The 57,671-nt window shown below is 60.8% G+C and carries 48 protein-coding genes; 24 read left to right on the forward strand and 24 right to left on the reverse strand.

Annotated elements, in window-relative coordinates:
* Positions 1-110 precede the first annotated feature (110 nt).
* A complete protein-coding gene (locus C9383_RS06445) occupies positions 111-1,043 on the reverse strand; it encodes an IS110 family transposase (protein WP_090365966.1) in 933 nt (310 codons plus the stop codon).
* Positions 1,044-1,353: 310 nt separating this feature from the next.
* A complete protein-coding gene (locus C9383_RS06450) occupies positions 1,354-1,707 on the reverse strand; it encodes a hypothetical protein (RefSeq protein WP_060752626.1) in 354 nt (117 codons plus the stop codon).
* Between the two features lie 490 nt (positions 1,708-2,197).
* Here C9383_RS06450 and C9383_RS06455 point away from each other — a divergent pair, with 490 nt between their 5' ends.
* A complete protein-coding gene (locus C9383_RS06455) occupies positions 2,198-7,057 on the forward strand; it encodes an NAD-glutamate dehydrogenase (protein ID WP_090370669.1) in 4,860 nt (1,619 codons plus the stop codon).
* 91 nt (positions 7,058-7,148) lie between these two features.
* On the opposite strand, the gene C9383_RS06460 is transcribed toward C9383_RS06455, so the two are convergent.
* The 4 genes from C9383_RS06460 to C9383_RS06475 form a co-directional block, all read right to left on the reverse strand.
* Entirely contained in the window at positions 7,149-8,177 is a 1,029-nt protein-coding gene (locus C9383_RS06460) for a tetratricopeptide repeat protein (protein WP_090370671.1), read from the reverse strand.
* A 78-nt stretch (positions 8,178-8,255) separates the two neighbouring features.
* Positions 8,256-8,957, reverse strand: coding sequence for a GntR family transcriptional regulator (locus C9383_RS06465; RefSeq protein ID WP_090370673.1), 702 nt, complete (start codon positions 8,955-8,957; stop codon positions 8,256-8,258).
* A 16-nt stretch (positions 8,958-8,973) separates the two neighbouring features.
* Positions 8,974-9,675, reverse strand: a complete 702-nt coding sequence (locus tag C9383_RS06470; protein WP_090370675.1) for a FadR/GntR family transcriptional regulator — start codon at positions 9,673-9,675, stop codon at positions 8,974-8,976.
* Positions 9,676-9,770: 95 nt separating this feature from the next.
* The gene (locus C9383_RS06475; protein ID WP_174554059.1) at positions 9,771-11,096 is read right to left on the reverse strand and encodes a C4-dicarboxylate transporter DctA; all 1,326 of its coding nucleotides are present in this window, start codon (positions 11,094-11,096) and stop codon (positions 9,771-9,773) included.
* Between the two features lie 216 nt (positions 11,097-11,312).
* Between C9383_RS06475 and C9383_RS06480 the strand changes: the two genes are divergently transcribed.
* Complete coding sequence (locus C9383_RS06480; protein ID WP_090370680.1) at positions 11,313-11,942, forward strand: DNA-3-methyladenine glycosylase I; 630 nt, start codon at positions 11,313-11,315, stop codon at positions 11,940-11,942.
* Positions 11,943-11,983: 41 nt separating this feature from the next.
* On the opposite strand, the gene pdxR is transcribed toward C9383_RS06480, so the two are convergent.
* The 5 genes from pdxR to C9383_RS06505 form a co-directional block, all read right to left on the reverse strand.
* Positions 11,984-13,417, reverse strand: coding sequence for a MocR-like pyridoxine biosynthesis transcription factor PdxR (pdxR, locus tag C9383_RS06485; RefSeq protein WP_090370682.1), 1,434 nt, complete (start codon positions 13,415-13,417; stop codon positions 11,984-11,986).
* Between the two features lie 390 nt (positions 13,418-13,807).
* On the reverse strand, positions 13,808-14,575 hold the full coding sequence (locus tag C9383_RS06490; protein WP_060752634.1) for an SDR family oxidoreductase: 768 nt from the start codon (positions 14,573-14,575) through the stop codon (positions 13,808-13,810).
* Positions 14,576-14,596: 21 nt separating this feature from the next.
* On the reverse strand, positions 14,597-15,664 hold the full coding sequence (locus C9383_RS06495; RefSeq protein WP_090370684.1) for a phosphotransferase family protein: 1,068 nt from the start codon (positions 15,662-15,664) through the stop codon (positions 14,597-14,599).
* Between the two features lie 130 nt (positions 15,665-15,794).
* A complete protein-coding gene (locus C9383_RS06500; protein ID WP_090370686.1) occupies positions 15,795-17,651 on the reverse strand; it encodes a pilus assembly protein TadG-related protein in 1,857 nt (618 codons plus the stop codon).
* A 90-nt stretch (positions 17,652-17,741) separates the two neighbouring features.
* Positions 17,742-18,692 (reverse strand): 2-hydroxyacid dehydrogenase, encoded by a 951-nt coding sequence (locus tag C9383_RS06505; protein ID WP_060752637.1) that lies wholly within the window; start codon positions 18,690-18,692, stop codon positions 17,742-17,744.
* 514 nt (positions 18,693-19,206) lie between these two features.
* Here C9383_RS06505 and C9383_RS06510 point away from each other — a divergent pair.
* Positions 19,207-19,539 carry a hypothetical protein gene (locus C9383_RS06510; RefSeq protein ID WP_090370688.1) on the forward strand — a complete coding sequence of 111 codons (333 nt, stop codon included), beginning with the start codon at positions 19,207-19,209 and terminating at the stop codon, positions 19,537-19,539.
* A 16-nt stretch (positions 19,540-19,555) separates the two neighbouring features.
* On the opposite strand, the gene C9383_RS06515 is transcribed toward C9383_RS06510, so the two are convergent.
* A complete protein-coding gene (locus C9383_RS06515; protein WP_090370690.1) occupies positions 19,556-20,080 on the reverse strand; it encodes a cysteine hydrolase family protein in 525 nt (174 codons plus the stop codon).
* A gap of 435 nt (positions 20,081-20,515) precedes the next feature.
* Between C9383_RS06515 and C9383_RS06520 the strand changes: the two genes are divergently transcribed.
* Together C9383_RS06520 and C9383_RS06525 are read left to right on the forward strand one after the other, a co-directional pair.
* Complete coding sequence (locus C9383_RS06520) at positions 20,516-21,793, forward strand: serine/threonine transporter (RefSeq protein ID WP_090370692.1); 1,278 nt, start codon at positions 20,516-20,518, stop codon at positions 21,791-21,793.
* Positions 21,794-21,937: 144 nt separating this feature from the next.
* A complete protein-coding gene (locus tag C9383_RS06525) occupies positions 21,938-23,587 on the forward strand; it encodes a SulP family inorganic anion transporter (RefSeq protein ID WP_090370694.1) in 1,650 nt (549 codons plus the stop codon).
* A 236-nt stretch (positions 23,588-23,823) separates the two neighbouring features.
* On the opposite strand, the gene acnB is transcribed toward C9383_RS06525, so the two are convergent.
* Positions 23,824-26,433 (reverse strand): bifunctional aconitate hydratase 2/2-methylisocitrate dehydratase, encoded by a 2,610-nt coding sequence (gene acnB, locus C9383_RS06530; protein ID WP_090370695.1) that lies wholly within the window; start codon positions 26,431-26,433, stop codon positions 23,824-23,826.
* A 398-nt stretch (positions 26,434-26,831) separates the two neighbouring features.
* Between acnB and C9383_RS06535 the strand changes: the two genes are divergently transcribed.
* Complete coding sequence (locus tag C9383_RS06535; protein ID WP_090370697.1) at positions 26,832-27,305, forward strand: DUF1289 domain-containing protein; 474 nt, start codon at positions 26,832-26,834, stop codon at positions 27,303-27,305.
* 112 nt (positions 27,306-27,417) lie between these two features.
* Here the strand turns inward: C9383_RS06535 and C9383_RS06540 are convergent, their stop codons facing one another.
* Positions 27,418-28,281: a universal stress protein gene (locus tag C9383_RS06540; RefSeq protein WP_090370699.1), complete on the reverse strand. Its 864-nt coding sequence runs from the start codon at positions 28,279-28,281 to the stop codon at positions 27,418-27,420.
* A 151-nt stretch (positions 28,282-28,432) separates the two neighbouring features.
* Between C9383_RS06540 and C9383_RS06545 the strand changes: the two genes are divergently transcribed.
* Positions 28,433-29,035, forward strand: coding sequence for a MiaE family protein (locus tag C9383_RS06545; protein ID WP_060752643.1), 603 nt, complete (start codon positions 28,433-28,435; stop codon positions 29,033-29,035).
* Here C9383_RS06545 and C9383_RS06550 read toward each other — a convergent pair.
* Complete coding sequence (locus C9383_RS06550) at positions 28,991-30,190, reverse strand: MFS transporter (protein WP_090370701.1); 1,200 nt, start codon at positions 30,188-30,190, stop codon at positions 28,991-28,993. The genes C9383_RS06545 and C9383_RS06550 overlap by 45 nt on opposite strands.
* Positions 30,191-30,347: 157 nt before the next feature.
* Between C9383_RS06550 and C9383_RS06555 the strand changes: the two genes are divergently transcribed.
* Positions 30,348-31,055: a winged helix-turn-helix domain-containing protein gene (locus C9383_RS06555; protein ID WP_060752645.1), complete on the forward strand. Its 708-nt coding sequence runs from the start codon at positions 30,348-30,350 to the stop codon at positions 31,053-31,055.
* Positions 31,056-32,333, forward strand: coding sequence for an ATP-binding protein (locus C9383_RS06560; protein WP_090370703.1), 1,278 nt, complete (start codon positions 31,056-31,058; stop codon positions 32,331-32,333).
* 55 nt (positions 32,334-32,388) lie between these two features.
* Here C9383_RS06560 and C9383_RS06565 read toward each other — a convergent pair whose 3' ends face one another.
* Together C9383_RS06565 and C9383_RS06570 are read right to left on the reverse strand one after the other, a co-directional pair.
* Positions 32,389-33,180, reverse strand: coding sequence for a MipA/OmpV family protein (locus tag C9383_RS06565; RefSeq protein ID WP_090370705.1), 792 nt, complete (start codon positions 33,178-33,180; stop codon positions 32,389-32,391).
* An 18-nt stretch (positions 33,181-33,198) separates the two neighbouring features.
* Positions 33,199-35,022, reverse strand: coding sequence for a serine hydrolase domain-containing protein (locus C9383_RS06570; RefSeq protein WP_090372397.1), 1,824 nt, complete (start codon positions 35,020-35,022; stop codon positions 33,199-33,201).
* A 231-nt stretch (positions 35,023-35,253) separates the two neighbouring features.
* Between C9383_RS06570 and C9383_RS06575 the strand changes: the two genes are divergently transcribed.
* Together C9383_RS06575 and C9383_RS27990 are read left to right on the forward strand one after the other, a co-directional pair.
* A complete protein-coding gene (locus tag C9383_RS06575) occupies positions 35,254-37,353 on the forward strand; it encodes a hypothetical protein (protein ID WP_090370706.1) in 2,100 nt (699 codons plus the stop codon).
* Entirely contained in the window at positions 37,350-37,844 is a 495-nt protein-coding gene (locus C9383_RS27990) for a hypothetical protein (RefSeq protein WP_090370708.1), read from the forward strand. Before C9383_RS06575 ends, C9383_RS27990 begins: the two co-directional genes overlap by 4 nt.
* Positions 37,845-37,906: 62 nt before the next feature.
* Here the strand turns inward: C9383_RS27990 and C9383_RS06580 are convergent, their stop codons facing one another.
* Both C9383_RS06580 and C9383_RS06585 read right to left on the reverse strand, forming a co-directional pair.
* Positions 37,907-38,398, reverse strand: a complete 492-nt coding sequence (locus C9383_RS06580; protein ID WP_090370710.1) for a GFA family protein — start codon at positions 38,396-38,398, stop codon at positions 37,907-37,909.
* Positions 38,399-38,429: 31 nt separating this feature from the next.
* On the reverse strand, positions 38,430-39,320 hold the full coding sequence (locus C9383_RS06585; protein WP_060752651.1) for a LysR family transcriptional regulator: 891 nt from the start codon (positions 39,318-39,320) through the stop codon (positions 38,430-38,432).
* A gap of 131 nt (positions 39,321-39,451) precedes the next feature.
* On the opposite strand from C9383_RS06585, the gene C9383_RS06590 reads away from it, so the two are divergent.
* The 8 genes from C9383_RS06590 (at position 39,452) to dctM (ending at position 48,039) form a co-directional block, all read left to right on the forward strand.
* A complete protein-coding gene (locus C9383_RS06590) occupies positions 39,452-40,270 on the forward strand; it encodes an HTD2 family dehydratase (RefSeq protein ID WP_090370711.1) in 819 nt (272 codons plus the stop codon).
* Positions 40,271-40,299: 29 nt separating this feature from the next.
* On the forward strand, positions 40,300-41,463 hold the full coding sequence (locus C9383_RS06595; protein ID WP_090370713.1) for an acyl-CoA dehydrogenase family protein: 1,164 nt from the start codon (positions 40,300-40,302) through the stop codon (positions 41,461-41,463).
* Between the two features lie 11 nt (positions 41,464-41,474).
* Entirely contained in the window at positions 41,475-42,824 is a 1,350-nt protein-coding gene (locus tag C9383_RS06600; RefSeq protein WP_090370715.1) for an MmgE/PrpD family protein, read from the forward strand.
* 9 nt (positions 42,825-42,833) lie between these two features.
* The gene (locus C9383_RS06605; RefSeq protein ID WP_090370717.1) at positions 42,834-44,027 is read left to right on the forward strand and encodes a CaiB/BaiF CoA transferase family protein; all 1,194 of its coding nucleotides are present in this window, start codon (positions 42,834-42,836) and stop codon (positions 44,025-44,027) included.
* A 15-nt stretch (positions 44,028-44,042) separates the two neighbouring features.
* Positions 44,043-44,858: an HpcH/HpaI aldolase/citrate lyase family protein gene (locus C9383_RS06610; RefSeq protein ID WP_090370720.1), complete on the forward strand. Its 816-nt coding sequence runs from the start codon at positions 44,043-44,045 to the stop codon at positions 44,856-44,858.
* Between the two features lie 237 nt (positions 44,859-45,095).
* Entirely contained in the window at positions 45,096-46,079 is a 984-nt protein-coding gene (dctP, locus tag C9383_RS06615) for a C4-dicarboxylate TRAP substrate-binding protein DctP (RefSeq protein ID WP_060752657.1), read from the forward strand.
* A 47-nt stretch (positions 46,080-46,126) separates the two neighbouring features.
* Complete coding sequence (locus tag C9383_RS06620) at positions 46,127-46,759, forward strand: TRAP transporter small permease (RefSeq protein ID WP_060752658.1); 633 nt, start codon at positions 46,127-46,129, stop codon at positions 46,757-46,759.
* Positions 46,759-48,039, forward strand: a complete 1,281-nt coding sequence (gene dctM / locus C9383_RS06625) for a C4-dicarboxylate TRAP transporter large permease protein DctM (protein ID WP_060752659.1) — start codon at positions 46,759-46,761, stop codon at positions 48,037-48,039. The genes C9383_RS06620 and dctM overlap by 1 nt, the downstream gene beginning before the upstream one ends.
* Before the next feature lie 48 nt (positions 48,040-48,087).
* Here the strand turns inward: dctM and ampC are convergent, their stop codons facing one another.
* Positions 48,088-49,230: a class C beta-lactamase gene (ampC, locus tag C9383_RS06630; protein ID WP_090370723.1), complete on the reverse strand. Its 1,143-nt coding sequence runs from the start codon at positions 49,228-49,230 to the stop codon at positions 48,088-48,090.
* Positions 49,231-49,362: 132 nt separating this feature from the next.
* On the opposite strand from ampC, the gene C9383_RS06635 reads away from it, so the two are divergent.
* Positions 49,363-50,241, forward strand: coding sequence for a LysR family transcriptional regulator (locus C9383_RS06635; protein ID WP_060752661.1), 879 nt, complete (start codon positions 49,363-49,365; stop codon positions 50,239-50,241).
* Between the two features lie 75 nt (positions 50,242-50,316).
* Positions 50,317-51,501 carry a DUF2252 family protein gene (locus tag C9383_RS06640; RefSeq protein ID WP_090370725.1) on the forward strand — a complete coding sequence of 395 codons (1,185 nt, stop codon included), beginning with the start codon at positions 50,317-50,319 and terminating at the stop codon, positions 51,499-51,501.
* A gap of 180 nt (positions 51,502-51,681) precedes the next feature.
* Here the strand turns inward: C9383_RS06640 and yghX are convergent, their stop codons facing one another.
* Both yghX and C9383_RS06650 read right to left on the reverse strand, forming a co-directional pair.
* The gene (yghX, locus tag C9383_RS06645; protein WP_090370727.1) at positions 51,682-52,569 is read right to left on the reverse strand and encodes a YghX family hydrolase; all 888 of its coding nucleotides are present in this window, start codon (positions 52,567-52,569) and stop codon (positions 51,682-51,684) included.
* A gap of 43 nt (positions 52,570-52,612) precedes the next feature.
* Positions 52,613-53,107: a PaaI family thioesterase gene (locus C9383_RS06650; protein ID WP_090370729.1), complete on the reverse strand. Its 495-nt coding sequence runs from the start codon at positions 53,105-53,107 to the stop codon at positions 52,613-52,615.
* 91 nt (positions 53,108-53,198) lie between these two features.
* Here C9383_RS06650 and C9383_RS06655 point away from each other — a divergent pair, with 91 nt between their 5' ends.
* Positions 53,199-53,765, forward strand: coding sequence for a YceI family protein (locus tag C9383_RS06655; RefSeq protein ID WP_090370732.1), 567 nt, complete (start codon positions 53,199-53,201; stop codon positions 53,763-53,765).
* Here C9383_RS06655 and C9383_RS06660 read toward each other — a convergent pair.
* A complete protein-coding gene (locus C9383_RS06660) occupies positions 53,762-54,652 on the reverse strand; it encodes a DMT family transporter (RefSeq protein ID WP_090370733.1) in 891 nt (296 codons plus the stop codon). The genes C9383_RS06655 and C9383_RS06660 overlap by 4 nt on opposite strands.
* 90 nt (positions 54,653-54,742) lie before the next feature.
* On the opposite strand from C9383_RS06660, the gene C9383_RS06665 reads away from it, so the two are divergent.
* Positions 54,743-56,068 carry an aminotransferase-like domain-containing protein gene (locus tag C9383_RS06665; RefSeq protein ID WP_060752667.1) on the forward strand — a complete coding sequence of 442 codons (1,326 nt, stop codon included), beginning with the start codon at positions 54,743-54,745 and terminating at the stop codon, positions 56,066-56,068.
* Position 56,069: 1 nt separating this feature from the next.
* Here C9383_RS06665 and C9383_RS06670 read toward each other — a convergent pair whose 3' ends face one another.
* Positions 56,070-56,501 (reverse strand): nuclear transport factor 2 family protein, encoded by a 432-nt coding sequence (locus C9383_RS06670; protein WP_090370735.1) that lies wholly within the window; start codon positions 56,499-56,501, stop codon positions 56,070-56,072.
* A 375-nt stretch (positions 56,502-56,876) separates the two neighbouring features.
* Here C9383_RS06670 and C9383_RS06675 point away from each other — a divergent pair, with 375 nt between their 5' ends.
* Positions 56,877-57,611, forward strand: a complete 735-nt coding sequence (locus C9383_RS06675) for a CPBP family intramembrane glutamic endopeptidase (protein WP_090370737.1) — start codon at positions 56,877-56,879, stop codon at positions 57,609-57,611.
* The last annotated feature ends 60 nt before the right edge of the window (positions 57,612-57,671 follow it).

Here is a 57,671-nt window from a genome sequence, read left to right on the forward strand (position 1 = left end):
AATGTGGGAGCAACTGTCTAAATGGATTCAATTCAGAAGTCATATTCATAGGCAGCAAGACTCCCACAGCTCTAGGCCATGCAATGCTGAACGAAAGAGCTGCTGCCGTGCTAAGCGGTGTGCTCTTTCCATTCAGTGCCGTCACGCAGCATCGCGTTCAGGCGTACCAATAAAACGCGCATACAGGCGATCAGTGCAACCTTGGCGCATTTACCTTTATCACGTAACAACTGGTATCGAGCTTGGAATTCCGGCTGGTCCCGAATGATCACCCAGCAGGCCATATACAGTGAGCGGCGGGCTGCAAATCTTCCGCCACTAATGTGGCGTGCACCTTTGTGCTTTCCGCTGTCGTTGTTGTAGGGCGCGAGGCCTGCAAGTGCCGCGATCGGGCGTCCCCCGATTTCGCCCAACTCGGGAAGGTAAGCCATAAGGCTGCTGGCCGTAATCAGCCCAATTCCCTTGACCGAGCACAGTCGAGCCACCTTTTCGCGATCTAGCTCGTTCGCACTTTGACGAATCAGCTGATTTATCGCTTCCACTGCTGCGCTCAAATACTCGATATGGCTCTGCAATGCAGGCTTCACCGCATCGCAGGACGCCGTTTTCAGGCGCCGCCTGTCGTCATCTCTTTGCTGAACAAAATGCTCTCGCTGCTGGACCAATGCGCGCAGTCTTTCATGCTCAGGGCTTGTGATTCGGGCGCTTGGCGAGTCTATGACGGCTGCAAATTGTGCAAGAGACTTTGCGTCTATCGGGTCGGTTTTGGCTTTTTGGCCCATCGCTCTGGAAAACGCTTTGGCGCGACGAGGGTTAACGCAAATGACCTGAAGGCCAGCCGCTTGCGCCGCTTTAACAACGTTTCGCTCGTAACCGCCCGTCGCTTCCACCAACACGCGGCTGACCTGGTAAAGCCGCAGCCATCCAATCAGCGCCGGCAAATCTTTCTCAGTATTTGAACAACTTACCCCAGCCTCAAGTAAATGAATCCGAGCCTCGAGGCTGTCTTTGGAAACATCAATGCCTGCTGAATAGGAAAACATGGCCAAATCCTCTTACACTCAGGGTGAGAGCGCTCTGGCTTGGCCCACGCTTGTAACTGTTCGAGGTGGGCTCGTTCAACTGTTCGGGCTCATGTCCAGAGCGGAGAGGTGAGTAGCAGCATGGGCTCCCACACGTGCTTTGAGCACTCGGGGCATTCAGCTTGCTACTCACCGCTCTCACCCTCAGTTTATTCCTGACTTAAGACACAAGGGGGCTTGCTCCCGATAGGCCGCGCAGCGGCCTCAAAAATGGGCCTGCTACGCAGTCCATCGGGAGCAAGCCCCCTCCCACTTTCGATATTGGGTGTTCTTAAATCCGAGTGAAGGTGCCGGTACCCTTCAGGATGTTTTGCAGGGTTTCCTCGACTTCGGCCATATCCGCCGCTGCAGTGGCATGGGTAATCTCCAACTGATCCTTGCCGCCCAAGGCATCGGCATCACCTGCGGCCAGCTCAACCAGCAAGGTCGTGGCGCCCAAGGTGACCTTTACGCCATCCAGGGTCGACGGTTCGTAATCCCAGGTCAGCTCAACTTCGTCCTCGTCCGGGTAGCGCGTGAGCATGAACATCTCGCCGTTCTTGCCGTGGCAGCAGAGCATCGCCATGTTGTCTTCTTCTTCGTCGCACGGGGTGGCCATCAAGGCGTCGGTGTTCAGTTGCAGCATGGGGAATCCTGTCTGGGGTAGGGCGCAATGCGGGCGATTGTGCCATTGCCGCGAATTTTGTGCTGCATGCTATGTCGTGGGCGGCATGACCTGATGGGTAAAATCAGTCACTTCCGGCACTTTTTGTCTCGAAAACAACCGATTTTTCTACCGGAATCTACGGGTTGCCCAAGTCGCAACCGCGCGCCTGCTTACCGATGACCGAATATGTCGCAGCGCCGCAAGCAGCGGTCTTCCTACACTCGTTAAGCTGCGCAACGGATGTGCATTAGCCAGGCGCCTGACCTGCCCGTCGTACCGTCACCCGGCAAAGTGCGCATCTTATGGAAGTTGTATGTGACCTGATTGTCTTGTCCAGCTTCACCCACCTGTCACCCTGATTCGTTTATGGTGCTTATTATGAATACCAGCGAACAGAGTCGACGGTCTCCCCGAAAGGGGATAACACGCGACGCTTCCATCAATAACAAGCCCAAGCGGAGTACCACAGATGGCGTTCTTCACCGCAGCCAGCAAGGCCGACTTCCAGCACCAACTGCAAGCGGCACTGGCGCAGCACATCAGTGAACAGGCACTGCCACAAGTGGCGCTGTTCGCTGAACAATTCTTCGGCATCATTTCCCTGGACGAACTGACCCAACGTCGCCTTTCCGACCTGGCCGGTTGCACCCTGTCTGCCTGGCGCCTGCTTGAGCGCTTTGACCACGCCCAACCGCAAGTGCGGGTCTACAACCCCGATTACGAGCGTCATGGCTGGCAGTCGACCCACACCGCGGTCGAAGTGCTGCACCATGACCTGCCGTTCCTGGTGGACTCGGTCCGTACCGAGCTGAACCGCCGCGGCTACAGCATCCACACCCTGCAAACCACCGTGCTCAGCGTGCGCCGTGGCGGCAAGGGCGAGTTGCTGGAAATCCTGCCCAAGGGCACCCAGGGCGAAGGCGTCCTGCAAGAATCGCTGATGTACCTGGAAATCGATCGCTGCGCCAATGCCGCCGAACTGAACGTGCTGGGCAAAGAGCTGGAGCAGGTGCTGGGCGAAGTGCGCGTGGCCGTGGCCGATTTCGAACCGATGAAAGCCAAGGTCCAGGACCTGCTGGCCGGTATCGATGCCAGCCAGTTCGTCATCGACGGCGAAGAGAAGGCCGAGATCAAGAACTTCCTGGAGTGGCTGGTGGGTAACCACTTCACCTTCCTGGGCTATGAAGAATTCGTGGTACGTGACGACAAGGACGGCGGTCATATCGAATATGACGCCAATTCCTTCCTCGGCCTGACCAAGCTGCTGCGTGCCGGCCTGACCGCCGACGACCTGCGCATCGAAGATTACGCGGTGACCTACCTGCGTGAACCGACCGTGCTGTCGTTCGCCAAGGCCGCGCACCCAAGCCGTGTGCACCGCCCGGCCTACCCGGACTACGTGTCGATCCGCGAGATCGACGCGAACGGTAACGTCATCAAGGAACACCGCTTCATGGGCCTGTACACCTCTTCGGTGTATGGTGAAAGCGTGCGCGTGATCCCTTATATCCGCCGCAAGGTCGCGGAAATCGAACGTCGTTCGGGCTTCCAGGCCAAGGCGCACCTGGGCAAGGAGCTGGCTCAGGTCGTCGAAGTACTGCCTCGTGATGACCTGTTCCAGACCCCGGTCGACGAGCTGTTCAGCACCGTGATGTCCATCGTGCAGATCCAGGAACGCAACAAGATCCGCGTGTTCCTGCGCAAAGACCCGTACGGTCGTTTCTGCTACTGCCTGGCCTATGTGCCGCGTGATATCTACTCCACCGAAGTGCGCCAGAAGATCCAGCAAGTGCTGATGGATCGCCTGAAAGCGTCGGACTGCGAGTTCTGGACGTTCTTCTCCGAATCCGTGCTGGCTCGCGTGCAATTGATTCTGCGGGTCGACCCGAAGAACCGCCTGGACATCGATCCGGTCCAGCTGGAAAAAGAAGTGGTGCAAGCCTGCCGCAGCTGGCAGGACGACTACGCAAGCCTGGTCGTCGAGAGCTTCGGCGAAGCCCACGGCACCAACGTGCTGGCTGACTTCCCGAAAGGCTTCCCGGCCGGCTACCGCGAGCGTTTTGCCGCGCATTCGGCCGTGGTCGACATGCAGCACCTGCTCAGCCTGACCGAAGCCAACCCGCTGGTGATGAGCTTCTACCAGCCGCTGGGCCAGGTCTCCGGCCAGCGCGAGCTGCACTGCAAGCTCTACCATGCCGATACCCCGCTGGCGCTGTCCGACGTGCTGCCGATCCTGGAAAACCTCGGCCTGCGCGTGCTGGGTGAATTCCCGTACCGTCTGCGTCACGCCAATGGCCGTGAGTTCTGGATCCATGACTTCGCGTTCATCGCCGCCGAAGGCGTGAACCTGGATATCCAGCAGCTCAACGACACCCTGCAGGATGCGTTCGTGCACATCGTGCATGGCGACGCCGAAAACGATGCGTTCAACCGCCTTGTACTGACCGCCGGCCTGCCATGGCGCGATGTGGCGTTGCTGCGTGCCTACGCGCGTTACCTCAAGCAGATCCGCCTGGGCTTCGACCTGGGTTACATCGCCAGCACCCTGAACAACCACACCGACATCGCCCGCGAGTTGACCCGGTTGTTCAAGACGCGCTTCTACCTGGCGCGCAAGCTCACCGCCGACGACCTGGAAGACAAGCAGCAACGCCTGGAGCAAGCGATCCTCAGCGCCCTGGACGACGTCCAGGTGCTCAACGAAGACCGCATCCTGCGTCGCTACCTGGACCTGATCAAGGCGACCCTGCGCACCAACTTCTACCAGACCGACGCCAACGGCCAGAACAAGTCGTACTTCAGCTTCAAGTTCGACCCGCGTGCCATTCCCGAGCTGCCCAAGCCGGTGCCGAAGTTTGAAATCTTCGTCTACTCGCCGCGTGTCGAAGGCGTGCACCTGCGCTTCGGTAATGTTGCGCGGGGTGGCCTGCGCTGGTCGGACCGCGAAGAAGACTACCGTACCGAAGTGCTCGGCCTGGTAAAGGCTCAGCAAGTGAAGAACTCGGTGATCGTGCCGGTGGGCGCCAAGGGCGGCTTCCTGCCGCGTCGCCTGCCGTTGGGCGGCACCCGTGACGAGATCGCGGCCGAGGGCATCGCTTGCTACCGCATCTTCATTTCCGGTTTGCTGGACATCACCGACAACCTGAAGGACGGCGCCCTGGTGCCGCCGGCCAACGTCGTGCGTCATGACGACGATGACCCGTACCTGGTCGTGGCAGCGGACAAGGGCACTGCGACCTTCTCCGACATCGCCAACGGCATCGCCATCGACTATGGCTTCTGGTTGGGCGACGCGTTCGCCTCCGGCGGTTCGGCCGGTTACGACCACAAGAAAATGGGCATCACCGCCAAGGGCGCGTGGGTCGGCGTACAGCGCCACTTCCGCGAGCGTGGCATCAATGTCCAGGAAGACAGCATCACGGTCGTCGGCGTGGGTGACATGGCCGGTGACGTGTTCGGTAACGGCCTGTTGATGTCCGACAAGCTGCAACTGGTTGCGGCCTTCAACCACCTGCACATCTTCATCGATCCGAACCCGAACCCGGCGACCAGCTTTGCCGAGCGCCAGCGCATGTTCGACCTGCCGCGTTCGGCCTGGACTGACTACGACACCAGCATCATGTCCGAAGGCGGCGGCATCTTCTCGCGTAGCGCGAAGAGCATTGCCATCTCGCCACAGATGAAAGAACGCTTCGACATCAAGGCCGACAAGCTGACCCCGACCGAACTGCTGAACGCTTTGCTCAAGGCACCGGTGGACCTGTTGTGGAACGGCGGTATCGGTACCTACGTCAAGGCCAGCAGCGAAAGCCACGCCGATGTCGGCGACAAGGCCAACGACGCGTTGCGTGTGAACGGTAACGAGCTGCGCTGCAAGGTGGTGGGCGAGGGCGGTAACCTCGGCATGACCCAGCTGGGGCGTGTGGAGTTCGGCCTCAATGGCGGCGGTTCCAACACCGACTTCATCGACAACGCCGGTGGCGTGGACTGCTCCGACCACGAAGTGAACATCAAGATCCTGCTCAACGAAGTGGTGCAGGCCGGTGACATGACCGACAAGCAGCGCAACCAGTTGCTGGCGAGCATGACCGACGAAGTCGGCGGCCTGGTGTTGGGCAACAACTACAAGCAGACCCAGGCCCTGTCCCTGGCTGCACGCCGTGCCTACGAGCGTGCCGCCGAGTACAAGCGCCTGATGAGCGACCTGGAAGGCCGTGGCAAGCTGGACCGCGCCATCGAGTACCTGCCGACCGAGGAGCAGCTCACCGAGCGTGCTTCGAATGGCAAGGGCCTGACCCGTCCGGAACTGTCGGTGCTGATCTCGTACAGCAAGATCGACCTCAAGGAAGCGTTGCTCAAGTCCCTGGTGCCGGATGACGATTACCTGACCCGTGACATGGAAACCGCGTTTCCGCCAAGCCTGGTGGCCAAGTTCTCCGAGGCCATGCGTCGTCACCGCTTGAAGCGTGAGATCGTCAGCACCCAGATCGCCAACGACCTGGTCAACCACATGGGGATCACCTTCGTTCAGCGGCTCAAGGAGTCCACCGGCATGAGCCCGGCGAACGTCGCCGGTGCTTATGTGATCGTGCGTGACATCTTCCACCTCCCGCACTGGTTCCGTCAGATCGAGGCCCTGGACTATCAGGTTTCGGCTGATGTGCAATTGGAGCTGATGGATGAACTGATGCGCCTGGGCCGTCGCGCCACGCGCTGGTTCCTGCGCAGCCGTCGCAACGAGCAGGACGCGGGTCGTGATACCGCACACTTCGGTCCGCACCTGGCCGCGCTGGGTCTCAAGCTTGACGAACTGCTGGAAGGCCCGACCCGCGAAGGCTGGCAGACCCGTTACCAGGCCTACACCAACGCCGGCGTGCCGGAGTTGTTGGCGCGCATGGTGGCCGGTACCACGCACCTGTACACCTTGCTGCCGATCATCGAAGCGGCCGACGTCACCGGGCATGACGCCGCCGAAGTGGCCAAGGCCTACTTCGCCGTCGGCAGCGCCCTGGACTTGCCGTGGTATCTGCAGCAGATCAGCGATCTGCCGGTGGCCAACAACTGGCAGGCCCAGGCCCGTGAAGCCTTCCGCGATGATGTGGACTGGCAGCAACGGGCGATCACCATCTCCGTCCTGCAAATGGCCGATGCGCCACAAGACATGGAAGCCCGCGTGGCCCTGTGGCTTGAGCAGCACAAGGACATGGCTGATCGTTGGGTCGCGATGATGCTGGAAATCCGCTCTGCGGTCGGCACGGACTACGCCATGTATGCAGTGGCCAACCGTGAACTGCTGGACCTGGCGATGAGTGGTCAGCCGGTGATTTAAACCGTTGATCCATGGCTGTAACCAAGAGTCCCCGCATGGAAACATGCGGGGATTTTTTTATGCGATCTTCAAAGGCCGGGGTTCTCGGCGATCAATACGATGGCCTGCCGACAATGATGATGGGGGCCATGAGTTTGAATACCCTGGGAATGCGCGCCTGCAGATCCAGGCGAAGGGTCTCGCAGGTTGAGTACTGTTCCAGGGTCATTTGATGCCAGATAGCATTCATGTCTTGCTTGAGTATTTCAGCCGCCGGATAGTCCGGCAGTTTCGGTAATACCAGCCCCAGTACGGCATAGGCCTTGGCGAAATCCCGCGCCAGCCCGTAGGTGCGCGGCGCCGAGGGGTGCCTTTGCGCAAAGTTGAGTTTGCCTTTGCCATTACGCGGCATGCCCGCCAGTGCATAGCCGTATTCCAGCAGCGCGTCCAATTGCCCCGTCCCTGCAAGTTGTATCAACCGTTGTTGCTTTTCCAGCACGCTGGCGCTGGACTTGCTGGAAAATACTCGATCAGCCAAGGCTTGCAGATCGCCGCCGTCCGCCGCTTTTTGCAGCAGCTCTTCAACCAGTGCACGGCGTTCCACTACGTTGGGGATCAGTTGCGGCGTGTCGCGATAGGCCTGGGCGAGTTGAAATTGTGCGGTGTGATCACCTCTGGCGACGGCCTTGTCCAACCAGCTCACCTCCTTGTCGAGCAAGAACAGAAGGCGCATGGCTTGGGTATCGCCCGCAACGGCGTTGGGCGTCAGTTGTTCGCGTGCCTTTGCAAGGGAATCGGCATCACCGAGTCGCATCAGGGCAGGGATATGGTTCTGGGCCGCTGCCAGCTTGAGCCATTGGCGCGCTTCTTCAGAGGCTATGCGCAAGTCACCGTCGCGCCGGCTGACACACAGGGACATGGCGTACTGCGCCTCGGCATGACCTCGCGCAGCGGTGATGTTCAGGCATAGCTCGGCCTGGGCGTAGCTTTCCAGGGAAAACAGTTCAAACCCGATCCTGCCCGCGATGCCATTGAGCTGGTCGAGTGATGCCTGGAGGGTTTCGCCCAACAGGCTTTTCTGCGCGTTCAACTGGGTGAGCAGTGTGAACAGCGCTGGCAGTGTTTGAGAGTCTACGTACATGAGGGTTACCTGTGCTTGTGCACTTGATGAGTGAAAACACAGGTTAAGAAAGTTGTCTGGGCCGCAAGCGTTACATAGCTATGGCTGCGCTCGGCGAGTCAGACGATGGGCCAGATGGTTCAGGTGCTGGGTCATCAGGTTCACAGCGTGGTCTGCATCGCCCTGTTCAATCGCGTCTGTCATCGCCAGGTGTTCCTGCCAGGTGCAGTAGGTGCAGGCTTGGGTTTCGTATTGCGCAATGATCAACGATGTCAGCGGTACCAGGCTGTTAAGGAACTGCGCCAACGGCGCGTTACCGGCGATCGCCGCCAACTGCAGGTGAAATTCCCCCGACAATCGAATGGCCGGTGCGCGTTGATCCCGTTCGATACAGTCGCGTTCCCTGGCAATCAGCTCGCGTAACTGGCGTACCTGGGTTGGGGTAGCTGCGGCGCAGGCCAGTTGCACTACCATGATCTCCGTCAGCCGCCGCGCTTCGAGGATCTGTCGGGTTTGCCGGGCATCCGGCGCCGCCACCTGGGCGCGCTGGTTGGGGCGCAGGATGATCACCTGTTGATGGGACAGTTTCGCCAAGACCCGGCGAATCACACTGCGACTCACACCGAAGATTTCGCCCAGGCCCTCTTCGGTAAAACGGCTGGCCGGCGCGATGCGTTGTTCCAGAATCGCGTCGAACAGCCGTGGGTAGATATCGTCCACCGAGGGTTTTTTGCCCGCGACCAGGCGCATGGCAGGCAGGGCGGTGATGACTGAATTACGGTGTAGCGCGCGGGCGGTCATGGCCTGTCTCCAATAATCAGCTGCCCAGATGGTCGTCCGGGATATTCAAGCGTATGCCCATGCGCAGACCTTCCTGAAGGATGTGCCGGCGCATCTCGGCGCTGGCCAGGGCGCTGTTCTTGTTGCGGATGGCGCGCACCACGGCTTCATTTTCCTGCAGGCGTTCGGCCAGATGTTCGGGGGAGTTGCGCAGTACATGGGCGCTCTGCTTGAGGGCGTTGCTGGTCTGTTGCACCACGTTCTGGAAGATCGGGTTGGAGGTCAGGGCGAAGAGCTCTTCGTGGAAGTTGAGGTAGGCGTTCATCCCGGCTTCGGCGTCACCTGCGTCGAGGGCTTCGCGCATATCCATCAGGGTCAGGCGCAATTGGCCGACTTCCTTGCTGCTGATGGACTGCGCTACCAGGCCGACAATGAACGGTTCGAGGGTGTAGCGCAGTTGCAGGATGTCTTCGAGGCTGGCATCGGCCACGGTGTCACTGGCTTGGGGCTCGTTCACGCTGGTTTCGAGCACCACCACGCCCTTGCCGGGCATGGAACGCACCAGGCCGAGGGTTTCCAGCACAATCACCGCTTCGCGCAGGCTGGGGCGGCTGATGCCCATCTGTTCGGCCAGCTCGCGTTGGCCGGGCAGCATTTCACCCTGGCGCCACTGGCCCCGCTTGAGCGCGGCGCGCAGTTTTTCTACCACTGAATTGACGACGGTTGAGGTGCTGATCACGTCTGCGTCTCCTTGATGTTGCAAACACGGTTGTCAAAGTCTGGGAGGGGGCTTGCTCCCTCCCACAATTGATCGATGTCTGCCATGAAAATGGATCAGAACTCCTGGTGTGTCGGCAGCACCGGTTTCTTGGCCTGGAAGGTATAACCCTGCTGGCCGTCGAGCACTTTGTTGGCGCGCTGGATATCGATATCTTTTTCCCAACGGGCAATGGCCACGGTCGCCACGCAGTTGCCGATCAGGTTGGTCAGCGCGCGGCCGATGCCCATGAACCAGTCCACCGCCAGTACCAGCACCAGGCCGACCACGGGAATGGCCGGGATGGCGGTGAGTGTCGCCGCCAGAATCACCAGCGCCGACCCGGGAATGCCGTGCGCGCCCTTGGAGGTGATCAATGACACCAGCAGGATGGTCAGCAAGTCAGTCATCGACAGGGGCGTGCCGGTGGCATTGGCGATGAACACAATGGCCAGGGTCAGGTAGATCGAGAAACCATCGAGGTTGAACGAATACCCGGTCGGAATCACCAGGCCCACGGTGGAGCTGCCAATGCCCAGGTGTTCGAGTTTGCGCATGATCTGTGGCAGCACCGCGTCGGAGGAGGCGGTGCCCATCACGATCAGCAGTTCTTCACGCAGGTACTTGAGCAGCGGCAGCATGCGCAGACCGGACAGGCGCATTACCAGGCCCAGGATCAGCGCGACAAAGGCAAAGCAGGTCAGGTAGAACAAACCCACCAGGCTGCCCAGGTGCTGCAGCGAATCCAGGCCATAGGTACTGGTGGTAAAAGCGATCGCGCCAAACACGCCAATCGGCGCCAGCCGCACGATCATGCCCATGATGCGGAAGATGATGTGGCTCAGTTCGTTGATCAGCCGCGAAATGCCTGACGCCGCTTCACCCACCAGGTTCAGTGCGCTACCGAAGAGCACCGAGAACAGCAGCACTTGCAGCACATTGTTGTCGGCGAAGGCGCCGATCACCGAGTTGGGGATCAGGTCCATCAGGAACTGGCTGGTGCCACGGATGTGTTGGCCTTTGTCGGCCAGTTCATTCAGACCGGCGGAGGAGAGCTGCTCAAGATGGATATTGGCACCGGTGCCGATGCCGGTACTGAAGGCCATGATCAAGCCGATGACCAGGGCCACGGTGGTGAGCACTTCAAAGTAGATCACCGACTTGAGGCCGATTCGCCCGACTTTCTTCAAGTCGCCGGCACCGGAAATACCGCTGACCACCACGCAGAACACGATCAGGCCGATCAGCATCTTGATCAGCTTGATAAAGCCGTCACCCAGGGGTTTGAGTTGCGAGGAGAATTCGGGAAGGGCCAGGCCGCAGATGATGCCGAGCATCAGGCCAATCACGACTTGCAGGAAAATCGAACGCGAGCACCATCTGAGCATGGGAGGGATCTCTATTCGGTGCCCTGGTGATTCCAGGGCTTAATTGTTGTGGTATTACCGGTAAGTCCAGTGCCGGGCCAGTCTACGCCGGGTTTTTTTGAAATCACAAGTAAAAATTCAGGGCTTGACCGGTCCCGGTCTGACCAGTTGGTCGGTAAGACTCAAGCTTGAGCGGTTGGCGGTTCGGAATTTTTTTCGCTTATTATCCGCGCCTTGATTGAGAGGTAATGCATGGACAAGCCAGGGCTGACCACCGACACAACAGGGCTGACCTACTGCACTTGGCGCACCTCGGCGCCGGAATATCCGCATTATCACGACCACGAGTGGGGCGTGCCGGTGGCGGATGATATTCAGCTGTACGAGAAAATTTGCCTGGAAGGTTTTCAGGCGGGCATGGCGTGGATCACCATCTTGCGTAAGCGCGAGCAGTTCCGGGCGGCATTCGAGGGGTTTGATTTTCGGCGTGTGGCGCAATACGGCGAGGCCGATATAGAGCGCTTGATGAAAGATCCGGGCATCGTGCGTAACCGGGCGAAGATCGTGTCCACGCTCAACAATGCGCGCCGGGCGTGTGAGCTGGTGGATGAAACCGGCTCGCTGGCGCGCTGGTTGTGGGCGTTTGAACCCTCGGATGAGGAGCGTCCGGCGCAGGTGGACTTGGCTTACTGGACGGGTAATCCGACGTCTGCGGCTTCGGTGCGGTTGTCGAAGGCCCTGAAGAAGCGCGGCTGGACCTACGTTGGCCCGACCACGATGTACGCGTTGATGCAGGCCATGGGCATGGTCAATGATCACCTGGAGGGCTGTGCTTGCCGGCCGCGCATTGAAGAGCTGCGCCGGCACTTCAAGCGCCCGTGAGGCGCTGATTTGCGCCTGCGGGGCTTCACCGCGTCGGCGCTCTAGCCCATCTGGCGCAGGATATCGCGCACCCGGTCCAGCGCCGGGTCGATGTCCAGCAGTTCGATCGCGCCGAACCCGAGCGTCAGGCCCTGGCGCACCGGCGCGCTATGAAAGAACACATCCAGCGGGTACAGGCCGACGTCCGCCTCCCGTGCCAACCGAATCAGCTTCGCGATATCCAGCGGCGCCTTGCACAACGCCGCCATATGAAACCCGATCACACTGGGCACCGCTTCGAACCACGGCGACAGGTCCCCGGCCAGGCGCTGCAGGATGCGCTCGCGGCGCCCGGCGTAGACCGAGTGGCAGCGGCGAATATGCTTGAGCAAACAGCCTTCGCTGATGAACTTGGCCAATGCCCATTGCGGCAACGTGGAACTGTGCTGGTCGGTCAGTTGCTTGGCCTTGAGCACTGCGCCATGAATGGCTGGCGGCAGTACGGCATAGCCCAGGCGCAACTGCGGCAGCAGGGATTTGGAGAAGGTCCCGACGTAGGCCACCAAGCCCCGGTTGTCCATGCTTTGCAGGGAGTTGGCGGGGCGACCTTCGTAGCGGAAATCACTGTCGTAGTCGTCTTCGATGATGATCGCGCCCAACGCAAGGGCGCGGGCCAGCAAGGCTTCGCGGCGCGCCAGGCTCATGGGCATGCCCAGGGGGAACTGGTGGGACGGGGTCACATAGATCAGTCGCGTGTTGTCGGGGATCTGGTCGACCTGGATGCCCTGGGCGTCCACCGGCACGTCGGCAATACGCGCGCCCATGGCCGTGAACAACTGGCGGGCGGGGCTGTAGCCGGGGTCTTCCATGGCGACGAGAGTACCGGGTTCCACCACCACGCGAGCAATCAAGTCCAGCGCTTGTTGCGCGCCGTTGGTGACCACAATGTCATTGGCGTGGCATTTCACCCCGCGAGAAAAGGCGATATGCCCGGCGATAGCCTCGCGCAATGCCGGCAGACCTTCCGGTTGGCTGTAAAAACCGCTGTTGAGTGCGACACGACGTAATGCATCCTGGGTACAACGTCGCCATTCATCCTGGGGAAATTGATTGCGCGTGGTGGCCCCGCCGAGGAATTCATAACGCAGGGTTTTCTCAGGTGTGGGATGGTGCATGGGCGAGGGCAACGCGGCCCATTTTTCCAGGTTGGCGGCGCAGGCCAGGTCGGCGGCGGTTTGCAGGCGCTCGGGCGGCGGCGCCCAGGCGTTGACGAAGGTGCCCCGGCCGATCTTGCCGACCAGCAACCCTTCATACGTCAGCGTGGCGTAGGTGTCGGAGACGGTCTTGCGCGATACGCCTAACTGCTCGGCGAGCAGGCGGCTGGGAGGCAGTTGCGCGCCGGCCGAAAGCCGCCCGGCGGCGATGGCTTCGCGCAACTGCTGGTAAAGCTGGGCGGCCAGGTCCTTGCGGCCATTGATGACGAGGTGCAATTCCATGTTTCATCCTGGGACAGATCGGTCTGCGCCAAGGTTACCCGCAAATCCCCCCTGATACTTGTAGTGAGCGGGCTTGCCCTAATGCCAGTCAGTTAAGCGATAAAGCGGACGATGGATAAATTGTGGGAGGGGCGGTGCGACGATTCGACTTGCTCCCGATGGCCTGCGTAGCAGGCCTATTTTTGAGGCCGCTGCGCGGCCTATCGGGAGCAAGCCCCCTCCCACAGTGACCGCGTTAATCCTTAACTGATTGGCATTAGGGCTTGCCCCGCGCTGGGGGGCGCAGCCGCCCTAAACCCAGGCACCTCGGTTGTCCTGAAAGACTGCGGCGTCCATGTTGGGGCGGCTTCGCCCCCCAGCGCGGGGCGAGCCCGCTCACTACAGTTGGGGTCAGGACAGGAAGCCGCCGTCCACATTCAGCGATACACCGGTGGTGTAGCTCGACGCATCACTGGCCAGGAACAATACCGCACCGGCCATCTCGCTCGGGTCGGCGACGCGCTTGAGCGGGATCTGCGCCAAGGCCATTTTCAGGATCGAATCGTTCTTCACCAGCGCCGAGGCGAATTTGGTATCGGTCAGGCCCGGCAGCAGCGCGTTGCAACGAATGCCGAACGCCGCACATTCCTTGGCGAACACCTTGGTCATGTTGATCACGGCCGCCTTGGTCACCGAGTAAATGCCCTGGAACACGCCTGGGGAAATGCCGTTGATCGAGGCCACGTTGATGATGCTGCCGCCGCCGTTCTCGCGCATCAATTTGCCGGCTTCCACCGACATGAAGAAATAGCCGCGAATGTTCACGTCGACGGTCTTCTGGAACGCGCCGAGGTCGGTGTCCAGCACATTGCAGAATTGCGGGTTGGTCGCCGCGTTATTGACCAGGATGTCCAGGCGCCCGAACTGTTCCCGGATACCGGCGAACACTTGGGTGATCTGCTCCATTTCACCAATATGGCAGGCAATCGCCGTGGCTTTGCCGCCATCGGCGATGATCGCGTCGGCCACGTGCTGGCAGCCCTCCAGCTTGCGGCTGGACACGATCACGTGGGCGCCTTGCTGGGCCAGCAGCTTGGCGATGGCCTCACCGATACCGCGGCTGGCACCGGAAACAAAGGCGATCTTGCCGTCGAGGTCGAACAGGTTGGTCTTGGACATGAGGTTTCCTTGTTCTGGTAATCAGAGTGCGGATTTGGCGATGACATTCAGGCTCATCTGCTCGAGCAGCTTGTTCATCTGGATGAACTGCGCAAAGCGTTTGTCCTGGGTCTGGCCATGGAAGAAGCGGTAGTAGATCTGCTGCACGATCCCGGCCAGGCGGAACAGGCCATAGGTGTAGTAGAAGTCGAAGTTGTCGATCTGCAGGCCGGAACGTTCGGCGTAGTAATCGACAAACTGACGGCGGGTGAGCATGCCGGGGGCGTTGCTCGGCTGGCGGCGCATCAGTTGCACGGGGGCGGGGTCGGCGGCTTCGATCCAGTAGGCGAGGGTGTTGCCCAAGTCCATCAAGGGGTCGCCGAGGGTGGTCAGCTCCCAGTCCAGCACGCCGATGATCTGCATCGGGTTGTGCGGGTCGAGGATCACGTTGTCGAAACGGTAGTCGTTGTGCACGATGCTGGACGTCGGATGGTCGGCCGGCATCTTGTCGTTGAGCCACAGACGCACTTTCTCCCAACTGGGCGCGTCCGGGGTCAAGGCCTTTTCGTAACGCTCGCTCCAGCCACGAATCTGCCGTGCGACATAGCCTTCGGGTTTACCCAGGTCGGCCAGGCCGCAGGCGGTGTAATCCACTTGGTGCAGTTCGACGAATTTATCGATGAAGCTTTTGCACAGGACTTCGGTCCGGGTCGCGTCCAGTTCCAGTTCGGCCGGCAGGTCAGAGCGCAGGATGATGCCGTTGACCCGTTCCATGACGTAGAACTCGGCGCCGATCACCGATTCATCGGTGCAATGCACGTAGGCTTTCGGGCAGTACGGGAACCCATCCTTGAGCTGGTTGAGAATGCGGTATTCGCGGCCCATGTCGTGGGCGGACTTGGCCTTGTGGCCAAATGGCGGGCGGCGCAGTACGAACTCCTGGCCCGGGTATTCCAGCAGGTAAGTCAGGTTGGACGCACCGCCGGGGAATTGGCTGATCTTGACTGTGCCGCTCAGCCCCGGAATGTGGGCCTTGAGGTAAGGATCGATCAGGCTGGCATCCAGTTCTTCGCCTGGGCGGATCTGAGTCGATTGGTCGTTAAGCGCCATGCTTATCCCTTCTGCTTATTTTAAAGGCCGTGGACTATTGGCTAATCTAATGCGCGCCGCCGCTCAGCGACAAGGTCGGGGCGGCTTAATAGGTTAGCGTGTTGGAGGATGATCAGCGGGCCTGATGTGCTCAAATCACCAGTACGGCACGGCCGCCGGGAGTACAGGACAGGTTGGCACCGATTTCGACTTTTGCCAGGTCCACGCCCAGGCCGGCGAGCAGGTTATTGACCAGCGGGTCGAGCAAAGGGCTGAGCAGGCCGGAGATGACCCCGCTGAGCAGGTTCAGCACGCCGGTCAGCACGTCGACCACCAGGCCCACCACCAAACCGAGAAGCCCGGTGAGTGTCGGTGTATGGCTGGTCAGCCGGATACCGTTGAGGGTGTCGCTCAAGCTGCCGACCACGTTATTGGCGCTGAAACTGAAATAGCTCGGCGGTTGCTTGACCTCCGGCGGCGACACATAGACATGGGCGCGGGTGGTCTTGGCGACGCTGCTGTCGACGCGCAGGCTCAGGCCGCCGACTGCGTAGGGTTGTCTTGGGTCGCACACGCCTTTGCTGCAGATCTTGACGCCAAGGTCGAGGAGCGGGAAGTCGTCGACTTTCAGCGGGGCGGTGGATGAGAACAGGTTCTTCGGGTCGACCTGGCCCACCATCAGCCTGACGGCTGAGGTGGTGCCTGACACCGAGAGGGAATTGTCGGCGGACCCGTTGCAACGGTAGCCCGTGACGTAGCTGCTGCCACTGGCGGCCTCCAGGGCGATATCGATTTGCGTGCCAGGCACCACATCCAATGAGCTGCCCAGCAGCAAACCCACCAGGTCGGTGACCAGGCCGATCACCTTGGTGAGCCCGTCGATCACCGGCAGTTTAAGGGAAATCCAGGTCCTGACTTGCGCCGTGCGCACCGCAATCGGCTGGGTGTCGATCAACTGAGGGTTACCGATAGCGGAGATCTGGGCCGGCTCGATGACCCGGGTCTTGACCGTGACATTCAACAAGCCCAGCACATCGACCGGCAGCTCGACCGCCACCGCGCTGGCCTTGTTCGACAGTTGCACAAAGCCCTGGATCAGGTTGAACAGTTGCAGGTCGACATTCAGTGCGCTTTTATCGGTGCCGTTCTGGATCTTGACCAGGTCACCCAGGTGCAGGATCTGCGTGCCGGGTGCGATCAGCTTGATGGTTTCCAGGTTGTTGATCACCACCTGGACCGCGTCGCCGCCCAGCTTGAGCACGTCGATGGCGGCCTGGATCAACTGGCCAACGGTGGCGTCGGTCTGGAGCAGTTGGTCGTAGTTGCCGGCGCTGACATTCAGGCGGATGGCCAGGGCATCCAGGTAGCTGAGCAGGCTGATATCGGTATTGATCAAGCCATTCCAACCCACCGCGTCGAGCTGCAGCTTGCCGCCCAGCAGGCCGCCGATCAGGCCATTGAGGGCGGCGGATTGAGTGCTGTCTATCGTCAGCAAGGTGCTGCGCACGGTGAGCGTGGCCACCGGTGGTGCGGGGGCGGCGGCCACGGCGGTAGCGCTCAGCAGCGTGGTCAGGCTGATGGGCTGTGCCGAAAACAGTGTGTGCAGGGCATGGGCGATGCTGGTGGCAACGCGGTGGGTGGCGATCACCTGGATCGCATCGGTTTTGCTCGGGTCGGCGCTGAAGGTGCGCATAAAGTCCGCGCCGGTGGCCAGGGCGCCGCAGGCGGTGCTCAACGTACGGTTTGCATCGACCGGGAAGTCATTGCGCAGGGCGCTTTGGGTCGCGAATTGCGCGGCATTGTCATTCGGCGCCGTGCATTTGCCGCCGCGGCTGACGGCTTCCAGCGCCGCAGTGTCGACGACGCGTTGCAGCTTGCGTTTTTCCAGGTACAGGCGGCCACTGTCGACCACCAATAGCAGAAACAACAGCGCGATCCCAAGCGTCAATGCGCCGATCAAACCAATGGCACCGCGTTGACGGGCCGGGCCGGGTCCATGGCCAACCATTGTGCGTTCCTTCGCCGGTCCTGCACCGGCGTCCTGAGCATCCCCGCATGCAGTGTAGACAGGTTTTACGACGTGGCTGGCTAATCGCTATTAGTTGCGTGGCGGCAGTGCCACCGGGGTCAGCACCGGGCGGCCGGCGAAATATTCCACCAGGTTGTCGGCCACGCGTTGCACCGTGTCATGGGCGGCTTCGGGCGACAGGCCGGCCACATGCGAGGTGAGCACGGTATTGCTCAGGCGCTTGAGGGCGTCCGGCACTTTGGGCTCATCATCGAACACATCCAGTGCCGCGCCGCCGATACGCCGTTGCTCAAGGGCGGCGACCAGGTCAGCGGTGACCACCACGCTGCCACGTCCGATGTTCACCAGATAGCCGTTCGGCCCCAGGGCGTCGAGCGCATGGCGATCGATCAGATGGCGGGTGCCCGCGCCGCCCGGCGTGGCCAGGATCAGGAAGTCCGAGGTGCGCGCCAGTTCTATCGCCGTTGCGCAGTAGGTGTAGTCCACATCATCACGGGGCTGGCGGTTGTGATAACTGACCTCCATGCCGAAACCGAGTGAAGCGCGCTTGGCGATCTCCATGCCGACTGCACCGAGCCCGAGAATGCCTAATTGTTTACCGCCCAGGGAAGGGCGCATGACCTTCGGCCATTCACTGCGCCGTACCGCCGCATCGGTCTGGGGAATACCGCGCACCAGCGACAGCAGCAACGCCATGGCGTGGTCGGCCACCGACGGCGCATTCACCCCGGCGCCATTGGTCACCACGATCCCGCGATTGCTCGCCGCCTGCAGGTCCACATGTTCGTAGCCGGCACCGATCACGCAGATGATCTCCAGCAGCGGCAACGCGGCGATTTCCTCGGCGTACAGCCCCAGTGGCCCACGGGTCAGCACAGCCTTGATCTGCCCACCGTGGGTCTTGATCGCCTGGGCGCGTTCGGCGGGCGTCGGAGCCAGGATTACATGGAACTCGCTGTCCTCGATGATGGACAGGTAGTCGTTGATGGTTTCAACCAGGACCAGAACAGTGGTGGACATCGCAAGGCTCTTCCTGAAGGGTTTGATAGGGGCAGTATGCGGGATTTGTAGGGCACAGCGTTTTGTTCAAGTAGAAAAAGTTCTTCTTGCGTAAGGCCATTCTGAATTTTCTGCTTCCCCCTCCAGCGTCGAAAAGCTGCGCCAGACTTTGTCGACTTTCCCACTTCGCAGAGACGACATGGATGCTTGTTCCTGCCACACCCGAAGAGATTGAATGGACGCCGTACGGTTACAAACACAGCCCTTCGACGCTAATACCCTGGAGAACAGTCATCGCTGGCACGTTGGTAGGCCCGGCTAAATACAGGCCCGGTATCGCTATTGAAATGCTTGAACGAGAGGCTTATAAAAATGGTGTCTGCACCACTAATGGAAAACCCTGGAAAGTCATGGAGTATCCACACTGCATTGGCGCCAGCCATGGCAGGCTCAGTCGCTGGGTCCGCATAGAACTGAGTGCTGGCGCTATTCATGGTCATCCGATTTCTGAACAGGAATTCAGGAGGTTAACAAATTGATCCCATTTCACTTTGCCGGTGGCACCGTCACTCATGATGACTTGTCGATCCTGCAGGATGTAGCGTTAGCGAAGCAGATCGACCTATTGAAGGAAGATATGCTCCAGGTCGAATTCGCGGGTGGGTTGCTGCTGGATGTGGGCTGGTACCCGGAATTTGATGCCGCGGGTGGCTTTCGAATTAATGTCATCAAGGATTTCGACTGGGCCCGCCCTGTGATTGCACTGACCGCCCACGAAACTGCTGAGCTGGTCGAAAAACTGGATATTGCGCAGAACGCTATCAATGGCGAACTGCGCAACACCCACTTGGGTACCTCGGCTTATTAGTTGAAAGCCCGTTGCCTCAGTTCCAGATGTCCAAGGCTTTGACTCGCTTCACAAACGCGCCCGCCAACGTCGCATTGTGATGCTCAATGATCGCCTCGGCCTTCAGCGCCGGGGTGTCCATGCACGTATGGCCATCCTCCGGCAACACCACCGAGAAACCCAGCTCGGCTGCCACTCGACAGGTGGTGTCGATACAGAACTGGGTCTTCATGCCCACGATCACCAATTCATTGATCTGCGCCGCTGCCAGTTGCTGCGCCAGGCGGGTGCCGTGAAAGCAACTGGGGCGGGTTTTATCGAACAGATGGTCGCGGGCCGGGTCGACGTCCAGGCCCGGCCAGAGCTGCCAGAGCGCGCTGCCGGCTGCGATCGGTGAACCCTCGGGGCCGGTGTGGCGGGCCACGAATATCGGTGCCTGGGCTTTGCGAGCGCGCTGAATCAGCTGGTTGATGGTGCCCAGAACGCGTTCGCGCTCGAAGGGTTTTTCCGGCCCATCGTATAAACCGGTTTGCATATCGATGATCAACAGGGCGTTTGCCATGGTCTTGCTCCTTGCAGTGGCCAGAGGGCGAGGCAATAAAAAGGCCCCGTCCATTGCTGGCGGGGCCTTGGGTTGTTTGGGGGTGTCTCTAGTTCACGCACCCACGGCAACCGCACGACCCGCCATGAGCGGTCGTGGTGGTGGTACGGGTGAGGCGCAACGGGATTGGGTTCATGGTTTGATGATGCTGGGAAGGGCGGCGGGCTGTCAATGGACACGACTGAAAGCCCTTCCGGTTGCCCTGTATTGTGCTGCGGCCCGCTGATACCGCGGCTTATGGCCGACCTTGCGCATCTGCACCGCAACACCGTTCCTCAGCTAAGTCTTTGCTTATTCGAAAGAATCCCGGAGAATCGCGCGCTTGTTATGGCTGGGGCGCTGCCTGTCAGGTATTTCTGACTCGTCCCGGCCGTGTGAATGCGGAGATCCGACCGGATGAATGATCAGGCCAATAGCGTCGACGAACGTTATGCAACGACACCTGCAACCCTCACAAGCTGGAGCCGCCAGGACACGACCTGGATGCTCGGCCTGTTCGGCACCGCCATTGGCGCCGGTACTTTGTTCTTGCCGATCAACGCGGGTCTGGGGGGCTTCTGGCCGCTGGTGATCCTCGCGGTACTGGCATTCCCGATGACATTCTTTGCCCACCGTGGCCTGACCCGTTTCGTCTTGTCCGGCCGCGACGGTTCCGACATTACCGACGTCGTCGAAGAGCATTTCGGCCTCAAGGCCGGCGCATTGATCACCCTGTTGTACTTCTTCGCGATCTTCCCGATCCTGCTGATCTACAGCGTGGCGCTGACCAACACCGTCAGCAGCTTCATGGAGCACCAATTGCACATCCTGCCGCCGCCTCGTGCGGTCCTGGCGTTCGTGCTGATCCTCGGCCTGCTGGCGGTAGTGCGCTGCGGTGAACAAGTGATCGTCAAGGCCATGAGCCTGATGGTGTACCCGTTCATCGTGGCCTTGCTGTTCCTGGCGGTGTACCTGGTACCGCACTGGACCGGCGGCATCCTGAGCACCGCCAATGAAGTGCCGGCACCCTCGGCGCTGCTCAACACGCTGTGGCTGGCGATTCCGGTGATGGTGTTCTCGTTCAACCATTCGCCGATCATCTCGGCGTTCGCCGTTGATCAGAAGCGCCAGTACGGCGCCCACGCTGATGAGCGCAGTTCACAGATCCTGTCCCGTGCGCACCTGTTGATGGTGGCGATGGTGCTGTTCTTCGTGTTCAGTTGTGTGTTGACCTTGTCACCGGCGCAACTGGCGGAAGCGAAAGCCCAGAACCTGTCGATCCTGTCGTACCTGGCCAACCACTTCGATAACCCGACTATCGCTTTCGCCGCGCCGCTGATTGCATTTGTGGCGATTGCCAAGTCGTTCCTTGGCCACTACATCGGGGCCAGCGAAGGTCTCAAGGGCCTGGTGCTCAAGACCGGTCGCCGTCCGGCCGCCAAGTCACTGGACCGCCTGACCGCCGCGTTTATGCTGATCGTGTGCTGGCTCGTTGCCACGCTTAACCCAAGCATCCTTGGCATGATCGAAACCCTGGGCGGCCCGGTGATCGCGTCGATCCTGTTCCTGATGCCGATGTATGCCATTCGCAAGGTGCCGGCCATGGCCAAGTACCGCGGGCAGGCATCCAACGTGTTCGTCACGGCCGTGGGCCTGGTGGCAATCACGGCGTTGATCTACTCGCTGCTGTCCTGACCTCAGGGCGTTAGGCACACAGCCGATTCGCGCACACCGCGAATCGGCTTTTTTTTGCCGGTACAAAAGCTGACGCGGCTCAACCACGGCCCGGCAATGAGGGCTAAGCTTACGCACGCTTTTTGCCAGGATGGGTTGGGCCGATTGAAGACTGAAACCGATGGACCTGCCGCCGTACCCTCAAACCGTATCCAGGACCTGCTGGCCGGATTATCCATTGCCGGTTTGCTGCTGCCGGAGGCCGTGGCCTATTCCAGCATTGCCGCACTGCCGCCTCAGGCCGGGGTGATTGCCTTGTTTGCCGGGCTGGTGTGCTACGGCCTGTTCGGCACCAGCCGTTTTGCGATTGTCTCGGCCACCTCGTCATCAGCGGCCGTGTTGGCGGCGGCAACGGCCAGCCTGGCCGGTGATGACCCGGCCCTGAGGCTGTCCCTGGCCTTCGGATTGGTATTGCTCACTGGGGTGTTTTTCCTGTTGGCCGGCCTGTTCAAGCTCGGCGGCGTCACCTCCTTCATCGCCAAGCCGGTGTTGCGTGGCTTTGCCTTCGGCCTGGCGCTGACCATCATCCTCAAGCAATTGGCCAGTGTGGTGGGCGTGCACCTGACCGATAACAACCTGATCCGTTTTCTACCGCAGTTGCTGGAGCAACTGCCGCGCTGGAACTGGCCTGCGGCCCTGGTGGCGGCTCTGGCGTTGCTGGTGCTGTGGCTGTGCGCGCACTTGCCGCGCGTGCCTGGTGGGCTGGTGGTTGTGGTGCTGGGCATCGCTGCCGGGCAGTATCTGGACCTGCAGGCTCATGGCGTGGCGCTGATCGGCATGATCGACCTGCGCCTGGAGCTGGGGCATTTGCCAGTGCTGCCGTTTGCCGATTGGCTGCGCCTGGGCGAGTTGGCGTTTGCGCTGGTGATGATCCTGTACGCCGAGTCCTACAGCTCTATCAGTTCGTTCGCGCTCAAGCATGGCGACCGTGTGTCGTCCAACCGCGACCTGCTCGCGCTGGGTGCGGCCAACCTGGTTTCCGGGCTGTTCCACGGCATGCCGGCCGGTGCCGGGTACTCCGCGACGTCGGCCAATGAGGCGGCTGGCGCTTATTCACGCTTGGCGGGGATCGTCGCGGCGCTGGTGACATTGCTGATTGTGCTGACGGTGCTGCCCTATGTCGCGCTCACGCCGGAGCCGGTGCTGGCGGCTGTCGTTATCTATGCGCTGGGGCGCGGCTTGAGTTTGCAGCCGCTGGGGCGGTATTTCCTCTGGCGGCGCGATCGTTTACTGGTGATCTGTGCGGTGGCGGCGGTGCTGGTATTGGGGGTGCTGGATGGTTTGCTGCTCGCGGTCGCAATCAGTGTGATGTTGATGCTGCGCCAGATGTCGTCAGCCGATATCCAGGTACTGGGGCGCCTGGGTGACAGCCATGACTTTGTCGACCGTCAGCACCATGCGGATGCTTCGGCTGTACCGGGGGTACTGATCGTACGGCCCAGCGAAGCCCTGTTTTTTGCGAATGTCGAGCGCATCCTTGGCGCGGCCTTGCGCCTGATGCGGCAGTCGCCGGTCGAGGCGATGGTGTTGAGCCTGGAGGAATCGCCGGACCTTGACGGCACCAGCATCGAAGCGCTGGCGGCATTTTTTGCCCAGGTCCATGCGCAGGACAAGCGCCTGGTGTTGGCCCGCGTGCGACATGATGCCCGCGAGGTCTTGCAGGGGTTGCCTGAAGCGGTGGCACCGCAGGTGCGGCTCAGTGGCTTGAGTGTCGATGGCGCGGTGCAATTGGCGCTTGAGATGAGTAACGCCTGACGCAGACATGATGTGGGAGGGGGCTTGCTCCCGATAGGCCGCGCAGCGGCCTCAAAAATGGGCCTGCTACGCAGTCCATCGGGAGCAAGTCGAATCGTCGCACCGCCCCTCCCACAGTGATAGCGTCAAGTCTTAACTGACAGGTATTGGGGAAAGCCCCCATAATTTCTGTATTCCGGGCATAAAAAAACGCCGCGTATCTTGCGATGCGCGGCGTCCTTTACATCAACATACCGTTAAGCTTGAACTACCGGAATGTTGGCGCTTGCTGCGATCTTGCGGAACTCGGCGATCTGGTCGAAGTTCAGGTAGCGATATACGTCACTGGCCATGGTGTCCAGTTTCGCTGCGTAGCCCATGTACTCTTCGACGGTCGGCAGGCGACCCAGGGTAGAAGCCACTGCCGCCAGCTCGGCCGAAGCCAGGTAGACGTTCGCGCCGTCACCCAGACGGTTCGGGAAGTTACGGGTCGAGGTCGACACCACGGTCGAGTTCGGCTCTACGCGTGCCTGGTTACCCATGCACAGCGAGCAGCCTGGCATTTCCATGCGTGCGCCAGCCTTGCCGTAGATGCCGTAGTAGCCTTCTTCGGTCAGTTGGTGAGCGTCCATCTTGGTCGGCGGCGACAGCCACAGACGGGTTGGCAGCTGACCCTTGACCTGTTCCAGCAGCTTACCGGCAGCGCGGAAGTGACCGATGTTGGTCATGCACGAACCGATGAACACTTCGTCGATCTTCTCGCCGGCAACGCTCGACAGCAGACGGGCATCGTCCGGGTCGTTCGGTGCACAGAGGATAGGCTCGTTGATGTCGTTCAGGTCGATCTCGATGACTTCGGCGTATTCCGCGTCGGCATCGGCTTCCATCAGTTCAGGGTTGGCGACCCAGGCTTCCATCGCTTGGGCGCGACGTTCCAGGGTGCGTGCATCGCCGTAGCCTTCGCCGATCATCCAGCGCAGCAGGGTGATGTTGGAGTTCAGGTACTCGGTGATGGACTCTTTGGACAGCTTGATGGTGCAACCGGCAGCCGAACGTTCGGCCGAGGCGTCGGACAGTTCGAAAGCCTGTTCCAGCGTCAGGTCGTTCAGGCCTTCGATCTCCAGGATGCGGCCGGAGAAGGCGTTCTTCTTGCCTTTTTTCTCGACGGTCAGCAGGCCGGACTGGATGGCGTAGTACGGAATGGCATGAACCAGGTCACGCAGGGTGATGCCAGGTTTCATTTTGCCTTTGAAGCGCACCAGGACCGATTCCGGCATGTCCAGCGGCATGACGCCGGTGGCGGCGGCGAACGCCACCAGGCCGGAACCGGCCGGGAACGAGATGCCCATCGGGAAGCGGGTGTGGGAGTCACCACCGGTACCGACGGTATCCGGCAGCAGCATGCGGTTCAGCCAGCTGTGGATGATGCCGTCGCCAGGGCGCAGCGATACGCCGCCACGGGTCATGATGAAGTCAGGCAGGGTGTGGTGGGTGGTCACGTCGATCGGCTTTGGATAGGCCGCGGTGTGGCAGAAGGACTGCATCACCAGATCGGTCGAGAAGCCCAGGCACGCCAGGTCTTTGAGTTCGTCACGGGTCATTGGACCGGTGGTGTCCTGGGAACCCACGGTGGTCATCTTCGGCTCGCAATAGGTGCCTGGACGAACGCCTTTGCCTTCCGGCAGGCCGCAAGCCTTGCCGACCATCTTCTGTGCCAGGGTGTAGCCTTTGCCGGTGTCGACAGGGGCTTCAGGCAGCTTGAACAGGTCGGTAGGGCCGAGGCCCAGTTCAGCGCGGGCCTTTTCAGTGAGGCCACGACCGATGATCAGCGGGATACGGCCGCCGGCGCGGACTTCGTCCAGCAGCACCGGGGTCTTCATTTCGAAGGTGGCCAGGACTTCGTCGGTACCGTGCTTGCAGACTTTGCCGGCATGCGGGTACAGGTCGATCACGTCGCCCATGTTCAGGTTGGACACGTCGAACTCGATCGGCAATGCGCCAGCATCTTCCATGGTGTTGTAGAAGATCGGGGCGATCTTGCTGCCGAAGCAGAAGCCGCCGGCACGCTTGTTCGGTACGTAAGGCACGTCGTCGCCGAAGAACCACAGTACGGAGTTGGTTGCCGATTTACGCGACGAACCGGTGCCGACCACGTCGCCCACGTAGGCGATCGGGAAGCCTTGGCCGCGCATTTCTTCGATCTGCTTCATCGGGCCGGTCTTGCCTTGCTCGTCCGGTACGATGCCTTCGCGGGCCATTTTCAGCATGGCCAGGGCGTGCAGCGGGATATCAGGGCGGGACCAGGCATCCGGGGCAGGGGACAGGTCGTCGGTGTTGGTTTCGCCGGTGACCTTGAACACGCGCAGGCTGATCTTGTCGGCCAGGGTCGGACGGTTCTTGAACCATTCGCCGTCGGCCCAGGACTGGATCACGGCCTTGGCATGCACGTTGCCGTTCTTGGCTTTTTCGGACACGTCGTGGAACGCATCGAACATCAGCAGGGTGTGCTTGAGTTGGTCGGCCGCGACAGATGCCAGGTTGGCATCGTCCAGCAGTTCGACCAGGGTCACGATGTTGTAGCCGCCTTGCATGGTGCCCAGCAGTTCAACGGCGCGTTGCTTGCTGATCAGGGGGGAAGTGGCTTCGCCCTTGGCCAGGGCAGACAGGAAACCGGCCTTGACGTAGGCAGCTTCGTCAACGCCTGGTGGAATGCGGTTGGTGATCAGGTCAACGAGGAATTCTTCTTCGCCAGCCGGAGGATTTTTCAGCAGCTCGACCAGGCCTGCGGTTTGTTCGGCGTTAAGCGGCTGGGGAACGATACCCAGTGCTGCGCGCTCTTCGATATGTTTGCGGTAGGCTTCAAGCACAGTTATTACCCTCATCAGTGGTCCCACGGGACGCTCATCCAGAAATGAACGGCACGCATGCGCTCAGGGGCTTTTTGGGCCGCAAAGCCAGCGCTGCCGGCATTCCTCACAGAAGCTGCTTTCAAAGTTTTACGCCTGCAGAACGGAGCTGATGAGGGTTGGCGCGGGCTTTGACCTAGCGGGTCATAACACGCGCCAACACCGTTCTGAAGGAACGACTGTGCTCGTGACGCTTTGAAAACAGCTTCCAGCGGATATTATTGGCGCCTTACAAGGCCGGATGATTCTACGGCAAAAAAAATCTAAAGGTAAGTTGCCTGACCAAGTTTGCAGGGTGATCAACCTTAGACAAAGGGCTAACATGGCCCATTGTTTCGCTGAGCCGGGTGCCGTTGCCCATGTCCAATCCAACCATCAAGACCCCGTGCGTCGGCCTGTGCTCCACGGTTTACGGCGATCTCGTGTGCCGTGGCTGCAAGCGCTTCCACCATGAAGTGGTGCAGTGGAATGGCTATGACGAAGAGGCAAAACGTGCGGTCTGGATGCGGTTGGAGCAGTTGCTGGTGCAGGTCATGGCCGGCAAGCTGGAAGTGTTCGACCCCAAGACGCTGCGCAGCCAACTGGAGCGGCGCAAGATTCGCTTCGTGCCGCACCAGTCCGAGTATTGCTGGGCCTACCAGTTGATTGCCCGGGGTGCGCGGGTGATTTCCAACCTGGAGGCTTACGGCATGGTGCTGCTGCCGGAATTCCGCGATTGGACGTTGCCGCAGCTGCGCGATGCCATTGATCGTGAGTTTTTCATCCTGTCCGAAGCCCACTACCAGCGCTACATCGCCCCGGATTTCCTGAGGGATGAGTCACTACATCTGTGAGAGGGGGCTTGCTCCCGATGGCGCCGGGTCAGTCAGCTCATAGGTAACTGAACCACCGCTATCGGGAGCAAGCCCCCTCCCACCGTTGCACTTGATTGACTGGAGGAGCAGGTCAGGCTTTGTTGGCCAGTTCTTCCAACTGATCCATCAGGGTGCCGGGCTTGAGCACCAGCACATCGCTTTCCACGGCGTCGAGTATCACTTCCGCCGTATTGCCGATCAGCGCTCCGGAAATCCCGGTGCGCGCCACGGTGCCGATGATCGTCACCGCCGCTTGCAACTTATGCGCCTCGAAGGGGATCAGCACATCCGCCGGCCCTTCTTCGATATGCAGGTGGGCGTCGTCCACATCGAACTCGGCCTGAAACGCCTTGCATTGCTCGCGATAACGCGCCTCGATGGTTTCCTTGAGCTGGAATGTCGGGTCCGCCGCCGACAACATCGGCGACGGATGGGCGCTGATCACATGCAACTGCGCCTTGGCCAGCCTGGCGATATCAAAGCCGTGGTCGATGATCGTATCGTGCAGGGCGCGATGCTCGCCGTCGTTATTGCCCACGTCGATGGCGGCCAGAATCACCCGCCCGGCCCACGGGGTTGCAGTCTTGACCAGCAGCACCGGCGTCGGGCAATAACGCAGCAGCTTCCAGTCGGCCGGGGTGAGCAAGGCCTTTTTCAGCGGGCTGTCGGGGAAATGTTGCTTGATCACCAGGCCGCAGCCTTCGGCCTGCTGCACGTCGATGATGGTTTCATGCAGGCTGTCATTCCACGCCTGCTCGGTGGTCACGCTGTACCCGTCTTCCTGCAAACCGGATTTGAGCAGGCTCAGCAGCGCCGAGTGCTCGTGCTTCTTGTCGCACACCAGTAAGTGCAGGTGCGCGCCGGTGACCCCGGCGATCAGCTTGGCGCGCTTGAGGGCCAGGCTTTCCGAATGTTCGGGTTCGATGACCACCAAAATGCTGCGGATGGCTTGCATAATCGGGATCTCCAGTAAGAGGGGGCATGTAACCACTATAGTTGCTGCCCGTCAGGCGGCATGTTGATACACATCAAGGCCCGTGACTGGTGGTCTGCGGCGTGGTCGGTATAATCGGCGGCCTTTTGTGATCCTTTTGCCCGTGAGCCCGATGAACCTGCCCGAAATCCACGAATTCCTCGGCTGCCGCACCCCCGACGCCTGGGTCCAGGCCGCATTGGCCGATCAGGAAACCCTGCTGATCGACCACAAGAACTGCGAGTTCAAAGCCGCCAGTACCGCCTTGAGCCTGATCGCCAAGTACCACGGCCATGTGGACTTGATCAATATGATGTCGCGCCTGGCCCGCGAAGAGCTGGTGCATCACGAACAAGTCATGCGCCTGATGAAAAAGCGCAAGGTCGAACTGCGCCAACTGCACGCCGGCCGTTATGCCTCGGCGTTGCGTAAAGTGGTGCGCAGCCACGAGCCGGTCAAACTGGTGGACACCCTGGTGGTCGGCGCCTTTATCGAAGCGCGCAGTTGCGAGCGTTTCGAAGCACTGGTGCCGCATTTGGACGAAGAACTCGGCAAGTTCTACTTCGGCTTGCTGAAAAGCGAAGCTCGGCACTTTCAAGGTTACTTGAAGCTGGCGTACCAGTATGGCGACGCCAAGGATATCGCCCAGGTGATCGAACGGGTGAGGGCGGCCGAGCAGGAACTGATCGAGTCACCCGACGTCGAGTTCCGCTTTCACAGTGGCGTGCCAGCCTGAAGCGACCGCCGTGCCGATCAGCGCGGCGACGCCCGCCAACAGCAGGATCACCGTTTGCGTGCCCCAGGGCGCGGCCAGCAGCGCAATCGCCAGGCCTGCCAAGGGTTGCGCCAGATTGTTGAGCAGTGTGATCACGCCGACTGTCTTGCCGAAATCCTGGACCGGAATGACCCGCTGACGGGTGCTGCGCAGGTAGACGTTGAACATCTTGTCGAAACCGGTGACCAGCAGAAAGCCCACGGCGTACAGCCATACGCTTGGGCTGACGGCCATGATCAGCGCCCCGATGCCGATCATCGAATACGACAGACCGCCCAGTACCCTCAATGGCAGGTCGGCCCGCGCCAGGTAAAACAGAATGCCGATCGTCACCAACGCTCCCAATGCTTGCAGCAACGCATACGCATCCTTGCCGGCGGCGAACTGGCCGGTGACCAGCGCCGCCGAGGTGGCGAGCGTCACGCCGATGATCAGGTTCACGCCCACCGCCAGGGTAATGACCCGCCTTAACTCCACTCGGTTGCGGATATGCCCGAACGCGATGCGCAACGGTTGCAGCCAGATATCCGGATGTTGCTCGAAGGTTTGCAGGTCTACCGCGCTGGTGCGCCGCCAGATCCGCATGGCCAGGTCCGCCAGCCAGAACAACCCGGCAACCCCCAGCACTACCCAATGCCAGGCCCAGATTTCCAGGAGCAGCGCGGCCGCCAATGGGCCCAGCACCAGGCCGCTCTGGTCGGCGATCTGTGAGTAGGAGAGGGTCTTGGCGTAGGTGTAGTGTTTGAAAATATGCGGCATCAGCACCTCCCGCGCCATGATGCCCTGGGTGGTCAATACCCCGCACAACGCCGACAGCAGCACGATCCAGTAGATACCGTCGAATAACGCGTACAGTCCTACTGTGACGGCACAGGCCAGCGCCCGGTAGACCTGGCTGATATGCAGGATGCGCACGGCAGGGAACTTGTCGCACAGGGCACCGCACACCGGGAAGGCCAGGTAACGCGGCAATGACTCGACAAAAAATGCAAAGCCCGCCCAGGCCACGCTCTGGGTGGTCTGAAATACGATCAAGGGCACGATGAACAATAGAATCTGGTCTGCCAGCCGCGACAGGAACAGCGAAACGAAGAACGCCAGGTAATCCTTGCGCATACAACTCCCTGTGAATGGCGTTAAAGATTGCAGGCTATTTGTTAAAAACTCTTAAAAGCATGAAGCTTCGTTGGGGCGTCATGGCCAGATGCTTCAGTCAAACAGCTTGCCACCTATAATGGCTGCACTTCAATCGGCGTTTGTACACTGAGAATTTATGGAAAACCTGGGGCTGGGCAAAGTTCTGCTCGTTGAGGACGATGAAAAACTGGCGGGGCTGATTGCGCATTTTCTGGCGCAGCACGGTTTCGAGGTGCGGGTGGTGCACCGGGGCGACAAAGCCCTGGCGGCGTTCCTGGACTTCAAGCCGAAGATCGTCGTGCTCGACCTGATGCTGCCGGGCCAGAGCGGCCTGCATGTGTGTCGTGAGATTCGTAACGTGTCTGACACGCCGATCGTGATCCTCACCGCCAAGGAAGATGACCTGGACCACATCCTGGGTCTGGAGTCCGGCGCTGATGACTATGTGATCAAGCCGATCAAGCCGCCGGTTTTGCTCGCACGCCTGCGTGCCCTGCAACGCCGGCAAGTGCCCGAGCCCACCGTTCGCGGCTCCCTCGAATTCGGCCACCTGTCGATTGACCGCAGTTGCCGGGTGGTCAGCCTGGGAGGGGAAACCATCGACCTGACGACCATGGAGTTCGAATTGCTGTGGTTGCTGGCCAGCAATTCGGGAAAGATTCTCTCGCGCGATGACATCCTCAACCGCATGCGCGGTATTGCCTTCGACGGCCTCAACCGCAGCGTCGACGTCTACATCAGTAAATTACGCAGCAAACTCAACGATAACCCCCGTGAACCGGTGTGCATCAAGACCATCTGGGGCAAAGGCTACCTGTTCAACCCTTTCGCGTGGGAGGTTTAGATGCTGCGGCTGTTTCTGCGCCTGTATGTGATCCTGGCGCTGGGTCTGGCGGGGGCGATCTGGCTGGTCAACTACACCTTCGACGAATTATTGCCGGAAGCTAACGAAGTCTATAACCGCGAAGCTTTGCGCGGCCCGGCTTATGCATTGGTAGAACAACTGCGGGTGGTGCAAGGGCCAGCGCGCGAAGCTCGGCTGGCCGAGCTGCAACCGCATTACGGCTTGCGTCTGAGGCTGGTCCAGCACGATGCATTGGCGTTGAACGAGCGTGAACAACAGCTGCTCAGCGGTGGTCAGCTTGTGGTACGCGGCGACTTCATGGAGTTCATCACCAGCATTGATGGTGGCCCGCAACTGCTGGAGATCAAGTTGCCGGAAGAGCCCAAGTGGCTGTACTTGTGGGCCTACGGTTTCCTCGGCGTCAGTCTGGCCCTGGTCCTGTATTTCTGGGTACGCCCGCACTGGCGCGACCTTGAGCACATCCGCTTGGCCGCGCAACGCTTTGGCGACAATGACCTCGGCTCGCGCATCCTGCTGCCGCGCCGGTCCACCGTGCGCGAACTGGCCGGGCACTTCAACCAGATGGCTGAGCGTATCGAAAGCCTGATCGCCAACCAGCGCGAACTGACCAACGCCGTGTCCCACGAGTTGCGTACACCGATTGCGCGTTTATCGTTCGAGCTGGATCAACTCAAGCAACAGGCCGACCCGCGCCAGAGCCGTGAGTTGATCAATGACATGTACGCCGACCTGGGCGAGTTGGAGGAGATGGTCTCCGAATTGCTCACCTACGCCAGCCTGGAGCGTGGCGCTACGCAGGTCACCCGGGAAAGCATCGAGGCCCATAGCTGGCTCGACAGTGTCATCGGCAGCGTGGCCCTCGAAGCGGAAGCGGCCGGTGTGCAGCTGTCGTTGCGTACCTGTGAAGTCGACTTTATCCAGATCGAACCGCGCTTCATGGCGCGGGCGGTGATCAACCTGCTGCGCAACGCCATCCGTTATGCCGAGCGCCGCGTGGAGGTGTCGCTGGTCAAGTTCGGCACGGGTTACGAAGTGCGGGTCAGCGATGACGGGCCCGGCGTACCGCTGGAGGGCCGGGCGAAGATCTTCGAACCCTTCATGCGCCTGGATTCCAGCCGCGACCGCCGCACCGGTGGCTTCGGCCTGGGCCTGGCGTTGGTGCAGCGGGTCAGCCAATGGCATGGCGGCCAGGTCGAAGTGCTGGACTCGGAGTGGGGCGGGGCGTCGTTTCGGATGACGTGGGCGTATGCCGAGTAGCAGTCTCTAGTAGGAGCGAGCAAGCTCGCTCCTGCGTTCTAATTGTATGGTCGGATCAGAAGGTGTATTCCACCATCCCCATCACCGACGTCTGCAACCGTCGCTCCACAATCGGGCTCTTGCCCGCCTCATCCGCCAGGTACTGCACGTCCAGCAAGGTCGAGAACCGGGTGTTTTCGCTGATCGGCAGGCTCCACGCCAGGTTCATGCCATTGCTGATGTTGCCGGCTCCGGCCTTGTATTCCTTGAAGCGGCTTTGCGCCGCCTGACCCGTGGTCACGCCGTACCAGGTCTGCAGGTAGTTACGGTCACCAAAATGGCTGCTCAGGGTGGCGTCGACGGAGCCAAAGCGGCCTCTGTAGAGATTGGTGCCCAGGCTCAACTCCAGGTGGGTGAAGGCCTTGCCGGTATCCTTGTGGTCATTTTCCTTGAGGGCGTGTTCCAGCGTCGCGCCGACAATCACGCCGCCGAGTTTATAGCTGGCGCTCACCCCCAGTTGCGGGCGTGACTTGATCTCGCCCATGCCTTTGAGGCGTTTGGAGCCGGCATGCAGGGTTTCATTTTTATCCTTGCGTGAACCGCTGGCACCGACATACGCGCTGAAGCTTGCCGCGTCGCCTTCGTAGCGCCATCCCAGGCCCTTGCCTGTGTCGAGGAAAATCCCCCAGGGACTGACAATTTTGCCGCCCAGTTCCGGCCCGGTCCGGCGTTCGTCACTCCCGCTGTAGCGGGGCGCGTTGCTGACGCCGAGCTTGAGGCTGTATTGCCAGTCTTCGGCAATGGCGCTGTCGGCGGCGGCGAACAGGCATACCGAGGTGAGGGACAGGCAAAGGTGATTCGAGCGCATTGAGGCGTTCTTCCTTGGTTAGAGATTCAGAGGTTTGTGTGGTGCTTGGGTGCGTTTGAAGGAGTAACCCGAAGCGCTGAGGCCATTGACCTGACGGCTGACGGTGTCGCCCAGGCCATAGCCATTACCGGCCAGTACCGCGTGGGCATTGTCGACGGGCAATAGGATGTAGTCGGTCAGCGGCTCGCCATGCAGTTGGCCGCGCAATACCAGGAAACCTTCTTCCAGGCGTACGCTGATGCCGCTCAGCGGCGCGTTCGGCTCATGGGTGTTGAGCACGTGATAGGTGCCGATGGTGTCGGCCCAGGCCAGGGGCAGCGGCGGCGGGTCGACGCGCTCACCGATGGCGATGCGTTGGCCATGGCTGCGGGCAGTGAGCATCTGGCGGCCTTGTACGGTCACCACATCCAGCTGCACGCGGCCCAATTCGCCGAGATCCTTGAGCCAGAACCCGAGGACTTTTTTCTGTGCGCGCAACCAGCCGTGCTCGTCACGCACCAATTCAAAGTCAAAACCGGCCAGTTCGCCGGACAGCCGATTTTTATCGTCCTTGAGGCGCAGTACGCCCCAGGCCGTAGCATAAAACCCGGCCAGGCGTTTACGGTCCACGGCCGCCGGCACCTGGCGCAGCTTCAACCCGTGGCTGGGGGGCTGGCAGTCGCCGCTGCACACTGGCGTGCCGGTTTGTGCCTGGAGCATCAAGCGCAGCGCGTCGGTGGACAGCGACACCACCATGTCCTCGGCATTGCTGTCATTGGCCATGATGATCACCGCCAACTGCTGATCAGGCAGCACGCTCAATTGGGCGGCAAAATCATCGCCACCGCCGCTGTGCTGATAGGTCCGAATGCCGGGGCCGACCGGCTCATCCCCACAAGGCGCCAGAAACCAGCCCAGGCCCATCTGGCAATCGAAGTCCAGGGCGTTGCCGGTGTTTTGCTGGGTGAACATCGCCTCGATGGACGCGTTACTCAGCACTTGTCTGCCTTTATAGGTGCCTTGGGCGAACAGCATCTGCACGTAGTGGCTGAGGTCTTTCGGGCTGGCCCACAGCCCGGTGGCCGCGAGGTCACGCACCTGTGCATCGGTGCTGGCCTGGCCGTCTTCGTAGCCCATGGCGCGATAACCCAGCTGTGCGCCGGTACCGACGAAGCTGGACTGGTCCATCGCCAACGGCTTGAGCAGGCTGCTTTGTAGCTGAGCCTCGAAGCTTTTGCCGGTGCTGCGCTCAATGGCCGCGCCGACCAAGGCGTAGCCGAGGTTGGAATAGGCCACCTGAGAGCCCGGCGGGCTGCTCAGCCACACACCCGACACACGCATGGGCATCTGGCCCATCGCATAGGTGCTGCGCAGGTCGCGCAGGTGCTCGCTGGGCAGGCCGGACTGGTGGCTGAGCAAGCGACGCAAGGTGATATCGCGGTCAGCCGCAGTCTGGTCGGCATGAAAACGCGAACGCACGTAAAACTCGCGCAGGGTTTGCTGGATCGGCGCATCCAGCGCCAGACGCTGCTGCTCCACCAATTGCAACGCCGCCGTGGTGGTCAGCAGTTTGGAAATGCCCCCGGCGCGAAACGCCGTGTTACGTGTAACCGGTACGCCGCGCGCCTTGTCCGCCATGCCGAAGCCACGGGTCCAGAGCAATTCCTGGCCATTGACCAACGCAATCGACAATCCCGCCACGTTATCCCGGGCCATGTCCTGGGGAATTCGGGTTTGCAGGTAACGGATGATTGCACCGTAATCACCCTTTTGAATCGGCGGCGGAGCAGGGGGTTGCCCATGGCAACCGATACTGCTCAGCAGGCAACCCAGCAAAGGAATACTGCGCAATGTGCGAAACATGAAGAACACCCGAATGGTGGTTTGGATGCTCAAATGCTAGGGCGGTGGCGGCCGATAATCTTTGACAGCTTTGTCGAGAAACTGTCAAAGACTGTTAAAGATTAGGCACCAGGAAATCTCAAGGCAGAATCAGGGAAGCCCCTTGCTGAAAAAGGGAAGTTTTCCGGCATTTCCAGAGGATATTCAGACTTTAATCTCAGTGCTCTTGTGAAATCAGGAGCGACACCCGCCATGGACGCTACACGCTGGAGCCACCCGTTCAAGGATCAAAGCCACCCGTTGTCGCAGTTGACCCAATTGGCCCATGCTGGCGCGGGTTATTACCCCTTGGGACGCAATGCCCTGTGGCATGGCGGCGTGCATTTTGACAGCGGCACCGCAGCCCTGCTGGATCAGTCGGCGGTCTACTGTGTGGCAGACGGTGAGGTCGTGGCTTACCGCATCGATGAGCATTCACCCATCACTACTTACGTGGACGACGACCAGTGCGTGGCGAAACCGTTCTCGCGCAACTTTGTACTGGTGCGCCATCGTCTTGCGCCGCCGACCATCGCAGGTCAATCACAGACGCCTCCCAGACTGACCTTCTACAGCTTGTATATGCACCTGCAGGAGGGAATGTTCTATCGCGACGGCTCAACGCACGCTCGACCCGCCTTCTGGCCTGAAGAGGCAACAGATGGCGCTGTTGTGCTGCAAGCGCCCGTCGCAATCAAGGCCGCCGATCTGGTCGGGCACATCGGGTTGTATCACTGCGCGGATACAAAGCGCCCGGAAAGCAAACTGCATCTGGAAGTGTTCAGTGGTGATGACGTCGAAGGCTTTATCGACGCCAGCCGGGCTTGGGCGCAACAGTTGCCTGCCGACGAACAGACTTGGCTCAAGCTGGTGGCAGGCACTGTCGTCGTCCCCCATCAAGAGGGCTTTGGCGTTGCACAATGCCCCGTTCCCGGCACTGCCGGCGCGGCCAGTGGTGCTGACTTGCTACTGCCCAAAGTGTTGCTCGACAGCTTGCCGCCCGAGAGCAAAATCAGCAGCGCCCTGGGTAAGAAATGCACATGGTATCGCCTGGATGGGTTGCTCATGGATGCCGACAACCATCCGCTTGATGGCTGGGTCTGCGAAGACGTGGGGATTACCCCCTGGGTCAGTCCGTGGTCGTGGGAGGGCTACTCCATTGTCTACAGCCTCGACTCTTCCCTTGGCACGCTTGCCGCGCTTTGGCGTGACCTGGGGCGGTTCAGCGAGGCTCAACTTGCGCGGTTTGCTCGCGTGGCGGACGAGGGCAACAAAAGCCGCATAAAAAGCCGTCTCTACGACATCATCGACCGCAACCGCGATGGAAGGATCACCGCTGCCGAGTTGCAGGCGGCCATTCGCCGGCCGGCTCACGCACAGTCGATTTCACGGTTGATCATTCATACCGAAAGCGAATGGTCCCAGCCGAACAAGTGGGATGGGTTAGACGAGTTGCTAGGCCACAGTGGCGCAACACCGCACTTGAACTGGTTGGCGGAGAAACAACGGATCAATGCGCTGTGTTGGTGGGAAGAGGTGGCGCCGAAGCTTGGCCTGCCTGCGAATGGGGCGGTGTTTCACTTTCATCCGGTGGGGTTGGTGGGGCAGTTCTGCGCGGCTAATCCATTGGCAATTACTTCGGCACAACTAAAGCAAATATTTCCCTTGGCCGACGATGCCGATATTGAGGTAGTACTCAATGAAATAAACGGGCGATTAGTCGAGTTCAAGTTGGACACCCGGCTTAGGCAACGGCACTTTTTCGCCCAGATCAAGGGCGAGGTGGGGGCGTCTATGAAAGCAGTGACCGAAAGTTGGGAATTCTCCCCGGAGGTACTTAAGTCGTTCAGTGTTTACTATCGAGCGCATCCTTTGGAAGCGGAACAGGATGGATATTTGAAGGATTCGAATGGACGGATTATTCGTAGAGCGAATCAACACGAAATTGGGGTGAAGCATTTTTTGCGCTTAAATGGAAATCGAAGGTCTCATCCTGCAGATGGGTATAATTTCAGGGGGAGGGGTTTGTTACAACTTACGGGCTATGAAAAATACAAGGGTTTCAAGGCTGGTTACTCAAGATACTGGAAGGGTGTAGTGCCAGATACAGTCGGGCAACCAGAGCTGATTAATGAAATGCCTACGGCCATAAGGAGTGCAATATGGTTCTGGATTGATCTCAATATTTTTAAACAGGTGCAGTCTGGTGGTTATTCAGATGTCGTAAGAGTTACTAAAGCTGTAAATGGTGGGACGATGGGACTTGATGAAAGGAAAGCAGCCTACAGAATTGCTGAAGGCGCACTGAAATGAAGATGACCCTGTTTTTTATAGGGCAGCTATTAATATTTTCTAATCAGAGTGTTTTTGGGTCCGAAAGTAGCCTCTGTAAGCCTAGTGAAAAAATGATCGCGTCGTGTCATTTGCATGAAGGGAAAAATAGGGTGGTGTCTCTGTGTGCAAGTGCGGACAGTACTTTGGTTTTTTATAGAATTGGCAAGGAGCAAAACATGGAGTTGGTAAGTGGCTTTTCGAAACGACGAGTATTATCTCGATGGGTGGATAAAGCTACTTACACTACATATTTTGGATTTAGGTTGCCTCCTTATTCCTATGTTTTTGGTGTGCCGCAGCAGACGTACGGAGCTAAGGCGTTCCTGGAAGCTTATAGAGACGACAAAGAAATTATGTTGCGCGTATGCACCGAAAACTCTTTTGGAGAGACGGCGCTTATAAGTGAAGCTATACGCGAGGTGCCAGATGATCTTGTAAGGGGTAATGACTTTCTGTTTCCGCCTTATTGAGAGTTCTTGTTAGTTTGGTATGGTTTTAAAAACTCACTGCTCTGAGAGTTGCTTGCGCGGAATTACAATCTGTGTGGTGTCACTCGCTCATGCCACTGAGCAATCGACTCCTCAGGATACTCATCAAACTGCAAATCTCCCTTGCGCACCGTTACCTCCACCCACGGTGCCTTGGACCCCAGCATCAAGTGCGTATGTTCCGGCGGCACTGGCAGTGGTGTGTCGATGGCTGACGCGAATGGGTGGATCAGCTCTGGCCATTCCGGGCTGAACAGCCATAGGGCGCTGCCGCATTGCGAACAGAAATGCCGCTCGGCGGTGCTGGCGTGGGCACGGCTGGCACCTTCTGGTTTGAGCCTGGCGTGGTAGATCGAAATCTGCTTGCGCCCCTGTACCTTGAGGCTCTTGGCGTCGCTGGCGAGGTTGATCGCGTAGCCACCGCCGCCCTGGGTCTTGCGGCAGATCGAGCAGTAGCAACGCTGGTAGGGGTAAGGGTGGGCGCTGTTCAAACTGAAGGTGACAGCGCCGCAATGGCAGGATCCTTCTAGCTGCATGGGAGTCTCCTTGGCAAGGTGACTGTTCAGCTTAGGCGGTTTTCGGCATCAACGTAGCGATCAATGCGCGAATGGTCCCAGGCAACGCGTCCAGTTCCCGCACCAGGATACTGCGCTCGCGAATGGCCCACGGCTCCTGGAGCTTGACCGCCACCAGTTGCATGGTGCGGCTGTGCCGCACGGCGGCGGATTCAGGGATGATGCCAATGCCCACGCCGGCCTCGACCATTCGGCAGATCGCCTCGAAGCTCGAGACCTGAATGCGCAGCGACAGCTGTTTGCCGAGCCGGTCGACGTGTTCGCGCAGAAAGCTCAGCAACGTGCTGCCCTCATGCAAGCCAATGTGCTGATAGGCGAGGGTCTGTTCCAGCGTCACTGACGCTTGACCGGCTAACGGGTGATCGACGGGTACCATCAACACCAGTTCATCGGTGCTGAAATGCAATACCTGCAAGCCTGCCGCTTCCACGGGGCCGGCAATGATGCCCATATCGCTGGTGCCATCCAGCACGCCGCGCACGATATCCCGGGACAGGCGCTCTTGCAGGTCGACGGTGACGCCGGGGCGCTGCGACAGGAACCCCGCCAGCACCTCCGGCAGAAACTCGGTGACCGCCGTGGTATTGGCGAAGATACGGATATGCCCAGCCGAATCCGCGCCGTATTGGGTGAATTCGCTTTTCAGGTAGTCCACTTGGCGCATGATCAGCCGCGCATGGTGCAGCAGGCGTGCGCCTGCCGGGGTGATTTCCACGCCACGGCTGTCGCGGTACAGCAGGCGCGTGTCGAGCTGGCTTTCCAGGGCCTTGATCCGCGCACTGGCGGCGGCCGGCGAGAGGAACGCACGCTTGGCGCCCTGGGTCAGGCTGGGGGATTCAGCGATATGGATAAACAGGCGCAGGTCGGCCAGGTCGAAGTGCATGCAAAACTCCGGGAGCAGAATGGCGGCGTTCAGCATAACCGAACGCTGGTTTATTGAAATGCAAATTCTCAGAACGGATGGGGGCTTGCATGATCCGGGGCAGACACCCACTGCCCGAGGACCTGGACCCCATGAGTGCCACTGATTGGATCGGCCGAAGTGAAACCACGCACGACCTCCTGAGCCATAACCTGCTCAAGCGTATCGCCGCGACGTTCGGTGAAGAAGTGCCGAGCGATGGCGAAGCGGTCCCGCCGTTGTGGCAGTGGTGCTTTTTTCAGGATCCACTGCCGGAAGCGGCACTGGGCACTGACGGCCACCCGGCCCGTGGCGGGTTCCTGCCGCCGGCGGATAACCGCAATCGCATGTGGGCCGGTGGCCGCATTGAATTTGTGCAGGCATTGCGGGCCGGTGCGGCGGCCACTCGCGTGTCCACGATCACTGCCGTAGAAGAGAAGGCCGGCCGCACCGGCTCGCTGCTGTTTGTCACCGTGCGTCATGACTATTCCCAGGACGGTCGCCTGGCGATCCGCGAAGAACAGGACATCGTCTACCGCGAACCCACGCCACCCAAGCAGGGCAGCGGTGAGGCACTGCCCCTCAGCGAGTGGCGTGAAGCCGTCGAGCCGACCCCCACTTTGTTGTTTCGCTACAGCGCCGTGACCTTCAACGGCCACCGCATTCACTACGACTACCCCTATGTCACCGGCACCGAGGGTTATCCGGGGTTGGTGGTGCATGGGCCATTGATCGCCACCTTGAACCTGCGTGCCTTTTGTCGTGCCCACCCTGAAGCCCGGTTGCGCCGTTTTGCCTACCGTGGCGTGCGCCCGTTGATTGCACCGCAACCGTTTGAAGTGGGCGGTCGGATCACCTCGGACGGTGTTGCCGAACTGTGGGCCGGTAACGCCGGTGGCCTGGCGCAACAAGCCCAAGTGCACTTCGAATAACCCCAGAACAACAGGCGGAGAGCCGTTACATGACCCCTAATGACCTTGAAGAACTCAACGCTATCCGCGACGGTGTGCGTGCGTTGTGCGCTGAATTCGATGCCGCTTACTGGCGCAAGATCGACGAAGAAAAAGGCTTTCCCGAGGCGTTCGTCAAGGCCCTGACCGATGCCGGCTGGTTGTCGGCGATGATCCCGCAGGAGTACGGCGGCTCCGGCCTGGGCCTGGCCGAAGCCTCGGTGATCCTGGAGGAAGTGAACCGTTGCGGCGGCAATTCCGGCACGGTGCACGGCCAGATGTACAACATGTTCACCTTGTTGCGTCACGGCAGCGAGGCGCAGAAGCGTTTCTACCTGCCCAAGCTCGCCAGTGGCGAATTGCGCTTGCAGTCCATGGGCGTCACCGAGCCCAGTACCGGCACCGACACCACCAAGATCAAGACCACCGCGATCAAGCGCGGCGACAAATACGTGATCAACGGCCAGAAGGTGTGGATCTCACGTATCCAGCATTCCGACCTGATGATCCTGCTGGCGCGCACCACGCCACTGGCCGAGGTGACGAAAAAATCCGAGGGCATGTCGATCTTCCTGGTGGACCTGCGCGAAGCGATCGGCAATGGCCTGACCGTGCAGCCCATCGCCAATATGGTCAACCACGAAACCAATGAGCTGTTCTTCGACAACCTGGAACTGCCGCTCGACAGCCTGATCGGCGAGGAGGGCAAGGGTTTCAAATACATTCTCGATGGCCTGAATGCCGAGCGCACGTTGATTGCCGCCGAGTGCATTGGTGACGGCCGCTGGTTTATCGAAAAAGCCAGCGCCTATGCCCGCGACCGCGTGGTATTTGGCCGACCCATCGGACAGAACCAGGGCGTGCAATTCCCGATTGCCGAAGCCCATATCGAAATCGAAGCCGCCGACTTGATGCGCTGGCGCGCCTGCGAGGAATACGACAGCGGCGCCAATGCCGGGGCCAGCGCGAACATGGCCAAGTACCTGGCGGCCAAGGCGTCCTGGGAGGCTGCCAATGCGTGCCTGCAAACCCACGGCGGTTTTGGTTTTGCCTGCGAATACGACGTGGAGCGCAAATTCCGCGAGACCCGCCTGTACCAAGTGGCGCCGATCTCCACCAACCTGATCCTGTCCTACGTGGCCGAGCATCTGCTCGAACTGCCCCGCAGCTTCTGAGGCTTTTGACCATGAGCCATACCCTAGCCTTGTGTCGGTTCCTTGCGCAGCTGGATTACGAGCAGCTGCCGCAAACGCTGCTGGCGCGTACCGAAGAGCTTTATCTGGATTGGCTGGGCTCGGCCCTGGCCAGCCAGGGCATGCATCCGATCCCGTTGTTTGAACGCTATGCACAAAAGATGGGGCCAGGCAGCGGCCCGGCGCAGGTGATCGTCAATGCTGGCAGCAGCAGTGCGTACTTTGCCGCCCTGGTCAACGCCGCCGCCTCGCACCTGGTCGAGCAGGATGACCTGCACAACAGCTCGGTGCTGCATCCGGCCACCGTGGTGTTTCCGGCTGCCCTGGCCACCGCGCAGGACCTCGGTAAATCCGGGCGTGAGCTGCTGCTGGCGTCGGTCGCCGGTTACGAGGCCGGGATTCGCATCGGCGAATTCATGGGCCGTTCCCACTACCGAATCTTTCATACCACGGCCACCGTCGGCACGCTCGCCGCTGCGGTGGCGGTGGGCAAATTGCTGGGTTTCAACCAGGAGCAGTTCGTCAACCTGCTCGGCAGTGCCGGCACCCAGGCCGCCGGTTTGTGGGAGTTTCTGCGCGATGCCGCAGACTCAAAGCAACTGCATACGGCCAAGGCTGCGGCGGATGGTTTGCTCGCCGCTTACCTGACGGCGGATGGGTTGACCGGCGCGCGCAATATCCTGGAAGGCGATCAGGGCTTGGCGGCCGGCATGTCCCAGGATGCGCAGCCGAGCCGCTTGTCTGCCGGCCTCGGGAGCCGCTGGGCGTTGCTGGAGACCTCGTTCAAGTTCCACGCATCGTGCCGTCACACCCATCCTGCCGCAGACGCGCTGTTGCACCTGATGCAGCGTGAGGGTTTGAGCGCCGCCGATATGGCCCACGTGCAAACCCGTGTCCATCAAGGCGCAATTGACGTACTGGGGCGCGTGAAAGTGCCTGCCACCGTGCATCAGGCCAAGTTTTCCATGGGCACGGTACTGGGCCTGATCGCGGTGCATGGCAAGGCCGGGCTGACCGAGTTCCACGAACTGGCGTTGAGCGATCCGGCGGTGGCCAGCTTGCGCGACAAGGTCAGCATGACCCTCGACCCAGAGGTCGACGACGCCTACCCGCAACGCTGGCTGGGCCGCGTTACGGTCACCACCACCGATGGCCGCACCCTGCACGGCGCGATTGACGAGCCCAAAGGCGACCCGGGCAACACCTTGAGCCGCGTCGAACTGGCCGACAAATTCCGCCGGCTCTGTCAATTCAGCGGCGCACGTACACCGGCACAGGCCGATGCGCTGATCGAAAAAGTCTGGAACCTGCGCAGCGCAGCGTCCATGGCCCACTGGCTCTGAGGAACTGCCATGACCCATCAACGACCGCTGGACGGCATCACCGTCGTCAGCCTGGAACACGCGATTGCCGCCCCGTTTTGTACTCGTCAGTTGGCCGACCTGGGCGCTCGGGTGATCAAGATCGAGCGCCCCGGCGCCGGTGACTTTGCCCGTGGCTATGACGAGCGGGTGCGCGGCCTGGCCTCGCACTTCGTGTGGACCAACCGCTCCAAGGAAAGCCTGACCCTGGACCTCAAGCAGGACGAGGCAGGATCTATCCTCGAAACCCTGCTGGCCGATGCCGATGTGCTGGTGCAGAACCTGGCACCCGGCGCGGCGGCCCGCATGGGCTTGTCGTTCGAGGCGCTGCATGAGCGTTTTCCGCGGCTGATCGTCTGCGATATTTCCGGTTACGGCGAAGGCGGGCCTTACGAGAAGAAGAAGGCTTATGACCTGCTGATCCAGAGCGAAGGCGGCTTTCTATCGGTGACCGGTGGCCCGGGTGACGAGCAGATGGCCAAGGCCGGTTGTTCGATTGCCGACATCTCCGCCGGCATGTACGCCTACAGCGCCATCCTCTCGGCGCTGTTATTGCGTGGCAAGACGGGGCAGGGCAGTCGCATCGACGTGAGCATGCTGGAAAGCTTGGTGGAGTGGATGGGCTACCCGATGTATTACGCCTTCGATGGCGCCCCGCAACCACCGCGTGCCGGTGCGGCGCACTCGACGATCTACCCCTATGGGCCGTTCCCGACCGGCGACGCCGGCACGGTGATGCTCGGTTTGCAGAACGAACGCGAATGGGCGGCGTTCTGCGACAAGGTGCTGCTCACCCCTGAGCTTGCGACGGATGAGCGTTTCAGCGCGAACTTCAAGCGTTCAGCCAACCGTGAGGTGCTGCGCGCGATCATCGTCGACCGCTTCGCGCAGCTGGATACCGAAGCCGTGATCCAACGCCTGGAGCATGCGCAGATCGCCAGTGCCCGGGTCAACGATATGCAAGGCGTGTGGGACCACCCGCAACTCAAGGCGCGGGACCGCTGGCGTGAAGTCGCAAGCCCCGCTGGCCCGTTGCCGGCGTTGTTGCCGCCGGCACGCAATACCGCGTTTTCGCCACGTATGGACGGGGTGCCGGCGCTGGGGCAGCACAGCCAGGCCATCCTCCATCAGATCGGTTACTCGGCTGATGCCATCGACCGTCTGCGCACGCGTGGCGTTATCTGAAAAGGAATGTCAGTGATGTCCCAATCTTTAGTTCGTTCAGCCCTGTTTGTCCCCGGCAGCCGCCCGGAACGTTTCGCCAAAGCCCTGGCCAGTGGGGCCGATGCGGTGATCGTGGATTTTGAAGATGCCGTGGAAGAACCGCTCAAGCGCCAGGCACGGGATAACCTCGCGGCGTTTTTGACCGCCCAGCCTGATGCCCGGGTGTGGGTGCGCATCAATGCGCCTGAGCATGCCGAGCATTTTGCGGATGTGGCGTTTTGCAAAGCCCATGCGAATGTGGCCGGCGTGCTGTTGCCGAAGGTGGAGAGTGCCGCCCAGGTGGCCGTGGTGGCCGCCGCCGGTAAAGTGATCTGGCCGATTATCGAAAGCGCACGGGGCTTGCTGGCCATCGCCGAGATCGCCCATGCGCCGCAGGTGGAGCGTCTGTCATTTGGTGGCCTGGATCTGGCCCTGGACTTGAACCTGAGCAGCCAGTCGGCGGCGGCACGGTTTGCGCTGGATCAGGCGCGCCTGTCACTGATCGTGCATTCCCGCGCCGCCGGCCTGGTTGCGCCGCTGGATGGCGTACATCCGGCAATCGACGATCCCGAGGGCCTGCACCGTTCGATCCGCCATGCCTATGAAATGGGCTTTGCCGGAGCGCTGTGCATCCATCCCAGGCAGGTCGCGGTGATCCATGCCGCCCTGGCGCCCAGCGCCGAAGACCTGGCCTGGGCCAAGCGCGTCGTGGAGGCCGGAGCCCATGGGGCAGGGGCCTATCAGATCGATGGGCAGATGGTGGATGCGCCGGTATTGCTCAGAGCCCAACGATTGCTGGCAGCCCGGACCTGACTGCAAAAACCGGATTGAACGTGGGAGGGGGCTTGCTCCCGATGACAGTGGATCAGTACCTGATGTGTTGACTGACACGCCGCTATCGGGAGCAAGCCCCCCTCCCACAGGCGTGTCGATTGTTTATGCGGTTGGCGTTCAGTTTGGCGGAACGCAGGTATCTGGAATTCTAAATTCACTAAACGCTTCACATCAGGCACCTTGCCTCACAACACAACAATAAGAAGGTGATTTTCCATGCTCAAGCTCTCCCGGGCGCTGCTGTGCGCCGCCACCTTGTTTGCCGCAGGCCTGGCCCAGGCGGCGGATCCGATTGTGATCAAGTTCGCTCACGTGGTCGCCGAGAACACCCCCAAAGGTCAAGGCGCGCTGCTGTTCAAGAAGCTCGCCGAAGAGCGTCTGCCGGGGCAAGTCAAGGTCGAGGTATACCCCAACTCGTCGTTGTTCGGTGATGGCAAGGAGATGGAAGCCCTGTTGCTGGGCGACGTGCAGATGCTCGCACCTTCGCTGGCCAAGTTCGAGCAATACACCAAACAGGTGCAGATCTACGACTTGCCGTTCCTGTTCAACGACCTGGCGGCCGTCGACCGTTTCCAGGCGGCCCAAGGCAAGGAGCTGCTGACCTCGATGCAGGGCAAGAACATTCTCGGCCTGGCCTATTGGCACAACGGTCTCAAGCAACTGTCCGCCAACAAGGCACTGCATGAACCCAAGGATGCCCGTGGCCTGAAGTTCCGTGTGCAGGCTTCCAGCGTGCTGGAAGAACAGTTCAAGGCGATCCGTGCCAACCCGCGCAAGATGAGCTTTGCCGAGGTCTACCAGGGCCTGCAGACCGGCACGGTCAACGGTACGGAGAACACCTGGTCGAACTACGAAAGCCAGAAGGTCAATGAGGTGCAGAAGTACTTCACCGAGTCCAACCATGGCCTGATCGACTACATGGTGATCACCAACGCCAAATTCTGGAATGGCCTGCCGCCAGACGTGCGCAGCACCCTGGAGCAGATCATGGCCGAGGTCACCGTCGAGGTGAACAAGCAGGCCGAAGCGCTGAACCAGTCGGCCAAGCAGAAAATCATTGACGCCAAGACCAGCGAAATCATCGAGCTGACACCCGAGCAACGTGCGCTCTGGCGCGAAGCCATGCGCCCGGTATGGCAGAAGTTCGAAGGGGAGATCGGAGCTGACCTGATCAAGGCGGCGGATGCCGCCAACCAGTAACACCCCGAGCCTTGCACTTATCTATCTCTGCCTCGCGAGGTTTTGCCATGCAAACGCTAAGGCGCGTCTGGGAGCACCTGGAGGAAGGCTTCATTGCCTTCCTGCTGGCCGCCATGACCCTGGTGACATTCGTTTACGTGATGCTCAATAACATCTACACGCTGTTCTTCGCCCTGGCCGACAAGTGGGCTGTAAGCAGCCCGTTTTTCAATGCCCTGGGTGACCACACCATGACCTGGGCTCAGGACATGACCTGGAGCGTGGCACTGACCAAGGCCATGTTCGGCTGGCTGATCTTCTTCGGTATTTCCTATGGCGTGCGGACCGCCGGGCATTTGGGCGTGGACGCCCTGGTCAAGCTGACCCGGCGCCGCGTGCAACGCCTGCTGGGCATGCTGGCGTGCCTGTGTTGCCTGGCCTACGCCGGGTTGTTCATGGTCGCCAGCTACAAATGGGTCAGCGCGGTGATGACGGCCCATATCGGCGCCGAAGACCTCGACCAGTACGGCGTCGATGTCGGTGACATCGTAGTGATCGTGCCCATCGGGTTTGCGCTGGTGTTTATCCGCTACCTGGAAATCTTCTACCGCCTGTTCACCCACCGTCAGGTCGGGTTGGGGCTGGCCGACGAGGCCGGTGAGGCCAGCAAGTTGGCCGGCAGCCATGAGGAGCGTCACTGATGGCCGTGCTCTGTCTGTTTTTGCTGTTGTTCGTGTTCATGTTCCTTGGCGTGCCGATCGCGATTTCCCTGGGACTGTCCGGTGCGGTGTCGATCCTGATGTTCAGCCAGGACTCGGTGAGCTCGCTGGCAATCAAGTTGTTTGAAACCTCTGACGCCTACACCTTCCTGGCGATTCCGTTCTTCCTGCTGTCCGGTGCGTTCATGACCACCGGGGGCGTGGCGCAACGGCTGATCGACTTCGCCAACGCGTGTGTCGGCCATATCCGTGGCGGCCTGGCGATTGCGGCGGTATTGGCGTGCATGCTGTTTGCGGCATTGTCAGGCTCGTCACCGGCCACGGTGGCGGCGGTGGGCTCGATTGCCGTGGCCGGCATGGTGCGCTCCGGGTACCCCAAGGAGTTTGGCGCAGGGATCATTTGCAACGCCGGCACCCTGGGCATCCTGATTCCGCCTTCGATTGTGATGGTGGTGTACTCGGCGGCCACTGAAACATCAGTGGGCAAACTGTTCATGGCCGGGGTGGTGCCGGGGTTGCTGCTGGGCTTGATGCTGATGGTCACGATTTATATCGTTGCGCGCATCAAGAAACTGCCGGCGCAGCCGCGCGCGACGTTGCGTGAATGGCTGACCTGTGCGCGTCGGGCGTTCTGGGGCTTGCTGTTGCTGGTGATCATCCTCGGCGGCATCTACAGCGGCATGTTCACCCCGACCGAAGCGGCGGCCGTGGCGGCGGTGTATTCGGCGTTCGTGGCGTTGTTCGTGTACAGGGACATGAAGCTGCGCGACTGCCCCAAGGTGCTGCTGGAGTCCGGGCGCCTGGCAATCATGCTGATGTTTATCATCGCCAACGCCATGCTCTTCGCCCACGTGCTGACCACCGAGCAGATCCCGCAGGAAATCACCGCCTGGGTGATCTCTGAAGGGCTGACGCCGATTGGCTTCCTGATCATGGTCAACATTGTGCTGCTGGTGGCCGGCAGCTTTATGGAGCCGTCGGCTATTGTGTTGATCCTGGCGCCGATCTTCTTCCCGATTGCGATGAAGCTGGGCATTGACCCGATTCACCTGGGGATCGTGATGGTGGTCAACATGGAAATCGGGCTGGTGCACCCGCCGGTGGGGCTGAACCTGTTCGTGACGTCGGCGGTGACCGGGTTGACGCTGGGGCAGACCATTCGTGCAGCGATGCCGTGGTTGATGATCCTGTTGGTGTTCCTGATCATGGTCACCTACTTGCCGTTTATTTCCCTGGCCCTGCCGCACTGGCTGGGCATGTAGCGCGGTCAAGCGGTGTGGGAGAGGGCAAGCCGCTCCCACACCCAGGCGCTATTGGTCCATGGCACTCAAGATCGCATGGGCCACCTTGACCCGTTCGGCATTCGGGTAGTTCTTGTTCGCCAGGATCACCACACCGATGTCCTTGCTCGGTACGTACGCCACATAAGCGCCGAAACCACGGGTGGAGCCGGTCTTGTTGAACAGCACGTTGGCCGGTTGCACGCGCGGTGTACTCAGCCATTGGACCTTGTGCGGCTCCATGGCCATCGGCGTGGAGTTGCCGTCAATCAGCGCTTGCAGCGCGATGGGGTAGGGGTAGGACTCCCAGCCCAGGCCCTGGGTCATGCCGTTGACCGTGTAATAACCGGTCTGGGTAGTGGCGATGGCCTGCTGCAACGGCTTGCCCAGGGTCTGCGGGTGCAGGTTGGCAATCACGTAGCGGGCCAGGTCCTGGCTGCTGGTCTTGATGCCGTAGGCTTCGCTGTCCAGCGCGCCGGGGCCGACGCGTACGGGGTTCTGGGCGCTGTCATAGCCTTGGGCGTAGTCGCCGGATCGGTCAGCGGGGACGCTGACGTAGGTGTTCTTCAAGCCCAGCTTGGGCAGCAGGGTTTTCTCCATGGCGGCATTGAAGGGTTGCCCCAGGCTTTGGGCCGTAAGGTAGCCGAACAGGCCGATGCTCGGGTTGGAATAGAGCCGTTGGGTGCCGGGGGCGTAGGTGGGTTTCCAGTGTTGGAAGTAGTTGAGCATGGTCGCGGCGCTGTCGGCGGCGTCGGGAAACTGCAGGGGCAGGCCGCCTGCGGTGTAGGTCGCCAATTGCAGCAAGCTGATGCCGTCGAAGGCACTGCCGGCCAATGCGCTCAGGTGTTCACTGGCCTTGTCCGACAGCTTGAGCTTGCCGGTGGCCTGCGCATACCCGCCCAGAGTAGCGGTGAAGGTTTTACTGACCGAGCCGACTTCAAACAAGGTGTCTTCGGTCACGGGCTTCTGCGTTTCCCTGGATGCCATGCCGTAGTTAAAGTACTGCACCTGGCCCTTGTTGATCACCGCGACCGACAGGCCCGCAATGCCTTGTTGTTGCATCAAGGGTTGAACGCTGCTGTCCACGACCTGGCGCATATCGGTGGCCGCCATGCAGCTGCCGGAGCCGAGCAGTAAAGCGCAAATCAGAAGTTTTTGTAGAGGGGCATTCATGGTGACTCGCTTCCCTGTAGGTGATGTGCTGACGATTGGGGCCTGCGCAGGCGTGGCAAATCTAGGTGGATTCCGGCTTTGCGGCAAACGATGATATCTTGCAGCTGGCATTAGAAAAATTAAGGTCAAGGCATGCTTCGCTCTCATCTACCGCTGAATGCCCTGCGCGCATTCGAGGCTTCCGCCCGCCACCTGAGCTTTACCCGCGCAGCTATCGAGCTGTGCGTGACCCAGGCCGCAGTCAGCCATCAAGTGAAAAGCCTGGAAGCGCAACTCAATGTCACCTTGTTCAAGCGCCTGCCACGCGGCCTGATGCTCACCCGCGAGGGCGAAACCTTGCTGCCTGTGCTGCGCGAATCGTTTGATCGCATCGCCCATACCTTAGGCCAATTCGAAGGCGGGCATTACCGTGAGGTGCTTACCGTGGGCGCCGTCGGTACCTTTGCCGTGGGGTGGCTGTTACCGCGTCTGCCGGATTTTCAAAGCCGTTACCCGTTTATCGACCTGCGCCTGTCGACTAACAACAACCGCGTCGACGTCGCTGCCGAAGGGCTCGACTACGCTATCCGTTTCGGTGCAGGCGCCTGGCATGGCACCGACGCCTGCCAATTGCTGGCGGCACCGCTGAACGTGCTGTGTGTGCCGCACATTGCCGAGCAGTTGCAGGTGCCCGCAGACCTGTTGAAACACACCTTGCTGCGCTCCTACCGGGCCGATGAGTGGACCCACTGGTTCCAGGCGGCCGGGTTGCCCGCCGATACCGTGGTGCCGCGTAGCATCATGTTCGATTCATCCTTGGCCATGATGGAGGCGGCGCTGCAAGGCATTGGCGTGGCACTGGCCCCGGCGATGATGTTTTCGCGGCAGCTGGAGAGCGACGTGATCCGCAAACCGTTCGACATTGGCATCACCACCGGCAGCTATTGGCTGACCCGCCTGCAATCGCGAGCCGAAACCCCGGCCATGCTGGCATTCAAGGGCTGGCTGAAAGAGGCGGCTGGGCAGGGCTGATAGTTTTATCTTTGAAACAAAATGAAACATTCGTCACGGGCTACCCTCTACCGTAGCCCCCTACCGAGTGCCTTCATGAAAAGTCCGCGCCCCTCCGACCGTATGCCCCACCTCACGCAATTGCGCAACCTGAAGATGGCCCGTTCCGCCCACGCTTATGTGCGCGGCAGTACGGTGCAGTTTTATGAATGGCTGCACAGCCAGCCCGGTCGACGCTTGCCTCATGGCCCGGCTATCTGGATCTGCGGCGATTGCCACGCGGGCAACCTGGGCCCGACCGGGGATATCAAGGGGCGCATCGACATGCATATTCGCGACCTCGACCAGACCGTGATCGGTAACCCGGCCCACGACCTGGTGCGCCTGGCCCTGTCCCTGGCGACCGCCGCTCGCGGCTCCGACCTGCCGGGCGTGACGACCGCCCGCATGCTCGAAGAAATGATGGTGGGCTACGAACAAGCCTTCAAGGACAAACCCGACGAAGCGCCGCCGCGCCCGTCCCAGGTCAAGGCCGGCATGCGCAGCGCAGTTGAGCGCACCTGGAAGAACCTGGCGCGTGAACGTATCGAGAATGCACGGCCGAGCATCCCGTTGGGCAAGCACTTCTGGTCGCTGTCGCGTGCGGAAAAGAGTGCTCTGCAAAGCGTCTGTGCTTCCGATGAGATCCAGCAACTGGTGACGTCACTCAAAGGCCGCCCCAAAGACGCCAAGGTCGAGCTGCTGGATTCGGCCTATTGGGTCAAGGGGTGCAGTTCCTTGGGCTTGCTGCGTTATGCGGCGTTGTTGGGAGTGGGCGACAAGGACGAGCAGGAATACTGCCTGATCGATATTAAGGAAGCGGTCGGCGCCGCCGCCCCCCGTGCGCCGCGGGCGAAGATGCCCAGGGACAACGGCCGCCGCGTGGTGGAAGGCGCCCGTCAGCTGTCACCGGGCTTGGGTGAGCGCATGGTAGCCACGCGGTTTCTGGATCACGGCTTCTTCATCCGTGAATTGCTGCCCCAGGACATGAAGCTGGAACTGGACGAGTTGAGCGAGACCGATGCCATGCACGCCGCTGGTTACCTGGCCCGCGTCGTCGGGATCGCCCATGCCCGGCAAATGGACCGCGACACACGCAAGGCGTGGATGTCAGTATTGCAGGAGAACCGTTCCAGGCAGTTGGATGCGCCTTCCTGGTTATGGACCAGCGTGGTGCAACTGGTGGGCAGCCATGAGCAGGGCTATCTCAACCATTGCCGCAGGTATGCGCTGGAGCACTGACCATGGCAGCGGCGACATCCAAATGCGACGCAGGGTCAGGTGTGGCGAGCAAGCTTGCTTGCGCTGGGGTGCGAAGCGCCCCCATAAAGCGGGAGACTGCTGCGCAGTCAACGGGAGCAAGCTCCCTCGCCACAGCAAGCTCCCTCGCCACACAAGCCCGCCCCACAGGACTCATGACATTCAGGCCAGATACTTGCGAAACCAGCCGAGGGTGCGTTCCCACGCCAGGTTCGCGGCCGCCTCGTCGTACCGTGGCGTTGAGTCATTGTGGAAGCCATGGTTGGCGCCTTTGTAGAGGTACGCCTCATAGGTCGTCCCGGCCGCCTTCAAGGCCTTTTCATACGCCGGCCACCCCTCATTGATCCGCGTGTCCAGCTCGGCGTAATGCAGCATGACCGGCGCCTTGATGCGCGGTACGTCCTTGGCCTCCGGTTGGCGCCCATAGAACGAGACCGCCGCACCCAACTCCGGATAGGCCACCGCCGCTGCATTGGTCACGCCACCGCCGTAACAGAAACCGGTTATCCCGACTTTGCCGGTGCTGGCGTCGTGGTGCATCAACCACTCGATGGCGGCGAAGAAGTCGTTCATCAGCTTTTCGGGATCGACTTTCTGCTGCAGCTCCACGCCTTTTTCATCGTTGCCCGGGTAGCCGCCCACCGATGTCAGGCCATCCGGCGCCAGGGCGATAAAACCGGCCTTGGCCAGGCGCCTGGCGACGTCTTCGATATACGGGTTGAGGCCACGGTTTTCATGCACCACCACCACGGCCGGCACCTTGCCACTGGCGTTGGCCGGGCGCACCAGGTAACCGCGCACGGTGCCGTTGCCTTTGGGCGAAGGGTAGGTGATGTAATCGGCGACGATATCCGGGTCGGTGAATTTCACTTGCTCGGCCAGGGCATAGTCGGGGCTCAGGGCCGCCAGCAACGCGGAGGCGGTGAGGCCACCGAAGGTAAACAGCGCGGCGCGGTCGAGGAACTCACGACGGTTGAGCTTGCCGTGGGCATAGCCGTCGTAGAGTTCCAGCAGTTCGGGGGCGAAGTCTTTCGCGGTGAGACGCGTCATCGGGGCAGTCCTCGGGAGCGGTGGCGTTCACTGTAGACCAGGATCAACCTTCGCGGCCATGGGCGGCGGCGGCCAATTGCCCGGTGTCGACGCGCACGAACACCGAGTCGCCGATGGCCGTGAGGACGTCGCCGGCGTACACCTCGCAGACCACGCGGCTTTTACGCCCGACCTCGCCCTCGACCCGTGCACGCAGGGTCAGTGTCACGCCCATGGGCGTCGGTTTGATGAATTTGATCCCGAGGTTGCCGGTCACGCAGTCGATGCGCGGCAAGGTGCCGGGTTCACGCTGCTCTGCGCGGTAGTGGTAGGCCATGGCGGTCCAGTTGGAATGGCAGTCCACCAACATGGCGATCAGGCCGCCGTAGACCAGGTCCGGCCAGCCGGTGTATTGGGGCTGGGGTTGATGTTCGGCGATCAGGTGGACGCCATCGGCATCCCAGCGGCTCTTGATGTGCAAGCCATGCGGGTTGCTGCCACCGCAGCCGTAGCAAATGCCTTGCGGCGCGGTGATGTCCTGCAGAGAAGGGGGCAGCATGCAAAGTCCTTATTGTTCTGGGCGACTACTCTGTTTAACAGCCCACGGGCAGAATGGGAACCAGGCGTCCTTACTTCTTGCGGAGCGTTGCATGAACCGTCGAACTTTCCCCGCTGTGCTGCTGGTGCTTGCCCTCATTGGTTGCTCCAGTGCCCAGGCCGTGGAGTACAAGGACGTCAACCGCACGGCGAGCCAGATCAGCTTCACCTTCCAGCAGTTCGGGCAGCGGGTGTATGGCACCTTCAGCGATTTCGAAGGAACGCTGACATTCGACACGCAGAAGCCCGAGGCTGCCCATGCGTTGCTCAAGATCCAGCTGGCCAGCATCGACGCCGGCAGCCCGGATGCCAACACCCAACTGCAGCAACCTGCCTGGTTCGACACCGCGACCTACCCGGTGGGCGTGTATGAATCCAGCGGTGCCGTCGCCTTGGGCGAGAACCGCTACAAGATCAGCGGCCACCTGACGATCAAAGGCATCACGCAGCCGGTGGTGATCGATGTGCTGCTCAAGGAGCAGGGCGGCATCGGTGTGTTCGACGGCGAGTTCGTACTCAATCGCGCAGACTATCGGATCGGCGAGGGTGAGTGGGCGGGCAACAGCGTGGTGTCCAACGACATCCACATCAAATTCAAGATGGTCGCCCCTCAACGTTAACGCGCGAAATGCTTGGCCCCGGCCACGCAGCCGATCACGGCCAGGGTCACCAGCAGCATGCCAAGGCTGACCTGTTCATGCAGCAGGCCCGCCGCCAGCGCCAGGCCGAAGAACGGTTGCAGCAACTGCAACTGGCCGACGGCGGCGATACCGCCCTGGGCCAGGCCGCGATACCAGAACACAAAACCGATCAACATGCTGAACAGCGACACGTAGCCCAGGCTCAGCCAGGCGGGCAACGGGATGCCGCTGAAACTGTGCGGCGCCAGGATCACGCTCAACGGTGCCACCACCGGCAACGACACCACCAGCGCCCAGCAGATCACCTGCCAGCCGCCCAGGCTGCGCGACAACCGGGCGCCCTCGGCATAACCCAGCCCGCACACCAGCACCGCCAGCAGCATCAGCAAATCGCCCGCCGGCGCGGCGCTCAAGCCTTGAGCGAAGGCATAGCCCATCACCAGCGCGCTACCCAGGATTGAAAACAGCCAGAACACCGGCCGTGGCCGCTCACCGCCACGCAATACGCCGAATACCGCCGTGGCCAGGGGCAGCAGGCCGATAAACACGATTGAATGCGCCGACGTCACGTATTGCAGCGCGAGGGCAGTCAGCAGGGGGAAACCGATGACCACGCCCAGGGCGACGATCACCAGGGGCATGTATTGCCCGCGCGAGGGGCGTTTCTCCTTGAACAACCGCAGTAGCAGCAGGCCGAGCAAGCCTGCGAGGGTGGCGCGGATCAGGGTGAGAAACACCGGGTCAAACGCCATCACGGCCAGGCGCGTGGCGGGCAATGAGCCGCTGAAAATCAGCACGCCGATAAAGCCGTTGATCCAACCTTGGGTACTGCTATCGAGGGTGCTGAACCGCGAGGTACGTTCCATGGAAGATGCCCGAAGAAAGAAAAGTTGCGTGTCCGGCATCCTAAAAGTGAAGATTAAGACAATCAAAGAATTGTCATGGATACACCGCCTATGCCGCGCGCCCGCTACAAGTCGCTGGTCGACCGCTTCGCCGCCGATATTCGCAGCGGGAAAATGCCGCCTGGCACACGGTTGCCGACTCACCGGCAATTGGCCGCCGAGCATGGCCTGGCCCTGGTCACCGCCAGTCGCGTGTATGCCGAGCTGGAGGCCATGGGCCTGGTCAGCGGTGAAACCGGCCGTGGCACGTTTGTCAGGGAGATTGCGTTGCCGCCGGGGCAGGGCAGTGGCCAGATGATCGTCGCCACGGGCATGCTCGACCTCAACTTCAACTACCCCGCGTTGCCTGGCCAGGCCGACCTGTTGCGCACGGCGTTGCGCCAGTTGGCCCTGTCGGGCGACCTCGAAGCCCTGTTGCGCTATCAGCCCCACGCCGGTCGCCTGCACGAGCGCGCAGCGGTGGCGCGGCACTTGTTGAGTCGGGGGTTGGCGGTGGACGCTGAACAGGTGCTGGTGGTCAGCGGCGCCCAGCACGGCTTGGCGGTAAGCCTGATGGCATTGCTCAAGCCCGGTGAGGTGATCGCCGTGGACGCGCTGACGTATTCGGGCTTCAAGGTGCTGGCCGAGACCCTGCACCTGGAGGTCGTCGCGATTCCGGTCGGTGCCGAGGGGCCGGACCTTGAGTTCCTGCAGCGCCTGTGTCGCCAGCGACCAGTGCGCGCCGTGTATAGCATTCCGACCTTGCACAACCCTTTGGGCTGGGTGTTGAACCTGGCACAGCGCGAGCAACTGGTCGAGATTGCCCGTCGGCACAATCTGATGATTATCGAAGATGCGGCCTACGCATTTCTCGCCGACGACGCGCCACTGCCCCTGGCGAGCCTGGCGCCGGAGCGCACGGTGTATGTCGGTGGCTTTTCCAAGAGTGTGGCCACGGGACTGCGCGTCGGCTTCATCGCTGCGCCGCTTGCCTGGGTGAAAGGGTTGGAGCGCAGGATCATGGCCACCACCTGGAACGTGCCGGGGGTGATGAGTGCGATTGCCGTGGCCTGGATCGAAGACGGCACCGTGGCGCGGCTGGAGGCGCAAAAACGCCAGGATGCCCGGATGCGGCAGGCTTTGGCGGCGCAGGTACTGACGGGTGTTGACTACATCAGTCACCCCTCGTCGTACTTTCTATGGTTGCCGCTGGGGGAGGATGCCCGCGCTGATCAGATCGCCATGACCTTGCAGCGCGAGCAGATTTCCGTGTCCACCGCCGAGCCGTTTGCGGTCTCGGCCTACGTGCCCCACGCGTTGCGTCTGGCGCTCGGCTCGGTGGAAATACCGGCGTTGCGCGAGGCGTTGCTCAAGGTGCGCAAGGTGGTGGCATGGTGAGTCAGTACTTGTAGGCTTGACGCCCGATCAGCAGCCACTTGCCTTGCTGTTTCTGCCAGACCTGGAAGTTGTCGATATCGGTGGGCACTTCGACGCCGCTGTTCACCGCCAAGGCGTGAAAGTGGTTGCGCACCAAGGCGGTGTCGCCGTCGAGCGTGATGGTCTGGTTCTGCATCTCCAGGGTCTTGAATGCGCTGGTGTGGTTTTCCAGGTCGGCGATGAATTGCGCCTTGTTCTGGACTTTGCCGCTGGAGTGGCCGTAGGTGAGCTTGTCGGACGTCAACGCGTGCAGCTGCTTGAGGTCCAGGTGGAGCATGGCTTGGGTCAGTTGGTCGACGGCCTGCGCCACCTCTTTTTCGGCGGGGGCGGGCGCGGCTGAGACCACAGCGGAAAACAGGCACAGAAAACCGATCAGCACTTTGATGTGGGGCATGGGTGTTTCCTTATTGTTGTCAGGGGGTACGAACACTTAAGTCGTCGTACAACCATGCCGTATTTTTAATCGGCAAGGAAAGTGAATTTTTTGAATGCCTTTGAAATATTGGTGTAGGTCACGCTTTAAATGGCGTGCGACATCATATGACGTCTCAACACTTGCGCAATTTCTTCCTGGAATTTGCCCCACTTCCTGCCTTTGTGGCACATGGCTATGCTAGCGCCACACTGATCAAATCCACCAGGAAGCCAGCCATGCTACCGAACCCAAACTACCAGGCCGTTCAACCCTCCGTCGGTGCAGGGAGGCCGTTTGCGAGGCCGGCGTCGGTCAATATCGACATGATCGCTATCGCTCGGGGTTGAAGCGTTGATGATTACCCAAGGCATGGAAGTATTAATTGACTACGGCCTCCACTTGGCGCCGGGTCTGTTGCTGTTCGGGCTGTGGTTTGCGCTGACGCCCAGCACCTTGTCCGCAATGCGCATCCTGATCCTGCTGGCAGCGTTCGTATTGATGCGCGACGTGATGACGCCGCTGGGCATGTGGTCGCTCGGCAACGAGGCGCAGATCGCCTTCACCCACAATACGTTCGTATTGGCCATGCTGGGTGGTTTATCGGCGTTGCTGATCCTGTTGCTGGCGCGGATCGCGCCGCAGTTGTGGCAGCTGGTGCGCTGGTCTATCGGCAATCCGGCTGTTGGCCTGGCCGTGGGGCTGCTGGTGGGCTGCCTGATCGGTGTGCCGCTACGGGTTCACCAAGGTATCGACGCGTCCGCGATCCATGGCTATTGGGTGTGGCTGCCGGGCATGCTGGTATTGGCTTACGGCGCCAACGCGCTGGAAGAGGTGTTGTTTCGCGGGTTCCTGCAGGGTTACCTGGAGCAGCGGCTCACGCCGTTGCGTGCCGCCTTGATCAGTGGCGTGGCCTTTGCCGCCTGTCATACGTTCCTGGCCTTGAGTGTGACCCAACTGGGCGCGACGGTGTTGCTGTTCACCCTGATCGAAGGGCTGGCCTGCGCCTGGGTGCGGATGCGTTATGGCGTGTTGCCAGCCACGCTGACCCATGGCACGGCCATTCTGTTGATAGCCGTGCCGCTGGTTTGAAATGCAGATGCTGTAGGAGCGAGCTTGCTCGCGAAGAACTCATAGGCACCGCGTTCATTC

This window comes from Pseudomonas palleroniana (assembly GCF_003031675.1).
Classification (GTDB): domain Bacteria; phylum Pseudomonadota; class Gammaproteobacteria; order Pseudomonadales; family Pseudomonadaceae; genus Aquipseudomonas; species Aquipseudomonas palleroniana.

Bases quoted from the DNA above. Each gene is read 5' to 3' on its own strand.
- C9383_RS06450 (WP_060752626.1), bottom strand. From the start codon at position 1,707: ATGCTGCAACTGAACACCGACGCCTTGATGGCCACCCCGTGCGACGAA.
- C9383_RS06480 (WP_090370680.1), top strand. From the start codon at position 11,313: ATGGACAAGCCAGGGCTGACCACCGACACAACAGGGCTGACCTACTGC.
- C9383_RS06540 (WP_090370699.1), bottom strand. From the start codon at position 28,281: ATGCAAGCCATCCGCAGCATTTTGGTGGTCATCGAACCCGAACATTCG.
- C9383_RS06555 (WP_060752645.1), top strand. From the start codon at position 30,348: ATGGAAAACCTGGGGCTGGGCAAAGTTCTGCTCGTTGAGGACGATGAA.
- C9383_RS06570 (WP_090372397.1), bottom strand. From the start codon at position 35,022: ATGTTTCGCACATTGCGCAGTATTCCTTTGCTGGGTTGCCTGCTGAGC.
- C9383_RS06675 (WP_090370737.1), top strand. From the start codon at position 56,877: ATGATTACCCAAGGCATGGAAGTATTAATTGACTACGGCCTCCACTTG.
- C9383_RS06520 (WP_090370692.1), top strand. From the start codon at position 20,516: ATGAATGATCAGGCCAATAGCGTCGACGAACGTTATGCAACGACACCT.
- C9383_RS27990 (WP_090370708.1), top strand. From the start codon at position 37,350: ATGAAGATGACCCTGTTTTTTATAGGGCAGCTATTAATATTTTCTAAT.
- C9383_RS06455 (WP_090370669.1), top strand. From the start codon at position 2,198: ATGGCGTTCTTCACCGCAGCCAGCAAGGCCGACTTCCAGCACCAACTG.
- C9383_RS06655 (WP_090370732.1), top strand. From the start codon at position 53,199: ATGAACCGTCGAACTTTCCCCGCTGTGCTGCTGGTGCTTGCCCTCATT.
- dctP (WP_060752657.1), top strand. From the start codon at position 45,096: ATGCTCAAGCTCTCCCGGGCGCTGCTGTGCGCCGCCACCTTGTTTGCC.
- C9383_RS06535 (WP_090370697.1), top strand. From the start codon at position 26,832: ATGTCCAATCCAACCATCAAGACCCCGTGCGTCGGCCTGTGCTCCACG.
- C9383_RS06490 (WP_060752634.1), bottom strand. From the start codon at position 14,575: ATGTCCAAGACCAACCTGTTCGACCTCGACGGCAAGATCGCCTTTGTT.
- C9383_RS06560 (WP_090370703.1), top strand. From the start codon at position 31,056: ATGCTGCGGCTGTTTCTGCGCCTGTATGTGATCCTGGCGCTGGGTCTG.
- C9383_RS06575 (WP_090370706.1), top strand. From the start codon at position 35,254: ATGGACGCTACACGCTGGAGCCACCCGTTCAAGGATCAAAGCCACCCG.
- C9383_RS06600 (WP_090370715.1), top strand. From the start codon at position 41,475: ATGAGCCATACCCTAGCCTTGTGTCGGTTCCTTGCGCAGCTGGATTAC.
- C9383_RS06445 (WP_090365966.1), bottom strand. From the start codon at position 1,043: ATGTTTTCCTATTCAGCAGGCATTGATGTTTCCAAAGACAGCCTCGAG.
- C9383_RS06665 (WP_060752667.1), top strand. From the start codon at position 54,743: ATGCCGCGCGCCCGCTACAAGTCGCTGGTCGACCGCTTCGCCGCCGAT.
- C9383_RS06590 (WP_090370711.1), top strand. From the start codon at position 39,452: ATGAGTGCCACTGATTGGATCGGCCGAAGTGAAACCACGCACGACCTC.
- C9383_RS06595 (WP_090370713.1), top strand. From the start codon at position 40,300: ATGACCCCTAATGACCTTGAAGAACTCAACGCTATCCGCGACGGTGTG.
- C9383_RS06580 (WP_090370710.1), bottom strand. From the start codon at position 38,398: ATGCAGCTAGAAGGATCCTGCCATTGCGGCGCTGTCACCTTCAGTTTG.
- C9383_RS06620 (WP_060752658.1), top strand. From the start codon at position 46,127: ATGCAAACGCTAAGGCGCGTCTGGGAGCACCTGGAGGAAGGCTTCATT.
- C9383_RS06495 (WP_090370684.1), bottom strand. From the start codon at position 15,664: ATGGCGCTTAACGACCAATCGACTCAGATCCGCCCAGGCGAAGAACTG.
- C9383_RS06660 (WP_090370733.1), bottom strand. From the start codon at position 54,652: ATGGAACGTACCTCGCGGTTCAGCACCCTCGATAGCAGTACCCAAGGT.
- C9383_RS06640 (WP_090370725.1), top strand. From the start codon at position 50,317: ATGAAAAGTCCGCGCCCCTCCGACCGTATGCCCCACCTCACGCAATTG.
- C9383_RS06505 (WP_060752637.1), bottom strand. From the start codon at position 18,692: ATGTCCACCACTGTTCTGGTCCTGGTTGAAACCATCAACGACTACCTG.
- C9383_RS06605 (WP_090370717.1), top strand. From the start codon at position 42,834: ATGACCCATCAACGACCGCTGGACGGCATCACCGTCGTCAGCCTGGAA.
- dctM (WP_060752659.1), top strand. From the start codon at position 46,759: ATGGCCGTGCTCTGTCTGTTTTTGCTGTTGTTCGTGTTCATGTTCCTT.
- C9383_RS06550 (WP_090370701.1), bottom strand. From the start codon at position 30,190: ATGCGCAAGGATTACCTGGCGTTCTTCGTTTCGCTGTTCCTGTCGCGG.
- C9383_RS06650 (WP_090370729.1), bottom strand. From the start codon at position 53,107: ATGCTGCCCCCTTCTCTGCAGGACATCACCGCGCCGCAAGGCATTTGC.
- C9383_RS06565 (WP_090370705.1), bottom strand. From the start codon at position 33,180: ATGCGCTCGAATCACCTTTGCCTGTCCCTCACCTCGGTATGCCTGTTC.
- C9383_RS06670 (WP_090370735.1), bottom strand. From the start codon at position 56,501: ATGCCCCACATCAAAGTGCTGATCGGTTTTCTGTGCCTGTTTTCCGCT.
- ampC (WP_090370723.1), bottom strand. From the start codon at position 49,230: ATGAATGCCCCTCTACAAAAACTTCTGATTTGCGCTTTACTGCTCGGC.
- C9383_RS06460 (WP_090370671.1), bottom strand. From the start codon at position 8,177: ATGTACGTAGACTCTCAAACACTGCCAGCGCTGTTCACACTGCTCACC.
- pdxR (WP_090370682.1), bottom strand. From the start codon at position 13,417: ATGGAATTGCACCTCGTCATCAATGGCCGCAAGGACCTGGCCGCCCAG.
- yghX (WP_090370727.1), bottom strand. From the start codon at position 52,569: ATGACGCGTCTCACCGCGAAAGACTTCGCCCCCGAACTGCTGGAACTC.
- C9383_RS06465 (WP_090370673.1), bottom strand. From the start codon at position 8,957: ATGACCGCCCGCGCGCTACACCGTAATTCAGTCATCACCGCCCTGCCT.
- C9383_RS06500 (WP_090370686.1), bottom strand. From the start codon at position 17,651: ATGGTTGGCCATGGACCCGGCCCGGCCCGTCAACGCGGTGCCATTGGT.
- C9383_RS06610 (WP_090370720.1), top strand. From the start codon at position 44,043: ATGTCCCAATCTTTAGTTCGTTCAGCCCTGTTTGTCCCCGGCAGCCGC.
- C9383_RS06635 (WP_060752661.1), top strand. From the start codon at position 49,363: ATGCTTCGCTCTCATCTACCGCTGAATGCCCTGCGCGCATTCGAGGCT.
- C9383_RS06545 (WP_060752643.1), top strand. From the start codon at position 28,433: ATGAACCTGCCCGAAATCCACGAATTCCTCGGCTGCCGCACCCCCGAC.
- C9383_RS06515 (WP_090370690.1), bottom strand. From the start codon at position 20,080: ATGGCAAACGCCCTGTTGATCATCGATATGCAAACCGGTTTATACGAT.
- C9383_RS06585 (WP_060752651.1), bottom strand. From the start codon at position 39,320: ATGCACTTCGACCTGGCCGACCTGCGCCTGTTTATCCATATCGCTGAA.